General features: G+C 72.7%; 52 protein-coding genes, 1 other RNA gene and 2 pseudogenes (2 of these 55 only partly in view). 27 read left to right on the top strand and 28 right to left on the bottom strand.

The window, feature by feature from the left end; genetic code table 11:
* The 7 genes from ACWC97_RS28025 to ACWC97_RS27995 form a co-directional block, all read right to left on the bottom strand.
* Positions 1-555 carry the 5' portion of an alpha-ketoglutarate-dependent dioxygenase AlkB gene (locus ACWC97_RS28025; protein WP_450652259.1) on the bottom strand. The gene continues 222 nt to the left of window position 1, outside the view, so 555 of the gene's 777 nt are visible here — the first part of the coding sequence; it begins with the start codon at positions 553-555; the stop codon falls past the left edge of the window.
* Entirely contained in the window at positions 539-1,774 is a 1,236-nt protein-coding gene (locus ACWC97_RS28020) for a hypothetical protein (protein ID WP_450652257.1), read from the bottom strand. Before ACWC97_RS28020 ends, ACWC97_RS28025 begins: the two co-directional genes overlap by 17 nt.
* Before the next feature lie 99 nt (positions 1,775-1,873).
* Positions 1,874-2,176 (bottom strand): hypothetical protein, encoded by a 303-nt coding sequence (locus ACWC97_RS28015; protein ID WP_450652255.1) that lies wholly within the window; start codon positions 2,174-2,176, stop codon positions 1,874-1,876.
* Positions 2,177-2,527: 351 nt separating this feature from the next.
* Entirely contained in the window at positions 2,528-3,286 is a 759-nt protein-coding gene (locus ACWC97_RS28010) for a MerR family transcriptional regulator (protein ID WP_385204770.1), read from the bottom strand.
* Between the two features lie 196 nt (positions 3,287-3,482).
* Positions 3,483-4,823 carry a M20/M25/M40 family metallo-hydrolase gene (locus tag ACWC97_RS28005; protein ID WP_352277793.1) on the bottom strand — a complete coding sequence of 447 codons (1,341 nt, stop codon included), beginning with the start codon at positions 4,821-4,823 and terminating at the stop codon, positions 3,483-3,485.
* Positions 4,820-6,208: a cytosine permease gene (locus tag ACWC97_RS28000; protein WP_352277791.1), complete on the bottom strand. Its 1,389-nt coding sequence runs from the start codon at positions 6,206-6,208 to the stop codon at positions 4,820-4,822. The genes ACWC97_RS28005 and ACWC97_RS28000 overlap by 4 nt, the downstream gene beginning before the upstream one ends.
* A complete protein-coding gene (locus ACWC97_RS27995; RefSeq protein WP_352277790.1) occupies positions 6,208-7,164 on the bottom strand; it encodes a DUF1177 domain-containing protein in 957 nt (318 codons plus the stop codon). Before ACWC97_RS27995 ends, ACWC97_RS28000 begins: the two co-directional genes overlap by 1 nt.
* 165 nt (positions 7,165-7,329) lie before the next feature.
* Here ACWC97_RS27995 and ACWC97_RS27990 point away from each other — a divergent pair, with 165 nt between their 5' ends.
* Both ACWC97_RS27990 and pepE read left to right on the top strand, forming a co-directional pair.
* Complete coding sequence (locus tag ACWC97_RS27990; RefSeq protein ID WP_385204778.1) at positions 7,330-8,157, top strand: IclR family transcriptional regulator; 828 nt, start codon at positions 7,330-7,332, stop codon at positions 8,155-8,157.
* A gap of 56 nt (positions 8,158-8,213) precedes the next feature.
* Positions 8,214-8,942: a dipeptidase PepE gene (pepE, locus tag ACWC97_RS27985; RefSeq protein ID WP_352277786.1), complete on the top strand. Its 729-nt coding sequence runs from the start codon at positions 8,214-8,216 to the stop codon at positions 8,940-8,942.
* Here pepE and ACWC97_RS27980 read toward each other — a convergent pair.
* Positions 8,905-10,713 carry an MFS transporter gene (locus ACWC97_RS27980; RefSeq protein WP_450652251.1) on the bottom strand — a complete coding sequence of 603 codons (1,809 nt, stop codon included), beginning with the start codon at positions 10,711-10,713 and terminating at the stop codon, positions 8,905-8,907. The two genes, pepE and ACWC97_RS27980, sit on opposite strands and share 38 nt — an antisense overlap.
* A gap of 271 nt (positions 10,714-10,984) precedes the next feature.
* Between ACWC97_RS27980 and ACWC97_RS27975 the strand changes: the two genes are divergently transcribed.
* Positions 10,985-13,168 carry an acyl-CoA dehydrogenase gene (locus ACWC97_RS27975; RefSeq protein WP_450652249.1) on the top strand — a complete coding sequence of 728 codons (2,184 nt, stop codon included), beginning with the start codon at positions 10,985-10,987 and terminating at the stop codon, positions 13,166-13,168.
* Positions 13,169-13,215: 47 nt separating this feature from the next.
* Positions 13,216-14,412, top strand: a complete 1,197-nt coding sequence (locus ACWC97_RS27970; protein WP_352277821.1) for a lipid-transfer protein — start codon at positions 13,216-13,218, stop codon at positions 14,410-14,412.
* 11 nt (positions 14,413-14,423) lie between these two features.
* On the opposite strand, the gene ACWC97_RS27965 is transcribed toward ACWC97_RS27970, so the two are convergent.
* The 8 genes from ACWC97_RS27965 to ACWC97_RS27930 all read right to left on the bottom strand — a co-directional run bounded on the left by ACWC97_RS27965 (position 14,424) and on the right by ACWC97_RS27930 (position 26,475).
* The gene (locus ACWC97_RS27965) at positions 14,424-17,786 is read right to left on the bottom strand and encodes an SAV_2336 N-terminal domain-related protein (protein WP_450652247.1); all 3,363 of its coding nucleotides are present in this window, start codon (positions 17,784-17,786) and stop codon (positions 14,424-14,426) included.
* Entirely contained in the window at positions 17,783-18,769 is a 987-nt protein-coding gene (locus ACWC97_RS27960) for an AAA family ATPase (RefSeq protein ID WP_385204790.1), read from the bottom strand. Before ACWC97_RS27960 ends, ACWC97_RS27965 begins: the two co-directional genes overlap by 4 nt.
* Positions 18,766-20,949: a VMAP-C domain-containing protein gene (locus ACWC97_RS27955; RefSeq protein ID WP_450652244.1), complete on the bottom strand. Its 2,184-nt coding sequence runs from the start codon at positions 20,947-20,949 to the stop codon at positions 18,766-18,768. The genes ACWC97_RS27960 and ACWC97_RS27955 overlap by 4 nt, the downstream gene beginning before the upstream one ends.
* Positions 20,950-20,952: 3 nt before the next feature.
* Positions 20,953-21,372, bottom strand: a complete 420-nt coding sequence (locus tag ACWC97_RS27950) for a CU044_2847 family protein (RefSeq protein WP_385204796.1) — start codon at positions 21,370-21,372, stop codon at positions 20,953-20,955.
* 104 nt (positions 21,373-21,476) lie between these two features.
* Entirely contained in the window at positions 21,477-22,109 is a 633-nt protein-coding gene (locus ACWC97_RS27945) for a response regulator (protein WP_385205204.1), read from the bottom strand.
* A gap of 1,419 nt (positions 22,110-23,528) precedes the next feature.
* The gene (locus ACWC97_RS27940; RefSeq protein WP_450652242.1) at positions 23,529-24,767 is read right to left on the bottom strand and encodes a sensor histidine kinase; all 1,239 of its coding nucleotides are present in this window, start codon (positions 24,765-24,767) and stop codon (positions 23,529-23,531) included.
* Positions 24,768-24,787: 20 nt separating this feature from the next.
* Positions 24,788-25,504, bottom strand: a complete 717-nt coding sequence (locus tag ACWC97_RS27935) for an ABC transporter permease (RefSeq protein ID WP_352277776.1) — start codon at positions 25,502-25,504, stop codon at positions 24,788-24,790.
* Positions 25,504-26,475: an ABC transporter ATP-binding protein gene (locus tag ACWC97_RS27930; protein WP_450652240.1), complete on the bottom strand. Its 972-nt coding sequence runs from the start codon at positions 26,473-26,475 to the stop codon at positions 25,504-25,506. Before ACWC97_RS27930 ends, ACWC97_RS27935 begins: the two co-directional genes overlap by 1 nt.
* Before the next feature lie 344 nt (positions 26,476-26,819).
* Between ACWC97_RS27930 and ACWC97_RS27925 the strand changes: the two genes are divergently transcribed.
* From ACWC97_RS27925 to ACWC97_RS27915, 3 genes are all read left to right on the top strand, one after another.
* On the top strand, positions 26,820-27,692 hold the full coding sequence (locus tag ACWC97_RS27925; RefSeq protein WP_352277775.1) for a MaoC/PaaZ C-terminal domain-containing protein: 873 nt from the start codon (positions 26,820-26,822) through the stop codon (positions 27,690-27,692).
* A 102-nt stretch (positions 27,693-27,794) separates the two neighbouring features.
* The gene (locus ACWC97_RS27920) at positions 27,795-28,871 is read left to right on the top strand and encodes a Zn-dependent alcohol dehydrogenase (protein ID WP_352277774.1); all 1,077 of its coding nucleotides are present in this window, start codon (positions 27,795-27,797) and stop codon (positions 28,869-28,871) included.
* Positions 28,872-28,904: 33 nt separating this feature from the next.
* On the top strand, positions 28,905-29,846 hold the full coding sequence (locus ACWC97_RS27915) for a 3-oxoacyl-ACP reductase (protein WP_352277772.1): 942 nt from the start codon (positions 28,905-28,907) through the stop codon (positions 29,844-29,846).
* Between the two features lie 471 nt (positions 29,847-30,317).
* Here the strand turns inward: ACWC97_RS27915 and ACWC97_RS27910 are convergent, their stop codons facing one another.
* Positions 30,318-31,535: a hypothetical protein gene (locus ACWC97_RS27910; RefSeq protein ID WP_352277769.1), complete on the bottom strand. Its 1,218-nt coding sequence runs from the start codon at positions 31,533-31,535 to the stop codon at positions 30,318-30,320.
* A gap of 197 nt (positions 31,536-31,732) precedes the next feature.
* On the opposite strand from ACWC97_RS27910, the gene ACWC97_RS27905 reads away from it, so the two are divergent.
* From ACWC97_RS27905 to ACWC97_RS27890, 4 genes are all read left to right on the top strand, one after another.
* Complete coding sequence (locus tag ACWC97_RS27905; RefSeq protein WP_352277767.1) at positions 31,733-32,776, top strand: ABC transporter substrate-binding protein; 1,044 nt, start codon at positions 31,733-31,735, stop codon at positions 32,774-32,776.
* Positions 32,777-32,894: 118 nt separating this feature from the next.
* Positions 32,895-33,734, top strand: a complete 840-nt coding sequence (locus ACWC97_RS27900; RefSeq protein ID WP_450652237.1) for a Nif3-like dinuclear metal center hexameric protein — start codon at positions 32,895-32,897, stop codon at positions 33,732-33,734.
* The gene (locus ACWC97_RS27895; RefSeq protein WP_352277816.1) at positions 33,731-34,474 is read left to right on the top strand and encodes a zinc ribbon domain-containing protein; all 744 of its coding nucleotides are present in this window, start codon (positions 33,731-33,733) and stop codon (positions 34,472-34,474) included. The genes ACWC97_RS27900 and ACWC97_RS27895 overlap by 4 nt, the downstream gene beginning before the upstream one ends.
* The gene (locus ACWC97_RS27890) at positions 34,474-35,751 is read left to right on the top strand and encodes a bifunctional RNase H/acid phosphatase (RefSeq protein ID WP_450652235.1); all 1,278 of its coding nucleotides are present in this window, start codon (positions 34,474-34,476) and stop codon (positions 35,749-35,751) included. Before ACWC97_RS27895 ends, ACWC97_RS27890 begins: the two co-directional genes overlap by 1 nt.
* 216 nt (positions 35,752-35,967) lie before the next feature.
* On the opposite strand, the gene eda is transcribed toward ACWC97_RS27890, so the two are convergent.
* From eda to ACWC97_RS27875, 3 genes are all read right to left on the bottom strand, one after another.
* Positions 35,968-36,591, bottom strand: a complete 624-nt coding sequence (eda, locus tag ACWC97_RS27885; RefSeq protein ID WP_352277763.1) for a bifunctional 4-hydroxy-2-oxoglutarate aldolase/2-dehydro-3-deoxy-phosphogluconate aldolase — start codon at positions 36,589-36,591, stop codon at positions 35,968-35,970.
* An 86-nt stretch (positions 36,592-36,677) separates the two neighbouring features.
* The gene (gene yaaA / locus ACWC97_RS27880; RefSeq protein WP_450652233.1) at positions 36,678-37,478 is read right to left on the bottom strand and encodes a peroxide stress protein YaaA; all 801 of its coding nucleotides are present in this window, start codon (positions 37,476-37,478) and stop codon (positions 36,678-36,680) included.
* A gap of 108 nt (positions 37,479-37,586) precedes the next feature.
* Positions 37,587-38,330: a MerR family transcriptional regulator gene (locus ACWC97_RS27875; protein ID WP_352277761.1), complete on the bottom strand. Its 744-nt coding sequence runs from the start codon at positions 38,328-38,330 to the stop codon at positions 37,587-37,589.
* 77 nt (positions 38,331-38,407) lie between these two features.
* Between ACWC97_RS27875 and rnpB the strand changes: the two genes are divergently transcribed.
* From rnpB to ACWC97_RS27845, 6 genes are all read left to right on the top strand, one after another.
* Positions 38,408-38,808: RNase P RNA component class A (rnpB, locus tag ACWC97_RS27870), an RNA gene on the top strand.
* A 149-nt stretch (positions 38,809-38,957) separates the two neighbouring features.
* Positions 38,958-40,199, top strand: coding sequence for a DUF262 domain-containing protein (locus tag ACWC97_RS27865; protein WP_450652231.1), 1,242 nt, complete (start codon positions 38,958-38,960; stop codon positions 40,197-40,199).
* Positions 40,196-41,311 (top strand): AAA family ATPase, encoded by a 1,116-nt coding sequence (locus ACWC97_RS27860; protein ID WP_450652229.1) that lies wholly within the window; start codon positions 40,196-40,198, stop codon positions 41,309-41,311. The genes ACWC97_RS27865 and ACWC97_RS27860 overlap by 4 nt, the downstream gene beginning before the upstream one ends.
* 16 nt (positions 41,312-41,327) lie before the next feature.
* The gene (locus ACWC97_RS27855; protein ID WP_450652227.1) at positions 41,328-42,269 is read left to right on the top strand and encodes a hypothetical protein; all 942 of its coding nucleotides are present in this window, start codon (positions 41,328-41,330) and stop codon (positions 42,267-42,269) included.
* Positions 42,270-42,451: 182 nt separating this feature from the next.
* Positions 42,452-43,105, top strand: coding sequence for a class I SAM-dependent methyltransferase (locus tag ACWC97_RS27850; protein ID WP_450652225.1), 654 nt, complete (start codon positions 42,452-42,454; stop codon positions 43,103-43,105).
* Positions 43,102-44,121, top strand: a complete 1,020-nt coding sequence (locus ACWC97_RS27845) for an HNH endonuclease (protein WP_450652224.1) — start codon at positions 43,102-43,104, stop codon at positions 44,119-44,121. The genes ACWC97_RS27850 and ACWC97_RS27845 overlap by 4 nt, the downstream gene beginning before the upstream one ends.
* Before the next feature lie 166 nt (positions 44,122-44,287).
* Here ACWC97_RS27845 and tgmC read toward each other — a convergent pair whose 3' ends face one another.
* From tgmC to ACWC97_RS27820, 5 genes and pseudogenes are all read right to left on the bottom strand, one after another.
* On the bottom strand, positions 44,288-45,451 hold the full coding sequence (gene tgmC / locus ACWC97_RS27840) for an ATP-grasp peptide maturase system methyltransferase (protein WP_450652223.1): 1,164 nt from the start codon (positions 45,449-45,451) through the stop codon (positions 44,288-44,290).
* Positions 45,448-46,412, bottom strand: a pseudogene (gene tgmB / locus ACWC97_RS27835) (ATP-grasp ribosomal peptide maturase). Before tgmB ends, tgmC begins: the two are co-directional and overlap by 4 nt.
* Positions 46,412-46,672: a putative ATP-grasp-modified RiPP gene (gene tgmA, locus ACWC97_RS27830; protein ID WP_450652221.1), complete on the bottom strand. Its 261-nt coding sequence runs from the start codon at positions 46,670-46,672 to the stop codon at positions 46,412-46,414. The pseudogene tgmB and the gene tgmA overlap by 1 nt, the downstream one beginning before the upstream one ends.
* A 31-nt stretch (positions 46,673-46,703) precedes the next feature.
* Entirely contained in the window at positions 46,704-46,910 is a 207-nt protein-coding gene (locus ACWC97_RS27825; RefSeq protein ID WP_450652219.1) for a hypothetical protein, read from the bottom strand.
* Positions 46,907-47,074 carry a hypothetical protein gene (locus ACWC97_RS27820; RefSeq protein ID WP_450652218.1) on the bottom strand — a complete coding sequence of 56 codons (168 nt, stop codon included), beginning with the start codon at positions 47,072-47,074 and terminating at the stop codon, positions 46,907-46,909. The genes ACWC97_RS27825 and ACWC97_RS27820 overlap by 4 nt, the downstream gene beginning before the upstream one ends.
* 224 nt (positions 47,075-47,298) lie before the next feature.
* Here ACWC97_RS27820 and ACWC97_RS27815 point away from each other — a divergent pair.
* Positions 47,299-47,427: pseudogene (locus ACWC97_RS27815) on the top strand (helix-turn-helix domain-containing protein); the annotation flags it as partial.
* Between the two features lie 33 nt (positions 47,428-47,460).
* Here the strand turns inward: ACWC97_RS27815 and ACWC97_RS27810 are convergent.
* A complete protein-coding gene (locus ACWC97_RS27810; protein ID WP_450652273.1) occupies positions 47,461-47,655 on the bottom strand; it encodes a hypothetical protein in 195 nt (64 codons plus the stop codon).
* Between the two features lie 174 nt (positions 47,656-47,829).
* Between ACWC97_RS27810 and ACWC97_RS27805 the strand changes: the two genes are divergently transcribed.
* From ACWC97_RS27805 to ACWC97_RS27785, 5 genes are all read left to right on the top strand, one after another.
* Complete coding sequence (locus ACWC97_RS27805) at positions 47,830-48,552, top strand: transcriptional regulator (RefSeq protein ID WP_450652271.1); 723 nt, start codon at positions 47,830-47,832, stop codon at positions 48,550-48,552.
* A gap of 16 nt (positions 48,553-48,568) precedes the next feature.
* Positions 48,569-48,928, top strand: coding sequence for a hypothetical protein (locus tag ACWC97_RS27800; RefSeq protein WP_450652216.1), 360 nt, complete (start codon positions 48,569-48,571; stop codon positions 48,926-48,928).
* Between the two features lie 72 nt (positions 48,929-49,000).
* The gene (locus ACWC97_RS27795) at positions 49,001-49,513 is read left to right on the top strand and encodes an N-acetyltransferase family protein (RefSeq protein WP_450652214.1); all 513 of its coding nucleotides are present in this window, start codon (positions 49,001-49,003) and stop codon (positions 49,511-49,513) included.
* A 67-nt stretch (positions 49,514-49,580) separates the two neighbouring features.
* Positions 49,581-50,825 (top strand): serine hydrolase domain-containing protein, encoded by a 1,245-nt coding sequence (locus ACWC97_RS27790; protein ID WP_450652212.1) that lies wholly within the window; start codon positions 49,581-49,583, stop codon positions 50,823-50,825.
* 58 nt (positions 50,826-50,883) lie between these two features.
* Positions 50,884-51,402 (top strand): GNAT family N-acetyltransferase, encoded by a 519-nt coding sequence (locus ACWC97_RS27785; RefSeq protein WP_450652210.1) that lies wholly within the window; start codon positions 50,884-50,886, stop codon positions 51,400-51,402.
* A 27-nt stretch (positions 51,403-51,429) separates the two neighbouring features.
* Here the strand turns inward: ACWC97_RS27785 and ACWC97_RS27780 are convergent, their stop codons facing one another.
* Positions 51,430-51,894: a MarR family winged helix-turn-helix transcriptional regulator gene (locus tag ACWC97_RS27780; RefSeq protein WP_352277749.1), complete on the bottom strand. Its 465-nt coding sequence runs from the start codon at positions 51,892-51,894 to the stop codon at positions 51,430-51,432.
* Between the two features lie 83 nt (positions 51,895-51,977).
* Here ACWC97_RS27780 and ACWC97_RS27775 point away from each other — a divergent pair, with 83 nt between their 5' ends.
* From ACWC97_RS27775 to ACWC97_RS27765, 3 genes are all read left to right on the top strand, one after another.
* Complete coding sequence (locus tag ACWC97_RS27775) at positions 51,978-52,310, top strand: hypothetical protein (RefSeq protein WP_450652208.1); 333 nt, start codon at positions 51,978-51,980, stop codon at positions 52,308-52,310.
* 156 nt (positions 52,311-52,466) lie between these two features.
* Positions 52,467-53,222 (top strand): SDR family NAD(P)-dependent oxidoreductase, encoded by a 756-nt coding sequence (locus ACWC97_RS27770; RefSeq protein WP_450652206.1) that lies wholly within the window; start codon positions 52,467-52,469, stop codon positions 53,220-53,222.
* Positions 53,223-53,248: 26 nt separating this feature from the next.
* Positions 53,249-53,785, top strand: a complete 537-nt coding sequence (locus ACWC97_RS27765; RefSeq protein WP_450652204.1) for a hypothetical protein — start codon at positions 53,249-53,251, stop codon at positions 53,783-53,785.
* Between the two features lie 73 nt (positions 53,786-53,858).
* Here ACWC97_RS27765 and ACWC97_RS27760 read toward each other — a convergent pair whose 3' ends face one another.
* The gene (locus tag ACWC97_RS27760; RefSeq protein ID WP_385204873.1) at positions 53,859-54,722 is read right to left on the bottom strand and encodes an RNA methyltransferase; all 864 of its coding nucleotides are present in this window, start codon (positions 54,720-54,722) and stop codon (positions 53,859-53,861) included.
* A gap of 259 nt (positions 54,723-54,981) precedes the next feature.
* Between ACWC97_RS27760 and ACWC97_RS27755 the strand changes: the two genes are divergently transcribed.
* Positions 54,982-55,343: the start of an MFS transporter gene (locus tag ACWC97_RS27755; RefSeq protein ID WP_450652202.1), read on the top strand. Its footprint extends 1,081 nt past the window's final position; 362 of the gene's 1,443 nt are visible here — the first part of the coding sequence; the start codon lies at positions 54,982-54,984; its stop codon lies off the right edge, out of view.

Here is a 55,343-nt window from a genome sequence, read left to right as displayed (position 1 = left end):
GTTGTCCGGCGCCCGGCCGGGCGACTCCAGGACGATGCGGTGCTTGAGGCGCCGGTTCGCCTCCACGGAGAACGTGACGACGCCGTTGTGGGCGAGGGGGAGTTCGAACCTCTCGTCCCCGGGCCCCTTCGCTTCGACGAGCAGCTTCCTCGGCGGGCCCGCTTCGGGGTACCGGTAGCAGGAGAACACGGCGATGAACGAGTCGTCGGCCAGATCGAGGGCCTGGTCGGAATGGGCGCCCATGGTGGCGTAGGCGTTGGTGTAGGTCTCGATCAGGGCGTTGTTGAAGCCGACCGGGATTGCCGCACGGTCCTGGATCCGCCGCGCCAGCCGCTCGTGCACCGCCCGGAAACGCTGCGCCGGGCCGGCGTACCGGGTGGTGGTGCGGACGAGGGGTACGCCGCCCGTCTCGTCGACCCGGGTGAGCGTGGCGCCCCTCCGGCCCTTCCCCACGTCTTCGAGGAGGGCGGACGCGGCCAGCTCCGCGAAGGGGTTCTCCTCGGTCGGCAGGGCGTACGCGCGGACCTCGTCCGGGATCCTAGGGCCGGGGCGCAAGGTAATCTCCCGTGTTCATGCTGAAGCGGAACCTGTCGCCGTAGTCGATGAAGGACGACGTGCTGTTCTCCTCGGCGTACAGCCTGCGCAGCTCGTCCGTTCCGGAGGGTGTGGGCGGCCCCAACTCCACCGATTCTCCGGCCACTTGGATGAACGTACGGCCGCTCCGGTGGACGGCCTCGGTGTCCGAGCAGCGCACCACGTATCCCAGGCGGGTCGGGAGCAGCTCGGCGGCCAGCCCCGAGGGGCGGATCTCGTGCGTGTACAGGCGGTTGGTGGACAACGGCATGAAGAAGACGGAGCCGGGGTGGAGGGTCAGGGTGAACCGCGCGGGGAGCGCGGCCCCGGCAGGCTGCCCGGTCGGGTCCTTGAGGCGGAAGCGGAGCCTGGTCAGCCCGCTGGTGCCCCGTACGCCGTGGTCGAAGGGGTCCCCGGGCAGGGAATCCAGCCCGTCGAGCCGGTCGTAGAAGGTGCAGAAGGCCATGATGCCGTTGGCGGGCATGTCCTTGGTCTTGTCGGCGTGGGCGGAGATCCTGGCCTTGGACTGCTTGCGTGCCGCCGTGGCGGGGGTGTTGTGGTAGATCTGCGCGAGCACGTGGTTCAGTGGCGCCTGGCCCCGGAACACGGTGGCGGCCTCGCGGTTCAGGGCCTCGACGATGTGCGTGTCGGTGGGGCGGAAGTTCTCGGTCGGCCCCGAGAGGTTGGTGGAGCACCGCAGCAGGTGGAAGCGGAGATCGTCGCCGTCGCGGGTGACGGGGGTCAGATAGATTCCGCTGCGGTGCGCCGCACCGGGCTTGGTGGACTCCGTCAGGGACTGGAACGCGTGCTCCGCGGCGATCCGCCCGAAGTGGTCGTCGCCGGGTTCGAAGAACCGGGGGTAGTACACTCCGGCGCCGTGCACGCGGACCGGGACCCGGCCGATCCCGACGACGTCCCACGGCGCCGCCGCGTCGTCCTCGTCGTCTCCGTGCGACAGCTCGCGGACGGCGAACACCCGCTCGGCCGCACGCAGTTGGTGTCGGTCGATTCCGGACAGGTCGCCGCACAGGTAGACGGTCCTGCCCGTGAGGGCGTCCGGGGCGGAGGTGAGGTCGTCCGGGGCGATCACCGTGCCGAAGAAGTTCCCGAGCCGGTCGTCGTCCCGCAACGCCGAAGGCGCGACCAGGACGTTGCCCGTATCGTCGATGCGGGCTTCCGCCGGTTCTGCCGTGCTGTCCATCGAGTGGTACCCGTCCTTTCGTGGCGTGGGAACGGACCGCGCTCCGCCGCCTCGGCCGTGACGCGCGGACGAGGAGGACGGGGCGGGCCCTGGCCGGGGTCAGCCGTACACGTAGGCCAGGACCAGCACCACGAAGAGCACGGCGGATCCGCCGAGCAGGGTCAGTGCCGCCGGGACCGCCGCCGTCAGTCGCCGCTTGCCCTTGCGGAGGCCGGAGCGGAACACCTTGAAGGTGAGAACGAGCGGCGCCACCAGCAGGACGAGGGCGACCAGTGGCACCAGGATCCGGGCGGCCGTGGGGGCGCCGGAGTCGTTGATCAGACTCCAGGAGGCGTTGCAGAAGAGCACGGCCGGACCGGCCGACAGATAGAACGAGAGGCCCAGCCCCACGGCAACGGTCACTCCCTCCGTCAGCCGTTCGGTCCACGTGACCTCCGGACGCGCTTCCGCCATCTCCCCGCCCCCCACGCCGGTGACCTCGGACACCGAACCCCGGTGTCGGCACCCCGGCCGAATCGTTCAGTCCGTGACCAGGGGAACGATAGCGCCAGGGCTCGGGGCGGCCGGCACTGCGGATCCCGATGAGGTTCAGGGGTCGACGGCGTGCGGGCGAACGGCCGGTCGCCCCGCCGAGCACGCTCGGCGCCGCGTCACCCGGCCCCTTCGACGTGCCGGAGGTGGCGCATCGCCGGGCTCCAGAGCGGTGGGACCCCTCCGTCCGGTGGCAGGTCGGCCGGCGGCGCGGCCGGTCGGTCAGTTCAGCCGGGTGTCCGCGTAGACGACCATCGCGTCGCGCTGGTACTCGGCCAGCCCGTCGGCGATCCGGTCGAAGTTCGCCCGGAACCGGGGGTCGTCGACGTATGTCTGGGCGAGCCCCTTGTACGCCTCCGCGCACGGGGTCCAGAACCGGCACACGCCCTGGTAGAGGGTGTCCACCTCGGCCTGCACCGCCGGGTCGGTGACGGGTGTGCCGGCCGTCATGAACTCCGCCATGCGGATCATCTGCGCCGTCACGTCACGCTGCCACTGCTCCATGCCTTCGGGGGTCATCCCCGCGATGGCCTGCTGGGACTGCTCCCACTGCTCCGGCCACCGCTCGCGTGCCTCCGCGTCGTGCTGTCCGGCCTCGAACCCCTCGAACAGGTTCTCCGGCCTGTTGATCTCTGCCATGCCGTCCTCCTTGCCTCTCTCCAGTTCGGCGATGGTCCGGCTCACGGTGCGGGCGAGCGTCTCCAGCCGGTCGCGTTCCGTGAGCAGCCGATGGTGGTGCTCGCGGAGCGCGGCCAACTGATCCACCTGGCTGTCCAGGACCGCCTGGATCTCGCGCAGCCCCAGGCCCAGCTCCCGCATCAGCAGGATCTGCTGCAACCGCAGCAGTCCGGGCTCGTCGTACTGGCGGTGCCCGTTGCTCCCGATCCGTGCCGGTGGCAGCAGGCCGATCTCGTCGTAGTGCCGCAGCGTCCGGGAGGTCACGCCGGACATCCGGGCCACATCCGCGATCGACCAGGTCATCGCCCCGCCTCACCTCGCCGGGCCGGTCTTTCCGGCCACACCCAGGACGGTAGGAGTTGACGCAGCGGAAACCGCAAGCCGGAACCGGGAATCCGCGCCGTCGCATACGTACGCCCCCGCCGGAGGCATGGTTCCGGAGGGGGCGTACGTGGGGTGGGCCCGGGTCGGGGCCCCTGGCAGGGTGCCGAGTGGGGAATCAGCAGCTCTGCCAGAGCCGGGTCATGACGCGGACGCCGAAGCGCAGTCCCTCCAGCGGGACGCGCTCGTCCACGCCGTGGAAGAGACGGCCGTAGTCCAGGTCGTGCGGGAGCTTCAGCCCCTTGAAGCCGAAGCAGCGGATGCCGAGGTGGGTGAACGCCTTGGCGTCGGTGCCGCCCGGGTTGCAGTACGGGACGGGGTGGCCGTCCGGGTCCTCGGCGCGGACGGCGGCACACATGGCGTCGACCAGCGGGCCGTCGAACGTGGTCTCCATCGCGATGTCGTGGTTGACCCACTCCCGGCGGACCGAGGGGAGCAGCAGGCGGTCGATCGTGTCGATCAGCTCCTGCTCGTGGCCGGGCAGGAAGCGGCCGTCCACCCGGGCGGTCGCCTTCCCCGGGATCACGTTGGTCTGGTAGCCCGCGGTGAACATGGTGGGGTTGGCCGAGTTGCGGAGCACCACCTGCATGAAGTCGGAGACCGGGCCCAGCTTCGCGAGGCTGCCCTCGATGTCGTCCTCGTCGAACTCGACGCCGTAGAGCCGGGCGGCCTCCTCCAGGAGGGCGCGGACCGGTTCGATCAGCCGGATCGGGAAGGTCTCGCGGCCGATGCGGGCCAGCGACTCGGCGAGGTCGGTGACGGCGTTCTCGTCGTTGGGGGACGAGCCGTGGCCGGCCCGGCCGGTGGCGGTCAGCTCCATCCAGGCCATGCCGCGCTGGGCGTTCTCGATCGGGTACAGGCGGCGGGTGTCGTCGATCGCGAAGGAGAAGCCGCCGCCCTCGCCGATCGCCTCGGTGACCCCGGCGAACAGCTCCGGGCGGTGCTCGACCAGCCAGTGCGCGCCGAACTTGCCGCCCGCCTCCTCGTCGGCGAGGAAGGCCAGGACCAGGTCGCGGGAGGGACGGGTGCCGGTGCGGGCGAAGTGCCGGGCGGTGGCCAGCATCACGGCCACCGTGTCCTTCATGTCGATCGCGCCGCGCCCCCACAGGTAGCCGTCGCGGATCTCGCCGGAGAACGGCGGCACCCGCCACTCGGCGGCGTCGGCCGGTACGACGTCCAGGTGGCCGTGGACCAGCAGCGCGCCGCGCCCGGGGTCGGCGCCCGCGATCCGGGCGATCACACTGGCCCGGCCCGGGGCCGACTCGACCAGCTCGGAGGCGATGCCCACCTCCGCGAGGCGGGCCACCACCCAGTCCGCGCAGGCCCGCTCGTCGCTGGTGGGGTTGGAGGTGTCGAAGCGGATCAGCTCGGCGCAGAGCCCGATCACCTCGTCCTGGGCCTCGGCGGACGCCGGGACGAGCGGGGTGGAGCCGGTGGTGGTGGGGTCGGGGGTGGTCATGCTGCTCCCACAGGGGTCGTCGCGGGGGTGGCGGGGGCGGTGTCGTCCTCGTCGTCCAGGGCGGAGGTGCCGTACGGCTTCACCCAGCCCAGCAGGCCGAGGACGCTGTACAGGACGAAGGCGGTGGCCAGCGAGTTCAGGGCCGGTATGCCGCCGTCGTAGAACTTGCCGACGCAGAACGCGGCGATCCAGATGGCGAGGGACATCGGCACCCAGGTCGGCGAGGAGGCCGGAAGGGTCTCCGAGGCGCGCGTCTCGTCCAGCGGCTTGCGCATCCGCTTCACGATCCAGTACTCGGCCACGATGATGCCGCCGATCGGCGGGATGGCGACGCCGAGGACGGAGAGGAACTCGGTGAAGTGGGTCATGATCCCGACGGCGGACAGGACCGTGCCGGCGACACCGAGGACGATCGTGACCACACCGCGGTGCAGTCGCTTGCCGAAGACGACCTGGAAGAAGTTGACGACGCCGAGCGAGGAGCCGTACAGGTTCCAGTCGTTGATCTTCGCGGTGGACATCAGGACCACCAGCACACCGAAGACGCCCGAGGTGGAGAGCACGATGTGCGACACCTCGCTGCTCTTCACCAGGTGGCCCAGGAGCACACCGGTCATGCCGACGATGTACTCGGAGAGGATCATCGACGAGGCGCTCTGGACGAAGACGTGCGAGCCCTTCCGGTTGTACCGGGTCATCTCCGGGGCCACGATCGCGCCGGTCATGAAGCCGCCCGCGATGGCGGTGGCGGCGACGGCCAGCGGGATGGTCTGGCCGGGCGGCGGGGAGCTGATCAGGTCGCTCAGGGAGTGGTCCTTCAGCGTGGAGATCACCGACCAGGCGACCATCGCGAAGAACAGCGGCGTGACGATCTTGGCGAAGACGGCCATGTACTTGAAGCCGAAGATCACCAGGGCGGTGATGCCCACTCCGGCCAGCACGCACCACATCCAGGACGGGCCGCCGACCAGCGCCGATACGCTGTTGCCGAAGATCGTGTTCTGGACGCCGAACCAGCCGACCAGGCTGACCGCGATCACGAAGCTGACCAGTGCAGAACCGTTTCTGCCGAAGCCGACCCAGCGGGTCAGCATCGGGGTCGCCAGCCCCTCGCGCATCCCGGCCAGACCGATCGCGAAGATCACGATCTCCAGGATCACCGCGCCGAGCGTGAAGGCGAGGAAGGCGTCGCCGAAGGTCATCCCGACGCCGATGGTGGCGCCGAGGGTGAACTGCGAGATCGAACCGGACTGGGCCAGCCACTGGAGCAGCATGGACCAGAAGCCGAAGCGCTTGTCGCGCGGGACGCGGGAGAGCGCGTAGTCGTCGCTGCCGATGGCCTTGGTCTCGTGGACCCCGGCCTCGGCCTGCGGGGTGGCTGCCATCAGGACTCCTGCTGGGGGGTACGGCCGAGGGTCTGGAGGTGTGCCAGGGACCCGTAGCGGTTGACGAGGTTGTCGAACTCCACCGCGTCGTGGAAGTCCAGGTGGCCGCCGCCGAAGGACTTGGCGACCTCGACGGCGTAGCGGGCGGCGGACGCGATGTCCGTCTCGTGGCTCGCGCCCGTACCGCAGCCGGGCACCGCGGCGGCCGAGGTGATGGCCAGACCGACGACCGGGGCAGCCGTCGCGGTGGCGGGCTGGAGGATCGAATTGATGTGGTGTGCACCATTACCGTACGGGGTGATGTCCTGTGTGGTCACGGGGTACGTGACCAACGGCTCACCGGTCACCACGGCCAGGAGCTCGCCGAGGCGCTCGCTGACCCGGAGCACCCAGCCCTCCTTGACGGTGGGCGAGAGGGCGAGGCCCTTGTGGTTGATGATGCGGTTGCCCTTGGTGGTGTCGATGGAGAGCACGGCCTCCATCTCGTCGGTCACCTCGTGGCGGTTCATCGTCGCGATGTCCACCGGCGAGCCCATGAACGGCACCGGGTCGTGCGGCTCGGTCGGCGCGTTCGGGCAGATGTGGGTGGCGACGATCACATCACCGGGCAGCACGTCGCCGCGGCGGCGCATGTCGAGCAGCTTGGCGGCGGTGGCGACGGCGGCGACCGCGCCGTCGGCGTCGGAGACCAGGCCGGTCACCTCGGGCCGGGCGCCGATGCCGCCGAGCCGGCCGACCACGCCGAGCGTGCGGGCGTCGCCGCCGGACGAACGTCCTCGGGAGCCGGGGACGCGCACCATCACGAAGTCCGTCGAGCCCCGCTCGCCGATGACCGTGGTGACCTGCGCGGACGAGCCCTCGGCGCCGCTCACGGAGTCGAGGTACTCGACGACCGCCTTGCCGTTGGCCTGGGGATCGTCCAGAAGATCGACGATGTCCAGCACGTACTTCAACATGGGGGGCCTTTCTCGCTCGTCCGGTCCCGCTGACCGGGGCCCCCGGCCGGCGCTCGACGGGGGAGAGGCGCGGGGCGGGGTGCTGAGGCCACATTCGGGATCGGATAGCGTTGAGCGCAACAGTTTCCCTTTATTTGCAATTCAGGTCTGAATGGTGAGATGACGATGGCGGAGTTCGATCTGGACCGGCGCACCCCCGCCGGAGCCCTGCAAACCGTCGACCGGGCGCTCCTCGTGCTGCTCGCCTTCGAGCGGACCCGGCCCGACTGGGGCGTCACCGAGGTCGCCGAGGAGTTCGGCTGGGACACCTCGGTGGCCCAGCGGCTGCTCGCCACCCTCGCCGGACGCGGCTTCCTCGTCTCCGACCCGGCCACCCGCCGCTACCGCATCGGCCCCGCCGTGCTCCGCCTGGGCAGGCTCTGGGAGCGCTCCGGCTCGCTGGAGCTGCTGGCCGGGCCGGTCCTGGAGGAGTTGTGCCGGGTCACCGGCGACACCGTGCTGTTCTGCCTGCCGGACAGCTTCCACATGCGGTGCGTCGCCGCCGAGGAGGGCGAGGCCGGGCCGCTGCGCTACTACCCGCTGGTCGGCGAGCTGTATCCGGCGCACGCCGGGGCGACCAGCAAGTCGTACTACGCCTACCTGCCCGACGAGCAGCGCCACCGGCTCTTCCGGGGCCGTCCGATGGCCCGCTTCACCGAGCGGACGGTCACCGACCCGGACCGGCTGGAGGAGGAGTTCCTCCGGATCCGCGCCCAGGGGTACGCCTGGACGGTCGGCGAGTACGACACCGGCATCGCCACCGTCGCCGTCCCCGTCTTCCTGGGGCGCGAGCCCTACGGCAGCCTCAGCCTCGGCGGCGCCGAGCAGCTCTTCGCGGGGGCGCCGGACGACCGGCTCGACGCGCTGCGCCACGCGGCCGGGCTGCTGGAGCAGCGGCTCACCCGCCCGCCGCAGCGCCCCAGGCCCCGCGCCCGCCGCCCCCGTACGGCCTGACGCCCGTCACCGCACCGCAAGAGACCGGAAGACCGGAAGAGAACCGAGAGGTACCGATGAATCTGCTGCTGCTCTCCAACTCCACCCAGTACGGCCGGGGTTACCTGGAACACGCCCTCGACACCGTCACCGCGTTCCTGCCCGAAGGCGCCCGGCTGGCCTTCGTCCCGTACGCGCTCGCCGACCACGACACGTACACCGCCCGGGTCCGCACCGCCCTCGAACCGGCCGGGATCACCGTGCGCGGGGTGCACGAGAACACCGACCCGGTCGCCGAACTCGCCGCGTCCGACGCCGTGTTCATCGGCGGCGGCAACTCCTTCCGGCTGCTGAGCGCGCTGTACCGGACCGGTCTGCGCGAGGCCGTGACCGAGGCGGTACGGGAGGGGCTGCCGTACATGGGCGCCAGCGCGGGAACGAACATGGCGGCGCCGACCCTGCGGACCACCAACGACATGCCGATCGTGCAGCCGCCGTCCTTCGAGACGCTCGGGCTCGTCCCGTTCCAGATCAACCCGCACTACCAGGACCCGGACCCGGCCAGCACCCACAAGGGCGAGACCCGCGAGGAGCGGCTGACGGAGTTCCTGGAGGAGAACGACGTGCCGGTGCTCGGCCTGCGCGAGGGCTCCTGGCTGCGCGTGGAGGGCGACCGGGCTGCCGTCGACGGCGCCCACCCGGCCCGGCTGTTCACCCGCGACACCCCGCCGCGGGAGCTGGCGGCGGGGTCGGACGTCTCGTGGCTCCTTACGACGGCACCGCGGTTCGACGCTCCGGCGCGCTGAGCTCCAGCACCAGATCGGCCTCGACCGGCAGGCCGTCGCCCGGGTGGGCCGCCGGGCGGGCGCACGGGGCGAAACCGGCCGCCGAGCCGGCCAGTACGTAGCTGCCGCCGTGCGGGGCGGTCAGGGCGTAGTGGCCGTCCTCGCCCGCCACGGCCAGGCCGGCCTGGCGCCCCCGGTGGTCGATCAGCGTCACATTGGCGCGGGCCACCGGGGCGCCGTCCGCGTCCAGCACCCGCCCCCGGAAGCCGCCCGAACCGGCCACCGGGCGGGAGGCCGCGGGGGGAACGGGGGCCGTGGGCGCCGGGGCCCCGTCCTCGCTGCTCGCCAGCAGGACCGGGCGCGCCGGCGCGCGGCGGGACGGCAGGAACGAGGCCAGCACCAGCCCCGCCACCACCGCGCCCGTGGCGATCAGGAACGAGATGCGGAACCCCTCCATCGAGGGCAGCGCGGTCCCGCCCGTACGGATCGAGGTGTTGGCCAGCACCATGCCGATGACGGCGCTCGACACCGATGTGCCGATCGACCGCATCAGAGTGTTCAGCCCGTTGGCCGCACCGGTCTCGGACGGGTCGACCGCCCCGATGATCAGCGCGGGCAGCGAGGAATACGCCAGTCCGATGCCCGCACCGAGCACCACCGCGATCACCACGGTCTGCCAGGCGGCGCTCATCAGCCCGAGCCCCGCCCCGTAGCCGACGGCCATCACCAGCATGCCGAGCATCAGGGAGACCTTGGGGCCCCGGCGGGCGGAGAGCCGGGCGTACAGCGGGGCGACGAGCATCATCGTGATGCCGAGCGGCGCCACGCACAGCCCCGCGACCACCATCGACCGCCCGAGCCCGTACCCCGTGGACTCCGGGAGCTGGAGCAGTTGTGGCAGGACCAGCGAGACCGCGTAGAACGCCACCCCGACCATGATCGAGGCGAGGTTGGTCAGCAGCACCTCGCGCCGGGCGCTGGTGCGCAGATCGACCAGCGGGGTCGGGCTGCGCAGCTCGAACAGGCCCCACAGGACCAGGACCAGCAGTGCGGTGGCGATCAGGCCGAGCGTGGCGGGCGAGGTCCAGCCCCAGTCGGCGCCCTTGGTGATCGGCAGCAGCAGGCAGACCAGCCCGAGCGAGAGCCCCAGCGCCCCGGGCAGGTCGAAACGGCCGGGGGCGCGCAGCGAGGTCTCCGGCACGGCGAGGACGGTGAGCGCCATCGACAGCACCCCGAGACCGGCCGAGCCGAGGAACAGGGCGTGCCAGTCGGCGTGCTGGGCGACCAGCGCGGCGGCGGGCAGCGCCAGCCCGCCGCCCACCCCGATCGAGGAACTCATCAGCGCCATCGCCGAACCGAGCCGCTCCCGGGGCAGTTCGTCGCGCATGATGCCGATGCCCAGCGGAATGGCGCCCATCGCGAAGCCCTGGAGGGCGCGCCCCACGATCATGACCACGAGTTCGTCGGTGAAGGCGCATATCAGGGAGCCGGCCACCATCACGGCGAGACTGGCGAGCAGCATCTTCCGCTTGCCGCGGAGATCACCGAGCCGGCCCATGATCGGGGTGGCGACGGCCCCCGCGAGCAGCGTCGCCGTCATCACCCAGGTGGCGTTCGACGGGGCGGTGTGCAGCAGGGCGGGCAGGTCCTTGATGACGGGGACGAGCAGGGTCTGCATCACCGCGACGGTGATGCCCGCGAAGGCGAGCACGGGGACGATCCCGCGACCGGCCTTGCGCGGACGGGGATCGGGGAGCTCCCCGGGGTGCTGTTCGTTCGTCGTCTGTGGCATGCGTGCGGCCTCCGGGCGGCGTGGTCGAGGTTGGGAGGAGAGGTACGGGCGGTGCGGGCGGGCAGCTCCGACCGCCGACTGTGTGCACTGTGAAACCTTTCAGACGTCCGGTGTATTCCGGTGAACGTGGCGCGAACGGGGCGCGGTGGCGCACGTGTTGGGCGCACGGGGGCGGACCGCTCCCGATCCACCCGTCATCTGACCTTCCGTCAGAATGGAACGTGTTCTACTCTTGCGGCCGTTCCAGTGGCTGCGACCGGCGAGGATCCGCATGGGCATCGGAATCACCGAAGAACACAGGGAACTGGCACGGGCCGTACGGGGCCGCCTGGCGCGCGCCGTACCACCGGAGGAGATCCGCGCCCTGCTCGACGCGGACACCCCGGGCACCCCCGGCGCGCGCCCCAAGTACTGGGACGGGCTCGCCGAACAGGGCCTGCTCTCCCTCCACCTCCCCGAGGAGCACGGCGGCGACGGCGGCCGCCTCCTCGACCTGGCCGTGGTCCTCGAAGAGGCCGGACGCGCCGCCCTCCCCGGCCCCTACCAGGCCACCTCCCTCGCCTCCACCGTGCTCGCCGAGTCCGGACCGCCCGGCCTGGCGCGGGCCCTCGCGGCGGGGGAGCGCATCGGCGCCGTCGCACTCGGACCCGGCACCCTCACCGCCGTCGAGCACGGCGACGGCCACCTCCTCGACGGCACCGCACCCCCCGTCCTCTCCGCCGCCGACGCCGACCTGCTGCTTCTGCCCGCCGCGTCGGCCGCCGGGACCCTCTGGTTCGCCGTCGACACCGCCACCGAGGGGCTGACCGTCCGGGCGCACCACGGCGCCGACCCGACCCGGCCCACCGCCGAGGTCCGCGCCGCCGGAGTGCTCGTCCCCGCCGCCCGGATCGTCGCGACCGACTCCGTGCGCGTCCGCGACCTCGCCGCCGTCCTGTTCGCCGCCGAAGCCTGCGGAACCGCCGCCCAGGCACTGCACCTGGCGTCCGAACACGCCAAGGTGCGTGAGCAGTTCGGCCGCCCCATCGGACAGTTCCAGGGCATCAAGCACCTCTGTGCCGACATGCTCGTACGGGTCGAACGGGCCCGCGCGCTCGTCTGGGACGCCGCCCGCGCCGCCGACGAGGAGGGGACCGGCCCCGACGTGCGGTCCCTGACCGCCGCCCTCGCCGCGTCCGAAGCCCTCGAAGCCGCGTTCGGCTGCGCCAAGGACTGCATCCAGATCCTCGGCGGCATCGGCTTCACCTGGGAGCACGACGCCCATCTGTATCTGCGCCGCGCCCTCGTCGCCCGCCAGCTGCTCGGCTCCGGCGACACCCACCGGCTGCGCGCCGCCCGGCTCGCCGAGGCCGGGGCCCGGCGCGGGCTCGCCCTCGAACTGCCCGCCGAGGCCGGCCCGTACCGGGAGGCCGCCCGGGAGGCCGTGGCCGGGGCCCGGGGGCTCGACCCGAAGGCCGCCCGCCGCGCCCTCGCCCCGACCGGCTACGCCGCCCCGCACCTCCCGGCCCCCCACGGGCTGGACGCGGGCCCCGTCCAACAGCTCGCCATTCAAAGGGAGTTGGCGGAACAGGGCATCCGGCTGAGCGACCTCGGGATCGCCACCTGGGTGGTGCCCTCGCTCATCGCCCACGGAACGCCCGAGCAGCGGGAGCGCTACCTGCTGCCCACCCTGCGCGGCGAACTCCTGTGGTGCCAGCTCTTCTCCGAGCCCGGCGCCGGCTCCGACCTCGCCTCCCTCCGCACGAAGGCGGAACGGACCGAGGAGGGCTGGCGGATCAACGGCCAGAAGGTGTGGACCAGCGCCGCCCAGGGGGCCGACCACGGCATCCTCCTCGCCCGCACCGACCCCGACGCCCCCAAGCACCGGGGCATCGGCTACTTCCTCGTCGACATGAAGAACACCCCGGGCATCGACATCCGGCCACTGCGGGAGATCACCGGCGACCGGCTCTTCAACGAGGTGTACTTCGACGACGTCCTGCTGCCCGCGGACGCCGTCGTCGGCGCGCCCCAGGACGGCTGGAAGGTCGCCCGCCACACCCTGGGCAACGAACGCGTCCACATGGCCGACCAGATGACCTTCGACACCGGCCTCGAAGCGCTGATCGCCCGCTCCGGCGAGCTCGACGGCGCCTGCCGCGCCCGGATCGGGGCGCTCGCCGCCGAGGCCCACGCGCTCGGCTGCATCGGACTGCGCACCACGCTGCGGCAGGTCTCCGGACTCGAACCCGGCGCCGGGGCCTCGGTACGCAAACTCGTCCAGACCACCCACCAGCAGAAGGTCGCCGAGTTCGTCCTCGAACTGCTCGGCCCGGCGGGCGCCACCGGCGAAGGACCCCGGGAACGGGCCCTGCACGGCTTCCTGATGTCCCGCTGCCTGACCATCGCGGGCGGCACCACCCAGGTCCAGCTCAACGTCGTCGCCGAGCGCATCCTCGGCCTCCCGCGCGACTGAACACGAACGAAACCGAAGGGACCGCCCCCGTGAAACCCATGAAGCTCATGAAGGCGTACGTCGTCGGCGTCGGCATGACGAAGTTCGAGAAGCCCGAGACCCGCGACTGGCAGTACTGGGACATGGTGAAGGAGGCCGGAACGGCGGCGCTCGCCGACGCCTCGCTCGACTACGAGCGGATCCAGCAGGCCGTCGTCGGCTACTGCTTCCAGCCCTCCACCGCCGGCCAGCGCGCCGTCTACGGACTCGGCCTGACCGGCATCCCCGTCTACAACGTCAACAACAACTGCGCCACCGGCTCCACCGCCCTGATGACGGCCCGCCAGTTCGTCGAGGGCGGCGGCAGCGACTGCGTCCTCGCGCTCGGCTTCGAGAAGATGACGCGCGGCCCGCTCGGCGGCGGGGGCGCGGGCGGCGCGGCCGCCGACTTCGCGACCTCGCCGGTCGCCCGCCACTACGGGATCATGGCCGCCGCCCACGGCTTCGAGGCGGGCCCGCCCACCGCCCAGATCTTCGGCAACGCGGCCCGCGAGCACATGGAGCGGTACGGGACAACCGAGGCGCAGCTCGCCGCCGTCGGCGCCAAGAACCACCGGCACTCGGTGAACAACCCGTACGCCCAGTTCCAGGACCCGTACACGGTCGAGGAGGTCCTGGCCGCGAAACCCGTCCACCGCCCGCTCACCAAGCTCCAGTGCTCACCCACCTCGGACGGCGCGGCCGCCGCCGTCGTCGTCTCGGAACGCTTCGTCGAACGCCACGGCCTCGGCGACCGGGCGGTGGAGATCGCCGCCCAGGCCATGACCACCGACACCGGCGACTCCTTCGCCTCGGGCACCTGCATCGACGTGGTGGGCCCGGCGATGTCGCGGGCCGCCGCCCGCCAGGTGTACGAGACCGCCGGGGTCTCGGCCGCCGACCTGGACGTCATCGAGCTCCACGACTGCTTCTCCATCAACGAACTCCTCACCTACGAGGCGCTCGGCCTCTGCGGCGAGGGGGAGTCCGGGAAGCTCGTCGAGTCGGGCGCCACCACCTACGGCGGCAGCTGGGTGGTCAACCCGTCCGGCGGGCTGATCTCCAAGGGCCACCCGCTCGGCGCCACCGGCATCGCCCAGGTCGCGGAGGTCACCTGGCAGCTGCGCGGCGAGGCGGGCGACCGCCAGGTGCACGGCGCCCGCACCGGACTGACCCACAACATCGGCCTCGGCGGCGCCGCCGTGGTGACCCTGCTGCGCCGCTGAACCCCGCCCCGTCACGCGGGCGGCAGCACCAGCTCCGCGAGGTCCAGGAACGCCTCCGTGGTGGCGGTCCGCAGCCGGCCGAGGTCACAGTCCGGGGAGCGGAGCACCGGGTCGTAGGGGATGCGGACCAGCCGGTCCGGGGCCACCCCCAGCCGTTCGGCCGTCCCGTGGGGAAGCTGCCCCCGGTGGCCGTCGACATCGGTGACCACCACGAGCGCCCGGTCCGCCAGGTGCGCGTGCCTCGTCCCCCGCAGCCGCGCGAGCAGCCGCACCGTCTCCCCGACGGATGCCTCGGCGGTGCTGCCGCAGACGAGCAACTCGTCGGTGTGGTCCAGGAGAACGTCCGCCGATCCGCTCAGCCCCAGCGGAGCCCAGTCGCTCAGCACGAAGGAGTAGTACGGGGCGAGCAGCCCCAGGACGGCGACGTAGTCGTGGTCGTGCGTGGGGCTCGGGCTGAAGTGGCCCGGCGGATGCGCGACCACCTCCAGCCCCGGGTCCAGCCGGGCCGTCCGGGCGCTGATCTCCTCGTACGGGGACGACGGCGCCAGCGCGGCGAGCCCGCGCGGGACGGGCCGCGCCCCGGGCGGGAGGAAGGCGGCCAGCGCCCCGGAGTCCCCGGCGGCGTCCATGGCCAGGACCGGTTCGCTCCGCACCGCCGCCAGCAACCGTCCGAGCACCATCGTGGTCGTGGCCCGCCCGCTGTAGCGGTGCGCGCCGATCAGCGCCAGCCGCCTGCCGTACGTCATCGGCGCCCGCAACCGGGCCAGTCGCTCCAGCGCCCTGCGCCGGGCCGCCCCGAACCGGGCGACGCGCAGCCCGGCCGCCTCGTCCCCCGGGGTGTCGGGCAGCGGCGGCGGGGTCAGCGGAACGGGTGCCTCCCGCCGCGCCGGGACCGCCCGCCGGGCGGGGGCCGGAAGTCCCGTCCCCGAGGCCGGATCCCGGTACTGGGCGCGGGCCCGGGCGACGTACTTGCCGAGCACCTCCCCGACCTCGCCCGCCGTGGGCCGCCTCGCCGGGTCCGGGTCGAGACAGCGCAGCACCAGCAGCCGCAGCTCCGTCCAGGTGTCGCCCTGCCACAGGTGCATCCCCTCCGGCATGCCCGGCAGGCGCGCACCGGGCTTGCTGCTGATGAGCTGGAGCAGCTCCCCGAGCGCGTACATGTTGTCCTCGCGGGTCGGCACCGGCCCCGGACCCGCGTACTCCCCGTCCACCGCGCAGTCCGACAGATCGGCCAGCACCACCGAACGGCGCAGCACGAAGACGCTGTCGGCGCCCAGGGATGCCGGGACCAGCCCGTTGACATGGCAGAGCGCCACCGCGTTCGCGAGGTAGAACGCCACGATGAGCCCGCGCAGCGTGTCGAAGGGCGCGACCCCGTCGGTGAGCGCCCGGTTGAGGACGTCCTCCAGCCGCAGCGGCTCCGTCCCCGGGGCGTCCGCGTCCGCGACCGTGGTCATCGCCAGCCAGGGCGCGGAGTCCTGCTCACCGGTGGCGAGCAGGGCGGGCGCGTACTGCCCTCGGAGCCGGGACAGGGCCTCCGCCTCCACCTCGACCAGCCACCGGTGGACCGGAGGCACCCCCGGATGCGTCATGCGCAGCGCCGCCTCGCCGCCCCGGGCGTCGAACCCCCGGTAGACCACGGTGCGATGGCCCCGGCGCCGCCCGCGCAGGGTGTACGCGCCGAGCCGGCGCGGGTCCTCCGGCCGCAGCGGCCGCCAGCCGTCCGCCTCCTCCGGCTCCGCGTCCGGACCGGGCCCCGGACCGGACGGGCCGCCACCCGACGACACCCCGAACCGGGACAGCAGCCGCCGCTCCACACTGGTGAACGGCAGCTGCGCGTCCAGGAGTTCGGCCGGACCCTCCGGGTGCGACAGCCAGGCCGGGAAGTCCGGCGAACGCCCCGCCAGCTCGTCGAGCCGGAGCCCGATCCGCCGGCTCGTCCGCAACAGCTCCGCCGGCGGTACCGCGTCCAGCAGGACGGTCCTGGTCTCGTCGGAGAAGTCGAAGATCCGGTGCTTCGCGGGCACCGGACCCGGCACCGGCGCCCGACGCGGCTGCATCAGCCCGCCCAGGAACACCTCCGCCAGATGCGCGGTACTGGCCCGCCACGGCACCGCGCCCCGCACCAGCCGCATCACCGGCACCGACAGCGGCGCCACCGCCGCCAGATGCGCCGCCAGCCGGTACGCCTCCGGGGTCGCCGCGTCCCGGAAGTGCTGGGCGCCGCCCGAACCCCGGGGCGGCACGTCCGGCGCCGCGTACGCGTCCGGCCGGACCAGCAACGGCAGCTCCACCGTCGCCCCCGGCGAGGCCAGCAGCCGCGCCCAGTCGTGCAACGCGGCCGGCTCCGGCGCCAGCACCGGCACCGGGACCCCCTCGAAGGCGGCGATCTCCGGCGGCAGCACCGGGTCGACGATCCGCCAGGACGCGTTGGCCCCGCCGATCCGCCGGGTGGTCGCCCGCCAGCGCTCGGCGGAGATCCCCGACGCCTCCCACATCTCCGGCGGCAGCGTGTGCACCACCGCGACCGGGCCCCGCGCCGCCCGCCGGGCGAGCAGACCGTGCATCGCACCGGACCGCCAGGCCGCCCCCATCCCGTCGCTCACCACCAGCAGCAGCGTCCGGCCCGAGGCGTCGTTCACCGCGCTCGGCGCCAGCTCCGGGCCGTCGGCACGGAACGGCCGGGCATGCAGCCGGGGCCGCACGCCCCCCGCGTCCAGCCCCAGCACCCGGATGGTCCGGAACGCGCCCAGCCGCTCCAGCAGGGCCCGCAGCTCCGCCCCGAGCCGGTGCCACAACAGCATGGACAGCCCGTCGTCGACGAGCAGCACCAGATCCAGCCAGCGCTCCCGCACCGGCCGCTGCACCACATCGGCCAGCCCCGTCCGGGCGAACTCGGTGGCCGTCAGCTCCTCGTCGACCTCCAGCCGGTGCAGGCTCTCCCGGCGGCGGCGCAGCGGCCGCAGCGCCCGGCCGAGCGCCAACTCGTCGGCGAGCGCCTTCTCCTCGGGAACCCGGACCGGCATGGCGCGGCGTCCGTCCCCGGCGGGGCGGTGACGGACGGGCTCCGGCGCCGGGGACCGCCGCGCCGCCGCGTACAGCGACGGGGCGGTCAGATCGGGCAGGTCGTCGTCGGGCCCCGGCTTCGGCGAGGGCCCCGGTGCCTCCCGTACCCCCTCCGCCCCGGCGTCCGGCCCGGCGGCGGGCGGGGCCGGCTCGGGCCGCTCCCGGCGCAGCGGGGCACCGGGCCCCGCGGGCAGGCTCCGCGCCAGCCACAGCACGTCCAGCAACTGGTCCGCGTCCAGCTCGTGCCCGCAGGCCGACAGCACCCGCAACGCCTCGGCCAGCCGCGCCCCGTCGCCGGACACGGTCACATCGCCCCGGTGAGCTGGTGGAGCACGGCGTCCAGCAGCCCCTCCGCGTCCAGGTCGACGCCGCCGGTCCGCAGGAACACCGCGTTGAGCAACTGGTCGGTGGCCAGCTCCCCGGGGGCGCGGCGGCGCAGGAACGCCTCGACGAGGTCGTCGGCCGCCCGCAGCGCCTCCTCCCCGAGATGGGCCGCCACGATGGACCGCAGCCGCTCCTCGTCGGGCACCGGCAGGTCCAGCCGGACACAGCGGCGCAGGAACGCGGGCGGGAAGTCGCGCTCACCGTTGCTGGTGATGACGACGACCGGGAACTCGGAGCACCGCACGACACCCTGGTGCACCACGACGGTCCCCCGGTGGTCCAGGGTCCGCACCTCCACGTCGGCCATGTCCTCCGGGAGCCGGGTCAGCTCCGGGATGTCGAAGACCCCGTCCTCGAAGACCGTCAGCAGGTCGTTGGGGAGATCGACGTCGCCCTTGTCCATCTCGTCGACGAGCAGCGCCCTCGGGGTCGCCGACGGCACCAGGGCGGTCCCGAGCGGGCCGAGCCGCACGAACGTGCCGATCGACGGCTCCGTCTCGCCCCGATCCCGGCTGAGCGTCGTCTCGCGCAGCCGCCCGATCGCGTCGTACTGGTAGAGCGCGTCCTTCACCGTGGAGCGGCTGTTGACCGGCCAGCGCAGCAGCTCGCCCAGGCGCAGCTCCCGGGCGACGGCGTGGGCGAGCGACGACTTCCCGGTCCCCGCCGGGCCGGTGACCAGCAGCGGACGGCGCAGCAGCAGCGCCGCGTTCACGATGTCCGCGTGGCCCGGCTCGATCACGTACGGCATGCCGGGGCGGTCCGGCCGCTCCGGGGTGAAGCGGCGCCACGGCGGGGCCGGGGGCAGGGCCACGTCCCGGGGCTCGCCGTCACCGTGGAAGAGGCGCCAGTCGGTCGCGGGAGCGGCAGGGGTACCGGGGGCTCCGGACGCTCCGGCAGCGGAAGTCATGCGCTCTCCTGTGGTTCGGTCAGATGGAGCCGGGGGACGGTGCGGTCGGCGTCGGCCCAGGCGAGGACCGGGCGGCCGGGGAAGTCGGGCGGCCGGGCGTGGGCGTTCGCCCGGTAGTCGCGTACCCCGTCGGGCAGTTCGGGGGTGGCGACGTCCGCCATGTGCCGGACGAGGTGGGACGCGCCGTCCTGGCCCCGGTCCCACACCACCACGGGGACCCCCAGCACGAGACAGGTCTGCACGATGCCGTCCCGGGGGCCGGGCGGCACGTCCACACAGACGCGCACCGTGTCCAGTTGGTTGACCAGCATCGGGTACAGGGACCCCGGGGCCACGGCGTCGGAGACGACCAGCGTCTTCCCCGAGTCGAGCCGACGCCACCGGCCGCGCCAGTGCGAGTCGAACCGCCGGTGCTTGCGCACGAGTTCGGGACAGTGCACGACCAGGGGGAACTCCACCCCGAGGACCCCGGGAACGATCTCGTCGGCGTCGTACGCCGTCCACTCGTCGACCGGCAGGTTCAGGCTCGCCCGGTCGACGAGCACCTCCACCAGCGGCGCCCGCTCGTCGTCGGCCGCCGGGGTCAGCGAGTCCAGGACCCGCAGCACCTCCCGCGCCCCGTCCGAGGCCGAGTACGCCGTCAGACTGTCCGTGGAGACCTGCCGCAGGCCCGCACCCTCGTCGCACCAGATCCGCAGCCGGTGCAGCCCCCGCTCGGCCCGCGTCACCTGGACCAGCACCCGGGTCCGCGCGGTCCGGCCGCGCACCGAACGCCCCCACGCCTGGGAGTCCGTCCGGCGCTCGCCCAGCGCCGCCCGCGAGATGCCCAGCCGCTGGGCGACCCCGTCGGCCCACAGCCGCTGCTCGGCCCGTTTCCCCGACGAGGACAGCGCGCCGACGTACTCCATGACCCGCAGCAGGGCCGGGACGCGGCGCTCCCCGCCCGCCGCCTGGCCGTCCCCCGGCAGCGCCTCCAGCCGGTCCAGGAGCAGGTCGAGGGGTTCCTCGCCGGGGGCGGCCGGTACGTGGGGCAGCGCGGCGCGCACGGCCTCCGGGATCCGGGCCAGCACCGCCCGGTCGAGGTCCCGCAGCAGCCGGCGCAGGGCCGCGTACTCCGCCGGGGACAGCAGCCGGGGCGTGCCGCTGAGCGAACCGGCGGCCAGCACCCGGTCGGCCCAGGCCGGGCTGTCACGCCGCAGCATGCCCGAGAAGGCGGCCAGGGCCCGCGGGTGGGTGAGCAGGAACCGGGCGAACTCCGCGTGCGTCGGCGGGGTGACGGAGCTGCCCTCCCCGACCCCGCACTGCCGGGCCAGCCGGGCGGCGGCCGTCGAGCGCTCGGTCGACGAGTACAGGATCTCCTCGACGGCCTCCTCCAGGAGGATCAGCGCCGGGTCCCCGGGATCGAGCCCGCCGTCCTCGTCCCGCTCCAGCTCCTGCGGGAGGCCGCCCACCGCGGCCAGCTCGTCCCTGACCCGCTGCCAGGGGACCGCCCAGCTACGCCGGACGAGCTGCTGCGGGCTGTACGCGAGGGGCTCCCCGGTGGCGGCGGACCGGGGCGGCAGGAAGTGCGCCACGACCAGGCCGACGACCGCCCCTTCCCCGGGGCACCAGACGGGGCCGCCGCTGTACCCGGGGCCGACCGCCATGCCGGTGGCCTCGCCGTCGAGATAGCCGAGCGCGGGGTCGAGGTGGCCGAGCGGGGCGTGGAGCGCGGCGACGGTGAGCCGGGCCAGGGTGGACGGGTGCCCGCCGCCGTGCCAGGCGTGCACCGGCTGACCGGCCGCCATGTCGGCCCGCCCGGGGACGGCGGGCAGCACCTCCCGCCCGGCCGGCTCGTCGATCCGCAGCACGGCCAGGTCGCCCAGCCACTCCTGGTCGGTCTCCCGGACCGGGCCGCCGCCGGGGGAACGCGGGGCGACCCAGTGGAGCAGCCGCGCCGAGCAGGACGTGACGGCGGCGCCCCGCACCTCGACCCGGATCGCCTCCCGCCGAGGCGTCCGGGGATCGAGCAGGGGCCGTCCCAACGCCTCGTTCACGACATGGGCGCAGGTCAGGACCGTATCGGGGCCGAGCGCGAATCCCGCGCCCGCGACCCGGCCGTCCCCACCCCGGCGCACCGTGACGACGAGCCGGGACGGCTCCTCGACCGGGGCGGCGCCGCTGAGCCCGAACCACCCCATGCGCTACTCGGCGGCCGGTCCGGCGTCGGCACCCCGGGCCGGGACCGGGTTCCAGCCGGCGGTGACCGTGAGATGGGCCTGCCCGCTGCCACCGACGATCCCCAGCTTGAGGTCCTGCCCGATCTGGACGCCGAACGTGACGCTCAGCTCGGTGGGCGGGTTCGGCGAGGCCACCGCGGCGTCGTGCACCTCCTGGAGCAGCGGGCCGACCGGCTTGAGCGCGCCGCGCAGGGCCCCGATCGCCAGGCTGGCCACGGCCCGGCCGCCCCCGGAGGCCACCGGTACCGCCCGCCCCATCCCTTCCGGCAGGTCCCCCTCGTCGTACGCGGGGGAGGGCGCGGACTCCGACGTTCCGGCGGCCGGCGCGAGCAGGAAGCGGACGGGCGTGCCGTCGTCGAGTGCGAAGTCAGGTGTTGTGGACACGACCGCATTCTCACCGCGCGGGCGCCCGCCGCACGGACCGATGGCCAACTCGGTTACGTCATCGATACATTGACGCCGCCCGGCCGTTTCTCCCGGTCACCCACTCAGAGCCAGCCCTGCTGCCGCGCCGCCCGCACCGCCTCCATCCGGTTGCGGGTGCCGGTCTTGCCGATCGCCGCGGACAGGTAGTTGCGCACGGTGGACTCCGACAGATGCAGTTTCGCCGCGATGTCGGCGACCGTGGCACCGTCCACCGAGGCGTTCAGGGCGTCCCGCTCGCGGGCGGTGAGCGGGCTGGGCCCGGCACTGAGCGCGGCGGCCGCCAGCGCCGGATCGATCACCGTCTCCCCGGCCAGCACCCGCCGCACCGCCACCGCGAGCTCCTCGACCGGACCGTCCTTGACCAGGAAACCGGCCGCCCCGGCCTCCATCGCCCGGCGCAGATAGCCGGGGCGGCCGAAGGTGGTGAGGATCAGCACCCGGCAGTCCGGCACCTCCGCGCGCAACCGCGCGGCAGCGTCCAGCCCGCTGCACCCCGGCAGTTCGATGTCGAGCAGCGCCACGTCCGGCCGGACCCGCACCGCGGTCGGCACGATCTCGTCCCCGGACCCCACCTGCGCCACCACCTCGATGTCCGGCTCCAGCCCCAGCAGCAACGCGAGCGCGCCGCGCATCATCCCCTGGTCCTCGGCGAGGAGCACCCGGGTGAGCCGTGCCGGGCGGTGGTCCTGCGGCATCTCGTTCACGCGGGACAGATTAAGCGCTGCCCCGCCGTTCGGGGCCGTGTACGGCGCGGGCATCGCCGCCCGGCTCGTGGCCGGCGGGAGCGCCGTGGCCGAGCACATCGACAGCATCCTCGCCAAGCCCGGCCTCCCCGGGGCCGCCGCCGACCACCGCCGGGTGCCGGCCGGTCACCGACTCCGGCCCGGTGCTCGTTCTCAAGCTCTGCCTGTTCCAGAAGTGTGGGGAATTGATCGACATCCCTGCAGTAGTCGTGCATTCGTATCCAGTTCAACGACCCGGGCATTAAAGCGCCTCATGACGGCCTGAATGGGCGCCTCTGTTGCTGACCCATGGGAAATCCGCCCGCGGCCTGAGTCCGTGCCGGTCTTCATGCCGGAATGACGGTCAAAAACCCCTGGCGGCAGCTCTGGAGGCGGAGTGGGGAACATCGTTGGCTGCGGAAACGACCCTGCAAGATCCGGCTCCCACCGGCTTCCATCGGCCCTCTCGCCCCACCGCCGAACAGGAACGTGTCATGAGCCCTAAATATCACTTTTTTATCACTCTCTGGTGCGGTTACCTCATTGAGTAACGAGGAAATATTCACCATAAGCAGGGAAAGCGAAAAGCCACTTCATGGTTGGCTCTTTGACCATCTGTCCAAAGAGTGAACAGACCCGCTTTCCGTTCCCGTCAGCCGTCCTGCCTCTCGCGGGCGGGACGGCGCCCACCGGACGCATTCCGCAGGCGCGTAGAGCATCAGGAGGCGGCATGGCCGCGACGCCCACGTCCACCCCCACATCCCCAGACCGACCGATCCCCGCGCAGAGCGCCGGGGACGACCCACAACCGACCACCACGGAGGACCTCGACCCGATGTGCGATCCGCTTCCGCCCGAAGGGGAACCGGGGCCGCCCGGGCCGCAGGGACCGCCCGGACCGCAGGGGCCGGGCGGACGTCCGGGTTGCACCGGACCCGCGGGTCCCGCCGGGCCCGCGGGTCCGATGGGGCCCGCCGGGCCTATGGGCGCGACCGGGCCGAGGGGCCTGGTCGGCGAGCAGGGGCCCCGCGGTATCGAGGGCCCCGCGGGCCCCGAGGGCCCGAGCGGCCCGGCCGGTCCCGAAGGCGCCGTCGGGGCGAAGGGGGCCGAGGGGCAGCCCGGCGCGGACGGCAGGGACGGAAAGCCGGGGGTGAACGGCCTCCCGGGCGCCGATGGCCGCGAGGGCCCGGCCGGACCCCGAGGGCCGCAAGGGCTCCGGGGGGACCCCGGCCCCGAGGGGCAGGTGGGCCCACGGGGGCCCCGCGGGCCCAAGGGCGACCCCGGCGACCTGCCCAACCCCGAATACCTGCGCCAACTCGTCAGGGAGGCGCTCGCGGAAGCCGGGTTCTGCGGCCCGCCCTGAGAAGTCGTCTCTCCTTGTCCGTTCGTGACTCACTGGGTCCGGTCCGGCTCCGCCCAGCTCCCGCTCCGCTCCTCCCCGTCCGGCTCGGACCCGTCCGCGTCCGGCCCGTCCGCCGGGAGCTCCGCCGTCACCACGAAGCCGCGGCCCGGACGGGGGCCCGCGCGGAGGCTGCCGCCCGCCGCGGCCAGGCGTTCGGTGAGGCCGGTCAGGCCGGTGCCGCCGACGCCGGGGTCCGGTGGAACGTCCAGGCCGGGGCCGTCGTCCGTCACCGTCAGCCGGACCCGGCCGGCCGCGCCCTCCAGGACGAACGAGCAGCTCGTGGCGCGGGAGTGGCGTACGACGTTGGTGACGGCCTCCCGAACCACCCAGCCCAGCAGCGCCTCCGTCTGCGGGGCGAGCGGCGGCCCCGAGCGGCGGAGCACCGGCTCGATCCCGGCGGCGGTCAGTGCCGAGCGCGCCCGGTCCAGCTCGGTGGCGAGGCTGCCCTCCCGGTAGCCGGTGACCGCCTCCCGGATCTCGGTGAGCGCCTGACGGCCGACCGCCTCGATGTCGGACACCTGGGAGAGAGCCGCGTCCAGATCGCGCGGGGCGAGCCGGCGCGCGGCCTCCGACTTGACCACGATCACCGAGAGCGTGTGGCCCAGCAGATCGTGCAGGTCCCGGGAGAACCGCAGCCGCTCCTTCTCCACGGCCGTACGGGCCAGCTCCTGCCGGGTGGCGCGCAGTTCCATCACGGTCTCCGAGAGGGCCAGGATCGCGGAGGTCACCGCCCCGGAGATGAACGTGCCGTAGCCGATCGTCCACGGCTCCGAGACGCCGCGCCACACCGCCACCGCCGTGGCGACCAGGGCCAGCAGCAACAGCCCCGCCCCCAGTCGCCGGCCGCGCAGAACGGTCCCGCAGGCCAGCGAGAGCAGTGGGAAGAACAGCAGCCAGCTCCCGCCGTACCCGCCGGCCAGTGCCAGCGTGACGAGGCCCAGCGCGCCGAGCAGTGCGTACGACACCGGGCTCTCGCGCCGTCTCCGGTCGAAGCCCCGGAACACCACGGAGACGTAGAGGGAGTTGAAGGCGAGCAGCCCGAGGCCGCCGAGCCAGGGGTTGGGCGCTTCGCCCTGGAAGAGGTTGGAGAAGGCGCCGAGACCCAGCAGCAGCCAGGGCAGCAGCGTGAACGGACCGGGCGGACCGGGCCGCCGCCCCGCCTTCCCGCCCCGCCGCCACAGGCGCGGCCGCCGGTCCTCGCACGCCTCGTCCGTCCGGTTCCCGGTCATGACCGTCTCCCCCGATCCCGTCACACGGTCCTGGTCGACCGACGGTAGGAGACCACGGCGTACGCCCCGAAGCACAGCAGCCACCCGCAGAGCACCGCGACGGTTCCCACGCCGGGCGCATGGCCCTGGGTGGTCGCCCACCCCAGTTCGGCGAAACGGTTGGCGGGGGTGAAGCCGCCGATGGTGCCGAGCCACCCGGGCAGCGCCTCCCGCGGGAACCACAGCCCGCCGACGACCGCGAAGCCCATCAGGCAGGTCATGTTGACCACGCCGGTGCCCTGCGGGGTGAGCCGGTATCCGTTGCCGAGGCCGAGCATGGTGAAGGGCAGCGCCCCGACCCACAACAGCACCACCAGCGCACCCCACTGCCAGGCCGCCAGCCGCACCCCGTTGACCAGCGCGCCGGCCAGCAGCACCGCCAGGATCGTCGGCAGGACCGTCACCGAACCGCTGATCGCCCGGCCCACGACCGCCCGGCCGGGGGAGAGCGGGGTGACCCGCAACTGGTCCAGCCAGCCGAGCTGCCGGTCGGACGCCACCCCCGTACCGATCGACATCGCGGAGCCCAGCGCCCCGTACGCGGCCATGCCGACCATCGAAGAGACGCTCCAACTGCCGTTGTTGTCACCGATGTTGGTGAAGAGCAAGTACATCATCACCGGCATGCCGGTGCCGAAGACCAGGAAGAAGGAGTCGCGCAGGGTGCGGCGGACTTCGAGCACGGTGTAGCGGAACATCACACGGCCTCCCTCTCGGAGTCGGAGTCGGAATCGGTGGCGGTGGCCTCGCCCGCGGGCGAGGTGAGGGCGAGGAAGGCGTCCTCCAGAGTGGCCCGGGAGACCTGGAGGCCGCGGATCGCGTCCCGCCGGGCCAGCTCGCGGACCGTGGCGTCGGAGTCGTCGGTGCGCAGCAGCGCCCGGTCCCCGGACACCTCGACCGAGACCACGCCGGGCAGCCGCTCCAGCCCCGCCGTGCCTCCGCCCGCCAGGTCGAAGGAGACGAGGCTCGCGCCCGCCGAGCCCCGGAGCGCGTCGGCGGTGCCGTCCGCGACGATCCGGCCCCGGTCGATGACGACGATCCGGTCCGCGTGCCGGTCGGCCTCCTCCAGGTAGTGCGTGGAGAAGAGGACGGTGTTGCCGCGCCGGGCGTACGTCCGTATCGACTCCCACAGGACGCGGCGCGCCTCCACGTCCAGCGCGGCGGTCGGCTCGTCCAGCACGAGCAGCTCCGGGTTGCCCGCCAGCGCGACGGCGAAGCGGACGCGCTGGGTCTGGCCGCCGGAGAGCTTGTCGACCCGCCGGCCCGCGTACGCGGTCAGCCCGGCCAGTTCGAGCGCCTCGGCCACCGGCATCGGTGCCGGATACGTCGAGGCGACGAAGGCGACCAGCTCGCGGACGGTGACCTTCTGGATCGGCCGCCCGTCCTGGAGCATCGCGCCGATCAGCCCGTCGCGCACCGCCTGCTCGGCGCTGCGCCCCAGCACCCGCACCGTGCCGGAGTCCGGCCGGTCGAGGCCGAGCAACAGCCTGATGGTGGTGGACTTGCCCGCGCCGTTGCGCCCGAGCAGCGCCACCGTCTCGCCCCGGTCGACGGCGAGGGCGATCCCGTCCACCGCCCGCACCTCGGCCCCCGCGCGGCCGAACGTCCGCACCGCACCCGTGACGGCCAGTGCCGTCCCGTCCTCCGACTTCCCCGTTGTCCGTGTCATGGGGACGACGCTACGGAGTACGGGGGGCGGCCGGGCAGGGGCGTGCGTACGGAACCGGCGATGACAAATGTCATGGGCGGGGCCGCCAGCCTTGCCCGGCAAGTGACCTGACGTTCCGTCAGCAACGGTCTTCCCAACGACCGGGGGCTGCGTTATACATGGGTCCATCGGCTAGAACGCGTTCTAGGTCGTGTCCTGGAAGGGCGTCACGGCCGGTCCCGCGCGACCTCGGTGCGGCCGACGGTGCGGACGGCCGTGCCGAGGTCTTTCCGTCCGGGGCGCGCGCCCGGCACGACCCGGACGAAAGGCCCCCGGTCCTCCCACCGCCAAGGAGCAGCCCCGCCATGCCCATCGATGCCGAAAAGGCCCTCGCCGCCGAACCCCGTACCAGCCGGATCGGCTGGGACCACAAGGACGTCCAGCTCTACCACCTCGGGATCGGCGCCGGCTCCGACCCGGACCGGACCGACCCCGCCGTCGACCCCCGGGAGCTGCGCTACACCCTGGAGTCCCGGCTCCAGGTGCTGCCCTCCTTCGCCACCGTCGCGGGCGCCGGGATGGGCGGCTTCGGCGGCCTCGCCGCACCCGGTATCGACATCGACCTCGCCGCCGTCCTGCACGGCGGGCAGACCGTCCAGGTGCACCGGCCGATCCCGGTGCGCGGCAGCGCCGTACAGACCTCGAAGATCGCCGCGGTGTACGACAAGGGCAAGGCGGCCGTGATCGTGCTGCGCAGCGAGGCGGCCGACGACGAGGGCCCGCTGTGGACCAACGACTCCCAGATCTTCGTCCGGGGCGAGGGCGGCTTCGGCGGCGAGCGCGGCCCCTCCGAGCGCAGCCCCCGCCCCGCGACCGCCCCGGACCACGTCGTGGAGCGGCCCGTCCGCCCCGACCAGGCGCTGCTCTACCGGCTGTCGGGGGACTGGAACCCGCTCCACGCCGACCCCGAGTTCGCCGCGCTGGCCGGATTCGACCGGCCGATCCTGCACGGGCTCTGCACCTACGGGATCACACTCAAGGCCGTCACCGACACGCTCCTCGACGGCGACGCGTCCCGCGTCCGCTCCTACCGGACCCGGTTCGCCGGGATCTTCTTCCCGGGCGAGACCCTCCGCATCGAGATGTGGGACGCCGGGAACGAGGTGCGCGTGGAGGTGAGCGCCGTCGAGCGGGAGAACGCGCCGGTCCTCGCCGACACCTTCGTCGCGTACGCCTGACCCGGGCACGCCGAGCCCGGGCACGCCGAGCCCGGTGCCCGCGAGCCGGACCCCGAACCCGAACCCGAAGCCGAAGCCGCCCGAACCAGAGGGAGCCGCACCATGCGCGCAGCCGTACTGCACGAGATAGGCCAGGAGAAGCTGGAGGTCCTCGACGACGTCGAGGCGGTGGGTTTCGGCCCCGGCAAGGTCAGGCTCCGCATCAGGGCCACCGGACTCTGCCACTCCGACGTCTCCGCGATGAGCGGGGTGCTGCCGCAGCCCGCCCCGTTCATCCCCGGCCACGAGGGCGCCGGCGAGGTCCTGGACGTCGGCGACGGCGTCACCGGGCTGAGCGCCGGGGACCGGGTCCTGGTCTGCTGGCTGCCCGCCTGCGGGGCGTGCCCGTCCTGCAAGCGCGGCCAGACCCACCTCTGCCTGGCCGGCTTCATGAACGCGGGCACCCCCAACTTCAAGCGCTCGGGCGGTGACGTCTTCGGCTTCGCGGGCACCGGCACCTTCACCGAGGAGGTCGTCGTCGGCGCGGGCTGCGCGGTGCCGATCCCCGACGACGTACCGTTCGAGATCGCCGCGCTGATCGGCTGCGGGGTGACCACCGGGCTCGGCGCGGCGATCAACACCGCGCGGGTGGAGGCCGGTTCGTCGGTGGCCGTGATCGGCTGCGGCGGCGTCGGCATCTCCACGATCCAGGGGGCCCGGGTGCAGGGCGCCGCCCAGATCGTGGCCGTGGACCCGGTCGCCTCCCGGCGCGAGGCGGCGCTGCGGTTCGGCGCTACCGAGGCGGTCTCGCCCGAGGAGTTCACCGACGCCAAGCAGCGGATCACCGCGAACGAGGGCTTCGATTACGTCTTCGAGGTCGTCGGCAAGTCGGCCACCGCGCGCACCGCGTACGAGCACACCCGGCGCGGCGGCACCCTGTGCATCGTCGGCGCGGGGGCGCTGGACGACAACTTCCAGGTCAACATGTTCGAGCTGTTCTTCGACGAGAAGCGGATCCTGCCCTCCATGTACGGCGGCGGCGACGTGCTCCGCTCCTACGAACGGGCCATCGCGCTCTGGCGGTCCGGCCGGATCGACCTCGAATCGATGATCACCCACCGGGTCCGGCTGGACGGCGTCAACGACGCGCTCGACCAGATGCGGACCGGCGAGTCGCTGCGCACCTGCATCGAACTCTGACCCCCGTCCCCTTCCGAGAGGAACCCGGATCCGATGTCACTTCCCCTGGACGGACTGTCCGCGATCGTCACCGGCGCGGGCCGCGGCCTCGGCCGCGCCGAGGCGCTCGAACTGGCCCGGCTGGGCGCCGCCGTGGTCGTCAACGACTACGGGCAGCCGGGCCGCGACGGCTCCGGCGCGGCGTCCGCCACCCCCGCCGAGGAGGTCGCCGAGGAGATCCGGGCCGCGGGCGGCCGGGCGGTCGCGCACCTCGGCGACGTCGCCGACCACGAACAGGCCCGCGCCCTGGTCGACCTGGCCGTGGACACCTACGGAAAGCTCGACGTCCTGGTCAACAACGCGGGCATCCTGCGCGACCGGATGATCTTCTCGATGACCGAGGACGAGTGGGACTCCGTCATCCGGGTCCACCTCAAGGGCCACTTCAACACCACCCACTTCGCCGCCGCGCACTGGCGGGCCCGTTCGAAGGAGTCCGGCGGCCCGGTCCACGGCCGGATCGTCAACACCTCGTCGGAGGCGTTCCTGGCCGGTTCGGCGGGCCAGCCGAACTACGCGGCGGCCAAGGGCGGCATCGTCGGCCTCACCACCTCCACGGCCCTCGCCCTGGCCCGCTACGGGGTCACCGCCAACGTCATCTGCCCGCGCGCCCGCACCAGGATGACCGAGGACGTCTTCGCCGGCTTCCAGGAGCCGGAGGAGGGGCGGCTCGACGCGCTCGCCCCCGAGCACGTGGCCCCGCTCGTCGGCTACCTGGCCTCCCCGGCCGCGGCCAAGGTCAACGGGCAGCTGCTCGTGGTCCACGGAGGCATGGTCGCGATCGTCGAACGTCCCAGGGTCGCGGCGAAGTTCGACGCCGCGAAGGAGACCTTCAGCTACGACGAGCTGGACGAGCTGATCTCCCCGTACTACGCGGACCGCCCCCCGAACGAGACCTTCGCCGCGGCGGAGGTCCTCGGTCTCAAGCGGGGCTGAGCATCCCCGGGCGCCTTCGGAGCCGGCCGGTTCCGAAGGCACCCGGGGGCCGACCCGCCCGGGGCGGTCACGGGACCGGCCGCCCACGGGAACGGGGATGGGCCCCGGCGGCCAGACGGCTGCCGGGGCCCACCCGTTCCTTCCTGCTGCTGTCACCGCGCGGTCAGGCCGCGCGGTTGTCCCCCTCGGAGGGGCGGCGGTGGCGGCCGTGCGGCTGTGCCGACGCGTCGTCCCTCGACTCACCCCCTCGGTGCTTTCCGGAGCCGCCGGCTTCGGCCCGCTCCGCGTCCGCGAGACGCGGCTGGGTCGTGTCGGTTCGGGCTTCAGACATGTGGGAAGTTCACCCCGTTGCGATCGCTTGCGTGTGGTCACCTGGGCCGATCACGCCACACCGCGGCCCGGTGCGGTCGCCTGGACGACCGCGCGGGCACGGCTGCGCAGGGCCTCGTGCTGATCGGCCCGGCCCAGATTTTAACCGGGTAACACCCGCCCCGTGAGCGGCGCCTGGCCCAACGGCACCGGCCTGCACACGGGCAGCGGGACGGCCGCGGGCAGGGCCCCCGCACCGACCGCAGCGCCCCCGCCGCACGCCCCAGGACCCGGCGGGGCGTCGGGCCCGTCGTCCTCCGGGGCCCGGAGCAGCGCCACCCCGCAGGACGTGTCCCCGTCGGCGTACGGCAGTCTCAGCAGGCCGTCCCGGGTCCACACCCCGCGGCCGGACTGCCAGCCCCCGGGGGCCGCGAACGGGTGCAGCCGGCGCCCGGCCGGACGCCATACGCCGATCCAGCTCCCCGACGCCCCCTCGACCCGCAGCGCCACCGCGCAGCTCTCCGGCGTGAGCATCTGGCCCGGCTGCACGGCGAACGGGGTCACCGCCGCGTCGGGCAGGCGCAGGCACTCCGGGAAGCGCACCGGCAGACAACTGCCGAGCACCCCCCAGCCGAGCCGTTCGTGGCCCGGCGCGTCCGAGCGGATCAGCAGCAGCCCGCTGCCCGGATCGGCCAGCAGCAGCCGGTCGTTGCTCTCCGGCGCGATCTGGAGCAGCGGCGACACCTCGCCGCCCCGCTCCAGGTCCACCGCGACCGCCTTGACCGGGCCGCCGCCCGGCATCGCGCGGTCCAGGGCCAGCATCCGGCCCGCCCGGTCCAGCCAGACCCCGCCCGAGCACCGCCCCGGCACCCGCGCGACCTGCTCGGGTCCGGGGGTGCCGCCCGCCACCCGCCAGACGGACGTGCTGTGCGCGTCGGCCGAGAGGGCGTACGCGCACGTCCCGTCCGGCACCGGCGGCAGCAGGCGCAGCTCGGCGCGGGCGACGGTGCCCAGCAGCAGCTCGCCCGTCCCCGGGCCGGTCGGGTAGAGCAGCGACACCGTGTGCCGGTCCGCGACCCGGCGCCGGACCAGCACCCGGCCGTCGGCCAGCGGCAGCACCTCGGAGTCGGGCTCCTCCGGCTGGTCGAGGGGGAGCGGCACGGCGTAGGGCTCGGGCCCGTCGAGCGTCCACCGCTCCACGAACCAGGCCCCCTCCCCCGTACCGTCCGCCCCGTCGCCGCCGGACCCGCCCGCCGCGTCCGCGAGCGCCAGCCGGGCCGCGTACGAGCCGTCCGCGGCGATCGTGAACGCGGGTGCGGACGGCCGCCCCGCCGCTTCCGGGCCCGCCGAGGTCTCGTTCTCGGCGGCACAGAGAGTCATCGAATGCTCACCTCCGGCGACCGAAGGTAGTTATCGCACTTCCAGCCGAACAACGCGTGACTCGCCACTTCACCCATAAGGGTGGTGATGTCGGGATTTTCTTGAGGGGGAGGGGGTGGCTGTGCTGCACCCTGAGCGGGTCAGTAAGGTTAGGCACTCCTAAGCGTTATCTGTGTGATCTTCGACTGGAGCACGTGATGTCCCTTCGTCGCCGCGGCACCGCCGCAGTCGGCCTGGCGGTGGCCGCCGCCCTCACCCTTTCGTCCTGCGGCAGCGACGACGGTGGCTCGGGCGGCTCGGCCAAGTCCGACGGCGGCGACAAGAAGGCGGCCGTCGCCACCGGCGGCAAGGACTTCGGCGACGCCGCGAAGAAGACGGCGGAGTACGGCACGGACGCCAAGACCGGCGAGTTCCCCCGCACCCTCACCCACGCCATGGGCAAGACGGAGATCAAGGCCGCCCCCAAGCGCGTCGTCGTGCTGGACGTCGGCGAGTTCGACAACGTGGTCTCGCTGGGTGTGAAGCCGGTCGGCTACGCCCCCTCCGAGGGCGACGCGGCGATCCCCTCGTACCTGAAGAAGGAAGCGGGCGACCCGAAGAACGTCGGCACGATCAACAACCTCAACCTCGAGGCGATCGCCAACCTGAAGCCCGACCTGATCCTCGGCAGCCAGCTGCGCGCCGCCGACAAGTACGACGCCCTCTCCAAGATCGCGCCGACCGTGTTCTCCATCCGTCCGGGCTTCACCTGGAAGGAGAACTACCTCCTCAACGCCGCCGCGCTCGACAGGACCGACAAGGCCGAGAGCGAGCTCGCGGAGTACCGGACCAGGGCGGAGAAGCTCGGCGAGGACATCGGCGCGGACAAGCCGACCATCTCCATGGTCCGCTACATGCCCGACCGGATCCGCCTCTACGCCAAGGCGTCCTTCATCGGCACCATCCTGGAGGACGTCGGCCTGCCCCGGCCGAAGAACCAGCAGATCGACGACCTCGCCGCGGAGATCAGCCCGGAGAAGATCGACGAGGCCGACGCCGACTGGATCTTCACCGGCGTCTACGGCGACGTGAAGGCCACCAAGCGCGACACCACGCAGGCCAACCCGCTGTGGAAGAACCTCGAGGCCGTCAAGGAGGGTCGGGCCAAGGACGTCCCCGACGAGACCTGGTACCTCGGCCTCGGCGTCACGGCCGCGAACCTGGTCCTCGACGACCTCCGCGCCGACCTGGTGAAGAAGTAGCCCGCCCCTCGGCGCCCGATGGCGTGACGTGACGGAGGCGGAACAGCCCGTGGCCGGCCCGTACGGACCGGCCACAGCCATGGGCGGCCGGGCACGGCGGGCAGGTAGCCTTCTGCCTGTGCCCCGTCTGTCTGAAGTCCTCGCCGAGCTCGACGCCCTCTGGCCGCCCGAGCGGGCCGAGAGCTGGGACGCGGTCGGCACCGTCTGCGGCGACCCGGACGCCGCCGTGGACCGCGTGCTCTTCGCCGTCGACCCCCTCCACACGATCGCCGAGGAGGCGATCAGGCTCGGCGCCCAGCTGATCGTCACCCACCACCCGCTCTACCTGCGGGGGACGACGACGGTCGCCGCCGACACCTTCAAGGGCCGGGTCGTGCACACCCTCATCAAGCACGACATCGCGCTGCACGTGGCCCACACCAACGCCGACACCGCCGACCCCGGCGTCTCCGACGCCCTGGCCGGCGCGCTCGACCTGCGCGTCGAGGGCCCGCTCGTCCCGGACCCCACCGACCCGAAGGGCCACCGCGGCCTCGGCCGGATCTGCGTGCTCGACCACCCCGAGACGCTGGCCGCGTTCGCCGCCCGCGCCGCCGCCCGGCTGCCCGCCACCGCGCAGGGCGTCCGGCTGGCCGGGGACCCCTCGTCGACGGTGCGCCGGGTCGCCGTCAGCGGCGGCTCCGGCGACAGCCTCTTCGACGCGGTCCGCGCCGCGGGGGTCGACGTCTTCCTCACCGCCGACCTGCGCCACCACCCGGCCTCCGAGGCCGTCCAGCACTCCCCGCTCGGCCTGGTCGACGCCGCCCACTGGGCCACCGAATGGCCCTGGTGCGAGCAGGCCGCGGCACAGCTCGACGCGATCTCCGACCGCCACGGATGGGACCTGAGGGTCCATGTCTCGAAGCAGGTCACCGACCCCTGGACCACCACCCACCACTCTTCTGGAGCCCCCAACTGAACGCCGCGCCCGCCGACCAGATCCGACTCCTCGACGTCCAGGCCCTCGACGTCCGCCTGTCGCAGCTCGCCCACCGCCGCACGTCGCTCCCCGAGCACGCCGAGATCGACGCGCTCACCAGCGACCTCGCGCAACTGCGCGACCTGCTGGTCGCCTCGCAGACCGAGGAGAGCGACACCGCCCGCGAGCAGGCCAAGGCCGAGCAGGACGTCGACCAGGTGCGCCAGCGCGCCGCCCGCGACCAGCAGCGCCTGGACTCCGGCGCGGTCACCTCGCCCAAGGACCTGGAGAACCTCCAGCGCGAGATCACCTCGCTGGCCAAGCGCCAGGGCGACCTGGAGGACGTCGTCCTTGAGGTGATGGAGCGCCGAGAGTCCGCCCAGGAGCGCGTCACCGAGCTCTCCGACCGGGTCTCCGCCGTCCAGGCCAAGTTCGACGCGGCCTCCGCCCGCCGCGACGCCGCGACCAAGGAGCTCGACGACGAGGCCGCCTCCGTCACCAAGGAGCGCGAGGTCGTCGCCGCCTCCGTCCCCGCCGACCTGCTGAAGCTGTACGACAAGCTCCGCGGCCAGCAGGGCGGGGTGGGCGCCGCCCGCCTCTACCAGCGCCGCTGCGAGGGCTGCCGCCTGGAGCTGAACATCACCGAGATCAACGAGGTGAAGGCGGCCTCCCCGGACACCGTGCTGCGCTGCGAGAACTGCCGCCGCATCCTGGTCCGTACGGCGGAGTCGGGCCTGTAATGGACCGGCCGCGCCAGTTCGTCGTCGAGGCCGACGGCGGTTCCCGGGGCAACCCGGGCCCCGCCGGCTACGGGGCCGTCGTCATCGACCCGGTGACGGGGGAGACCCTGGCCGAGGCCGCCGAGTACATCGGCGTCGCGACGAACAACGTCGCCGAGTACCGGGGCCTGGTCGCGGGCCTGGAGGCGGTGAAGGCGCTGGTGCCGGACGCCTCGGCGGACGGCGCGGTCCAGGTGCGGGTCCGGATGGACTCCAAGCTGGTAGTCGAGCAGATGTCGGGCCGCTGGAAGATCAAGCATCCCGACATGAAGCCGCTCGCCGCCCGGGCCGCCGCGGTCCTGCCGCGCTCCGCCGTCACGTACGAGTGGATCCCGCGCGAGCGGAACAAGCACGCCGACCGGCTCGCCAACGAGGCGATGGACGCGGGCAGGCGCGGTGAGCAGTGGCAGCCGTCCGCCTCGACCGCCGACCTCGGCACCGCGCGCGCCGGCGGCCCGCCGCCCCCGTCCGGTCCGCCCGGTGACGCGGCGGCGGGCGCGGCGAAGGCCCGCGCGGCACTGGCCGCCCACAAGCAGGCCCCCGCCACCCCGGCGGTCCCGGCCGCCCAGGCTTCCGCCACCCCGCAGGTCGGCTGGGGCGCGGCGCCCGACCTCGGCGCCCCCGCCACCTTCGTCCTGCTCCGGCACGGCGAGACGGCCCTCACCCCCGAGAAACGCTTCTCCGGCAGCGGCGGCGGCGACCCCGAACTCTCCGCGACCGGCCGCGAGCAGGCCGAGCGGATCGCCGCTGCGCTGGCCGCCCGGGGCACCGTCGAGGCGATCGTCACCTCCCCGCTGCGCCGCTGCCGCGAGACGGCGGCGGCGGTCGCGGCCCGGCTCGGCCTGGAGGTCCTCGTCGAGGACGGGCTGCGGGAGACGGACTTCGGTGCCTGGGAGGGGCTGACCTTCGCCGAGGTCCGCGAGCGTCACGGCCCCGACCTGGACGCCTGGCTGGCCTCCGCGAAGGCCGCCCCGACCGGCGGCGGCGAGAGCTTCGCCGAGGTCGCCCGCCGGGTGGCCGCCGCCCGCGACCGCCTCACCGCCCGCTACGCCGGCCGTACGGTCCTCCTGGTCACCCATGTCACGCCGATCAAGACCCTGATCCGGCTGGCGCTCGGCGCCCCGCCCGAGGCCATGTTCCGGATGGAGCTCTCGGCGGCCTCGGTCTCGGCGGTGGCGTACTACGCGGACGGCAACGCGTCGGTCCGGCTGGTCAACGACACCTCGCACCTCAGATAGCGGGCACCTCGCCCCCCGGGGGGGGCGGGACGGGCGGGGCCCGGGGCGGCTCGGAGCCTGCCGGGTGGCCTCTGGCCGGGCTGCCCCGTCCTGGCACGCGCGCTTCCGGCGCTGCCGGGATGCCAGAGCAGCTCTGCCGCAAGGGCGTCCCGGCGCCTTGGAACCACACGCACCGGACCGCGTCCGCCCATCGCTCGAAGGCCACCCGGCAGGCTCTCAGCCGCGCAGGGCCGCCGCCTCGCCCGCCAGCCGCTCCACCCGCGCCCAGTCCTTCGCGGCGACCGCGTCCGCCGGGACCATCCAACTGCCGCCCACGCAGCCGACGTTGGGCAGCGCCAGATAGGACGGCGCGGAGGCGGCCGAGATTCCGCCGGTCGGGCAGAACCGGGCCTGCGGCAGCGGCGCGGCGAGCGACTTCAAATACGGCGTGCCGCCCGCCGCCCCGGCCGGGAAGAACTTCATGTCCGTGACCCCGTGCTCCAGCAGCGCGACCACCTCGGACGTCGTCGAGACACCGGGCAGGAACGGCAGCCCCGACTCCCGCATCGCGCCCAGCAGCCGCTCCGTCCAGCCCGGACTGACCAGGAACCGCGCCCCCGCCGCCAGGGTGTCGGCGACCTGGCCCCCGGAGATCACCGTGCCCGCCCCGACCACCGCGTCCGGCACCTCCGCCGCGATCGCCCCGATCGCGTCCAGGGCGGCGGGGGTCCGCAGCGTCACCTCGATGGCCGGCAGCCCGCCCGCGACCAGGGCACGGGCGAGCGGCACCGCGTCGGCGGCGTCCTCCAGCACGACGACGGGCACGACGGGGGCGAGGTCCAGCACGGAGAAGGAGGTCATGGCCTCATCCTGCCGCGCGGACAGCGCCGTACGCAACGAGCGTTGCGCAGGGCGCAACAGGCGCCCTCCCTCTCGCCGTCCCCGGCTCAGTGGATCTCCGTCACCACGACATCGAGCGACCACGCCCGCCCGGCCCGCGCCGGAGCCTCGGCCTCCACCACGTACCCCAGCTCCCGCAGGATCTCCACCAGCTCGGCGGGCCGTTTCGGCCGGGCGCCGGAGACCAGCAGGTCGCGGACGAGCCGGCCCTTCGTCGCCTTGTTGAAGTGGCTGACCACCGACCGCTTCTCCACCCCGTCCATCCACTGGGAGTGCAGCACCCGCACGCTCGCCGTGCGCTCCGCCACCTCCCCCTTCGGCTTCCAGGCCGAGGTGTACGCGGAGGACCGCAGGTCCAGGACGAGCCCGTCCCCGGCCGCCTCCGGCATCACCCGAGCCATCGGCGCCCGCCAGTACGCCCCCAGCGCGCCCAGCCCCGGCAGCTTCACCCCCATCGAGCAGCGGTACGAGGGGATCCGGTCGCCGACCCGCACCGCGCCCCACAGCCCGGAGAAGACCAGCAGCGACGCCCCGGCCCGCCGCTTGGCCGCCGTGTCCAGGGAGGCCAGGTCCAGCGCGTCGTACAGCACCCCCGTGTAGACCTCCCCGGCCGGACGCGTCCCGGCGGTGCGCAGCTCCGCGTTCTTCGCGACCTCGCCGCGCAGCCCCTCGCTCAGCCCGAGCACCTCGCGGGCCTTCTCCGTGTCCGCCGAGCACAGCTCGACCAGCTCGTCCAGGACCGCCGCCCGCGCCTCGGCCAGGCCGGGCAGCGACAGCGACTCCGGCTTCAGGGGCGCCCCCCGCCCGGAGGCGGCCTTGCCCTCGGAGGGCGGCAACAGGACGAGCACGGTGGTTCTCCTTCGTACGCACGGGACGGGGGCGCGGCCGGGCCCCCGCGCCAGCGTACGGGCACGCGCCGGCCGGCCCGTCCCCGCCGGGTGGACGCGGCCGAGCCCCTACGGTCCCCGCCGCTCCGCCACCCGCGCGGCGAGCGCCTCCATCACCCGGCGCACCGTCTCGGCCTGGGCGGGCGCGTAGTCGTCGAGCAACGCCTCGCCCAGCCCCGTCAGCACCGGCCCGTCCGAGGGGATCGCCGCCAGCGCCGCCTCCGGCACGACGGCCGCCAGCTCGGCGGCGAGCGGCGCGATCCGGGGATCGTCCACGGCGGCCCCCTCCAGTGCGTCCAGCCGCTCGTACAGCGCGTGCACGGCCGGGTCGCCGGCCAGCGGCGCCAACGCGGCGTGCAGCTCCCCGCCGACCCCCGAGGTGTCCAGCAGCACCAGGTGCTCGCGGTCCCTGGCCGCCATGGGCGAACCGGTCACCGGCCCCGTCCCCAGCAGCTCGGCGAGGGCCGGGGAGACCGGTTCGTCGGCGGAGACCGGCCCCTCCAGCAACCGCGCCAGCCGGTGCCGCCGCTCCCGGATCGCGTCCTCCTGCCGGGCCAGGTCCGCGTCCAGCTCGGCCAGCACCTCCATCAGCTCGTGCCCCGCCGAGTCGGCGAGCGCGTCCCGTACCTCGTCCAGCCCGAGCCCCAGCTCCGTGAGTCGCCGCACCCGGGCCAGCACCACGGCGTCCCGCACGCTGTAGACGCGGTACCCGTTGGCCCGGCGCTCGGGCTCGGGCAGCAGCCCGATGTGGTGGTAGTGCCGGATCGTCCGGGTCGTGACCCCGACGAGCGCCGCCATCTCTCCGATACGCATACGGCCAGTAGAAACCTTGACGCCACGGCAAGGTCAAGCGCGCCGGGACCGGGAGGTACGATGACCGATACGGCAGACGAGCCGGGCGGACGGCCGCGTGGGGATCCTGGATCCCCCCGAGGAACGTCCGGGCTCCACAGGGCAGGGTGATGGCTAACGGCCACCCGGGGTGACCCGCGGGACAGTGCCACAGAAAACAGACCGCCGGGGACTTCGGTCCCCGGTAAGGGTGAAACGGTGGTGTAAGAGACCACCAGCGCCTGAGGTGACTCAGGCGGCTAGGTAAACCCCACCCGGAGCAAGGTCAAGAGGGGCCGTCGCGAGACGGCCCTGCGCGGATGATCGAGGGCGGCCCGCCCGAGTCCGCGGGTAGACCGCACGAGACCGGCAGCAATGCCGGTCCTAGATGGATGGCCGTCTCCCCGGCCGCCGCGAGGCGACCGGGTGACAGAACCCGGCGTACAGCCCGACTCGTCTGCCGCTCTCAGGTGCTTCGACTCGGAAAGGGCCTCCGACCTGAGTCGGAGGCCCTTTCCGGTCTTTCGGTGACTCGCCGCGTCATGCGGGGGCGAAGTCCCTTGGAAGTCCCTCGGTCCCTGTGTGCGTGGTGGACCGACGCATTTGAAGGTGGAGGACTTCTCCACTTCCGCTTCTGAAGCGGGTGCTCCGGGCGGAAAGCCGCCCCGCTACGATCACCACATGACGACCTCGGACATCCAAGAGCCGCCGAAGATCACGGAGGAGCACTTCCTCGACACGGGTACCGGTGTCGAGGTGGAGACCGAGGTCGACGAAGCGCTTCCGGAGATTGACCGGCCGTGGAATCCGGAACAGATCCGCGTCAACACCAAGCAGTTCTCGCTGCGCAATGCCCTGGACATGATCGAGGACGAGTCGCTGGAACTGGCCCCTGACTTCCAACGGGGCCGTGTCTGGAAGCCGGTGCAGAAGTCCCGGCTCATCGAGTCCGTGCTCCTGCAGATCCCGCTTCCCGCGTTCTACTTCGCCGAGGACACCGACGGGTTGATGCGCGTCGTCGACGGGCTGCAGCGTCTGTCGACCATTCAGGACTTCGTGCGCGGCGGCGAGGAACGGGGATTTCCGCTCAAGGGCGTCGAATACCTTCAGAACGCCGTCGAGGGCAAGCGCTTCGAGGATCTGCCCGCTCCGTGGAAGCGGCGGATCTACAACACGCAGATCGTCACTCACGTCATCGACCCCACGACTCCGCCGGATGTCATGTACGACATCTTCAAGCGCATCAACACGGGCGGTACGCCCCTGAACGCGCAAGAGATCCGGCACTGCATGAGCAAGGACCGCAGCCGGACGATCCTGAAGGACATGACGTCCACGCCCGAGTTCAACGCGGCCACCAACGGTATGGGCGGTCACATCCGGATGAACGACCGGGAAATGGCCCTGCGCTTCGCCGCCTTCTGGCTCCTTGGTACGGAGGGGTACGCGAAGCACGCCGCGATGGACGCGTTCCTTCAGCGCACCACGAGCATGCTGGACAGCGACAACGAGGTCGACGACATCCGCAAAGAGGCCCTCATGGCCGACTTCCGCAAGGCCATGGTGAACGCCTGCCTGGTCTTCGAGGACCAGGCGTTCCGGAAGTGGCCGTGGGACTCCGCGGGCCGTAATCCGATCAACCGGGCGCTCTTCGAGACCTGGTCGATGACTCTCACCCAATACGAGACCGGTGATCTGGAACGCCGCCGCGAGGCGATCATCGATGCGGCCCGTGACCTGATGACGCACGACTACCGCTACCTCGAGGCCATCACTTCCTCCACGGGCGATGTGCGCCGGGTGACCTACCGGTTCGAAGCCACGGCGGAGGCTGCGGAGGCCGGTAAGTGATCACCTCTCTGGGCATCCGCTACTTCAAGCGCTTCGCCGACGCCTCCTTCGCCCTGCGCCCGCTCACCGTGCTCACCGGTCTCAATGGCACGGGCAAGAGCACCACCATCCAGACGCTGCTGCTCGCCCGCCAGCTGGCCGACGCGCCGGCCAGTCGGGTGGTCCAGCTCAATGGCCCGTACGGACTGGCTCTCGGCGAAGCTCACGAGGTGCTGCACCCCGACTCTCCCGACTCGACCATCGAGATCGAGATCGACTCGTCCCGTGCCGCTGCCCCGACCTTGCAGCGGCTCGTGGTTCCCGACCAGCAGGCCCTCTATCTGGAGGTGGCGGGAGACGAAGGACCGCCGCTTCCCGAACTGGGCCGTTCGGGAGGAAGCGCCTTCACCTACCTGTGCGCCGAGCGTCTGGGGCCGCGCGACCAACTGGGTGTGTCCGCCGAACATCCCGATCTGATCGGGGTCGGTGTCCAGGGCGAGTACACCGCTCAGATCCTCGCGCTCCACGAGACGAAGGCGGTACGCGAGGAGCTGCTGCACCCGCGGACGCGCACGACGCACAACGTCACCACGCTCCGTACGCAGGTGGAGATGTGGGCCTCCGAGATCATCCGGCCGATAAAGATCACAGCCCAATGGCCCCCGGGGATCACGGCGAGCACGATCCGGTTCCAGGAACCTGGCCTGCTGAGCGAGCCGATCCGGCCCACCAACATGGGATTCGGCTTCTCCTACGCCCTGCCGGTGATCGTCGCAGGCCTGCTCGCGGGACCGGAAGACCTCCTGATCGTCGAGAATCCGGAGGCCCACCTCCACCCGGGCGGACAGTCCAAACTCGGACGCTTCCTGGCCCGCGTTGCCGGCGCCGGAGCCCAGGTGATCGTGGAGACGCACAGCGACCATGTCCTCAACGGCGCCCGGCTGGCCGTGGCGGAGGAGCGGGTTCTGGCGCCGCAGGACGCGATCGTGCACTACTTCGGTGACGAAGAGGTCGGGGCCGTCCCCATCGAGTTCACCGAGAAGGGCGAGCTCACCGAGTGGCCGCAGGGCTTCTTCGACCAGATCGAGCGGGACTTGGGGAGGCTGGCACGTGCCAGGCGCAGGGGGCGGTGAGCCGTACCGGTTCGTCGTGGACGAGTCGTCCTTCGACTTCCGGGGGCTCACGGAGGAGCGGCTGACGGATCTGCTGAACGACTTCAGTGACGCGCTCGAAACCTTGGGCGAGCAGCACGCGGTCGCCGTTTCGCCGTACTGGATCGAGATGGAGTGTGTGGACGGACGGGAGCTGTACGACGTCCTCTACGAGGGTGAGGCGCCGAAGGTCGGGCGTGACGCGCGGCTGAGGATGGTCCGTCTCATGGACCGTTGCCCGGCCTGGGACACGGACCTTCCCGGTCTGCCCGACCGGGTCGAGTTGGGCGGAGCGGTTCAGGAGCTCGCCTGGTCCATCGGCTATGCCTGGCGGCGCACCCGCCAGAGACACCACGTCGGATGCCTGGTCTTCGCATCCCGCGACCATCGCGGCTGGCAGCGGGTCACCGCGACCGATGAGGCGGCGGACGGGCGGCTTGGGACCGCAGAGGTCTTCTTCCTCGGCGAGGCCTCCAGTATCCCGGAGTTCTGGCGCCCCCTCTTCACGCGCGAGGACGTCTCGGAGCCGGAGTTCTTCGACCGGGCACGTGAGGCCTTCCCGGAGCTGGTCTTTGCGGACTCGCTCTCCTTCCGCAAGTTCGACGGCACCTACTCCGAGATGCGCGACTGGGTCGTACGGGTCCTGAGCGTGGTGAACGACCACTTCGTCGATGCGCTGACGGCGCGCGCGGGGCAACCCCACGCGGTCCAGGCCGAGTTGGGTCGCTTCGGGTTGGACCTGTCTCCCGAGAGCCCCAATACCCGCTCCAAGCCCGGCATCATGAAGCAGAGGGAGATCGAGCACGACGGAGAGACCTACCGCTGCGAGTGGCACGGGAAGAAGGAAAGGCATCGCAACCGCGTGCACTTCAGCCTGCCGGATCAGCGTCTCGAAGGCCGCGTACTCATCGGGATCTTCGTCGATCACCTGGACACCTAGCCTCGTGCTTCGCAAGTCACCAATGGTGCGGATCAACCGGTGGCGATCGGTCTCCCTTGGGCGGTTGACACCGAGCGATCCGGCACGGCCGAGCCGAAGCGGTCCAGGCCGGCCGACGCCCTTGAGGGAGACGGTTGGCTCGGCTGTACCGGGATGTCGGAGCCGCGTCGTACCGTTTCGGCATGATGCGGATTTCTGAAGTGGCCGAGGACGACGGATCCGGGTCCGGCCCGGGGGTTCAGGCGTATTACGCGCAGTTCGCGGAGACCCTGGCGGAACGGTACGAGAGCGTCTCGTTCGAGCATGTGCATGCCGCGCTGCTCGATCTGCTTCCCGAGGCCCCGGCGCGGGTACTGGACGTCGGCGCCGGAACGGGCCGTGACGCCGCCGCGCTGGCCCGGCTGGGTCACCGGGTCGTGGCGGTGGAACCGGTGGCGGAGCTCCGGCGGGTCGCGGAGCGGCTGCACGGGAAGGAGGGGATCAGCTGGCGCCGTGGCGCGCTTCCCGAACTCGCTGAGCTCGGTGACGAGTTCAACGGCGGATTCGACGCGATCCTGCTCTCGGCGGTCTGGATGCATCTGCTCCCCGAGGAACGGCCGGTGGCCCTGCGCCGCCTCGCCGAACTCCTCGCGCCCGGAGGTGTTCTGCTGTTCTCGCTGAGGCGGGGCGAACCTCCGCGGGAACGCCGCATGTTCGACGTACCGGCCAGCGAGGTGGCGGAGCAGGGCCGGGCCGCCGGGTTCGAGATCGTGCGACAGGCCGGCGGCGAGCGCGACCACCTCGGCCGCGACGACGTCTCCTGGGAGGCCCTCGCACTGCGCGGGGCGGGCCGGTGACGGACGGCGCCGAAAGCTTCTACGCACAGGATTCCTCCGCGCGGGCGTCGTGGCGGCTCGCGATCCTGATGGGGGCGAACTCCAGGACGTACAAGTTCGCATTGGGGGAGGCGTTGCTCGAACTCGCCGCGAGCGGCCGACGCGATGCGCCACTCGCCGAACTCGCGGCCCCGTACGCGCTGAGTCTGGTACGCCACCTCGCCGATGCGCCCCAGGTGTCCGAGCGAACGACGCGGGGCGAGAGCGACTTTCTGTCGGTGGCCGGGCAGGAGAGCGAGGAGAGTCTGGCCGCCGGTCGGCCGACGGAGCGGCTCTTGTCGGCCGCGACTCGGTCCATGCCTGGCATGGTGATGCAGAAGTTCCACAACCTCCGGGGCGGAACCGAAGTCGGCCACACGTTCTACGAGGTGGACGGATCGGCGCGGGAAAGGACCGTGCGGCTGACCCCCGAACTGCTGCGGGTGGCGCGGTCGGAGCAGGCCGACGGTCTGCGCGCCGAACTCGGCGCGCGGTGGAGCATCGTCGAGCGTTCCTTCGAGACGGGGATCGGGCGCAGCCTCATGGCGGAGGGTGTGGTTGTCGACTGGCAGTCGAACACGCTCATGGACACCGGGCGTCGCCGCTCCGTCGCGGGTGTGACCGAAGCCGTGATCGGGTTCCAGCACGGGCGATGCCTGATCTGTGACCAGGTGATCTCACCGACCGACCCCGTCGCTGTCGACCATGTCTTCCCGTTCTCGCTGATGAAACGCATGCGGAGCGTCGGGGCCTGGAACGGTCCGGACCTCGATGCGCTGTGGAATCTCGCCCCTGCCCATACGGCCTGCAATGGTGGCAAGAGCGATCGACTGCCCAGCCAGGCCGAACTGCGCCGGCTGGCCCTGCGGAACGAGGCGATCACGGACTCGCCGCACCCGCTGAGGAAGACGCTCGAACTGAGCCTGCGCGCGGCCTTCCCCACCCGCCGCGCCGGCGGCTGGCCGGAGTTCCTGCGGGCGGTGGAAGGCATCGTCTGATTCCAGGTGCTCGTCTCGTACGAGTGATGCCCCGACGGCGCACACCGACGCCCTGCCTGCCGACCGCCGGCGACGCCGCCCGGCCACGTCTCGTGAGACGTGGCCGGGCCCGGGGAGCGACGTCGCCCGCTTTCCCGCCGGGTGGCGGTCCCCTCTCGGCGGCGGATCAGTCGAGCCGGTGTTCCCAGCGCAGCGACGGGCAGCGGTCGATCCAGTACAGATGGGAGGCGGCCGTCACGCGGAGCCGGACGGTTTCGATGGGCGGGGAGCCGATGTCCTGCCAGGCGGTGAGGGTGTGCTCGACCCGGTCCCAGAGTGCCACCGGGCCGCCCTGGCGCACGGTCCATCCCCGGCTGTCGGCGATGAATTCGGCGAACGACTCCCGTTCCGGATCGAACAGGTACCGCAAGGGCGATCCGTCGCTGCGCCGGGCACGGACGAACTGTGCGCCTGGCGCGGTGAGTTGTGCCAGAAACGCAGGCATCCACTCTTCCAGGACGAGCGGGGGGACCTGTACGGCCCGCTCGCTGTCGGGGTGGGCCGCCCGGGCGGAGAGGTCGCCCGCCACGGGTGTCACCGCCTGGGCCCGTGCCTGCATGAACGAGGAAGGCCCGACGACGGCGCCCTCGGCGGTGCCGTCGTCGCCGACGGCGACTTTCGCGAGGCCGGTTCCCCAGGGCCAGGAGCCGACCGTGGCGAGGACGGTGCCCCCGGGTCTCGTCTGCCGGATCCACGCGTACGGGATGCGACGGACCGCACACGTGGCGACGACCCGGTCGTACGGGGCCCGGTACGGATGGCCGAGGAGGCCGTCCCCCGAGACCGTCCACGTGGAGAAGCCGACGGATTCGAGGGCGGCGTCGGCCCGCGCCGCCACCTGCGGGTCCACCTCGACCGTGGTGACGTTGTCCTCGCCGAGGTAGTGGCACATCAGGGCGGTGGAGTACCCGGTGCCCGTCCCGATCTCCAGGACGCGGTGATCCGGATCGAGGTCCAGGGATTCGATCATGCCGACTACGGTGGCCGGATCGGTGGAGGACGATGTGGGAACGCCTTCGACGGAACCACATGCCTGGTCGGCGGTGAGGTGGCCGTCGAGCTGGGTGGTGAGGGTGTCGAGGCGGTACGCGATCCCCCGCCACTCCTCCGGACCGGTGCCGAGCGCGGTGACGGGCCGCCAGGACCGTCCTTCGTCGAGGAAGACACCGGGGTGGAGGAAGCGTTCGCGGGGAATGGCCTCCACGGCTCCGCGCAGCCAGGGCGACCGCAAGGTTCCGCCGTCCGCGAGCCGGGCGGCCATCTGGTGCCGTTCGGATGCCGTGTCGTTCATCGGCGGTCTCCCTCCATGAGCAGGTCGGCGAAGGCGGCGGCCATCGGAAGACCGGTCTCCGCCTCCAGCCCCCCCACTGCCCGTTGGGGTTCAGCTCCAGCCACCAGTGGTTCCCCGCCCGGTCCACCGCGAGATCGAAGCTCCCGGACACCAGACCCATGCGGCCCAGATAGGCGTGCAGCGCCTTGGTCAGGTGAGGAGGGAGACGCTCGACGGTATAGGTCAGGGCACTGTAGTCCTGGCGCCAGTCCAGTAGTTCGGACTCGATGCGCACGGCGAACGTGCGCCGGTCCACGACCAGCACGCGAAGGTCGGCGGCCTTGTCCACGCGGGCCTGGAACAGGTGCGGCGCGACACGGACACTGTCGTCGATCTCGTCGGCGGCGGCGGGAGCGGCCCATCCGGTCACCGGAACGCCGTCACGCTCGTACGGGGTCCACCGCAGCGTCTTGAAGATCGTCTCTCCCTGGGCGCGGATGAACGCGCGGGCCTCGGCCGGATCGTTGGTGACGAGTGTGGGCGGGATGCTGAAGCCGAGCCGCTGGGCCAGGGCGAGCTGGGCGGGCTTGTAGTCGGCCGCGGCGATGCGCAGCGGGTGGTTGACCCAGAGCGTGCCGCTCAGGGCATGGAGCGTTCCTCCGAGCCCGTGGCGGACCTGCGCGGCGGCGAACCGCGAGTCGTCCGGCGCCAGGTGGGGGAAGGTGGGCCACTCGGGGCGGCGCCAGTACACCGAGCGGACGCGTGCCAGATCGGCGGTTCTCGACGGGGTGCGCACCTGCCCGGTCACGGGGTCCGGGCAGGTGCCGAACCGGGCCGTGACCGTGAGGGCCGCGCCGATGTCGGCGGGGTTGAACCGGACCACCGGCACATCGCGCCGGTTGAGTTCGGTGATCACCATGTCGGCGGTGATGTCGTCCGTCTCGGTGACCACGAGAACCGGTTTCTCCTCGGTGGTGGTCATCAGTCCTGGTTGCTGTCCTGGTCGTGTCCCTGGTCGTTCCGGGAGTCCGAGTTCGTCGTCGTGGAGGTCTCGGTGCCGGAGCTGGTGCCGTGCTTGCCCATCTCGACGAGGAGGCCGTCGTGGTCGCGGAACACCCCGAGTTGCGTCGTGGGATCGATGGTGACGGTGGAGTGGGGGCGGCGCAGGACGGTCGGATAGGGCGCGAGCCGGCCCGCTCCCCACGGGCGGGTGGTTCCGGGAAGGGCAGGGGACGTGGTCATGGTTCTCCTTCGGTGTCCGGAGGCGCCTGCCTCAGGAAAGGGCGGGCTGGAGGTTGTCGGCCGAGGTCGTCCACTCGATTCCGGAGGGAGGACGGATGTGCGCGAGCCGCACCGTGCCGTGGTTGTGTAGTTCGTGCGTGACGGCGACGAGCACGCCCTGACGCCGCGAGGCGATGTCGCGGACGTTCATGCCCAGGAGAGGGTGCTGCTCGTAGCCGTCCGGACCGACCGGATTCACTCCTCCGGCTCCTCTTGGGCCTCGACGCGGCGCATGAACCTCTCCCAGCCACCGGCCGCCCGAATCCGCAGGACCCGGCTCGGTGCGCCCGGCGGGCTCTCCGGAGGCGTGTGGGCATGGGCGGTGGTGCCGGGGACGCCTCGGGGCGGTTCGGATCTGCTCATGCGGTGGCGCCTCTCGGGTGGGGTGGCAGACGGTCCACACCCGGACGGGGCGCGGCGTCGGCCCCTCCTCCGGGAGCCGCCCGAAGGTCTCCGACCTTCGAACGGGGTGTGACCAGTGAACAACGATCCGTTACCGTCTCCCAGAGCGGACCTCGGGCGTCCCCCGGGCGTTTTCCGGGCATCGGGTGAGCGCATGGAGAAGGTGCACTTCGCGAGGGGGAGCAATGGCATCGAGACGAAGGCGTTTCGCCGACCGGCGGACGTCGCAGGGTTACTCTCAGGAGGAGTTCGCCGAAGCGCTCGCAGTGGCTGTGTCCACGGTGATTCGCTGGGAAGGTGGTCGTGCTACGCCGCAGCCGCACCAACGGCCCAGGATCGCCAAGCTGTTAGGTGTCACCCTCGCGGATCTGGAAGGACTTCTTGTCGAAGAACAGCCGGTCGAAGCGGCCGCGCCCCCCGGTGCCCCGCCCCTCCTCCGCGGTGAGGACGACGACATGAAGCGCCGTGACGTTCTTGGCCTGCTCACCGTCACAGGCGCGCTGGTGGCCGTTCCCGGTGGGGACGAGGTTCCTCGCGGGCATACGACGGCGGCACTCCTGGAGACGGGGGAAGGGACGCACCGCGGCCTGTGGCAGGTTTTTGTCCTCTCGGACGACAAACAGGCCGTCTTCCCGGCGGTTCGGCGGCAGCTCGGCATCCTGACGAAGGGGCTGGCCGAGGCACGCTCCTCGGCGGACAGGAGTCGGCTGTGCATCATGACGGCCGACCTCTACCAGCTGGCCGGTGAACTTTTCTTCGACGCCGACCGGTACACCGACGCTGCCCAGTGCTACACACTGGCGGCCCATGCGGCCCATGCCGGTGGCGACCACGACCTCTGGGCCTGTGCCATGACCCGCCATGCCTATGTGGAGTTGTACGCCTACCGCGCACCCGCGGCTCGACCCCTGCTGGCCGCCGCCGCCCGGATCGCCCGGCGGGGCAACGGCGGCTTGTCCACCCGCTACTGGGTCGCAGCCGTGGAGGCCGAGGCCCACGCGGCCCTGGGGGACGCCGATGCCTGCGCCCGCTCCCTCGACGAAGCCGAGAAGGTGCACTCCCTCGGCGACCACTCCGACAACGGTGGCTGGCTCCGCTTCGACGGCTCCCGCCTCGCCGAGGAGCGAGGGGCCTGCTACCTCCAGCTCGGTCTCCCCGACCGTGCGGCGGACGCCCTCACCGTGGCCCTCGCCCAGCCCCTGCCGCTGCGCCGCCGCGCGGCCGTACTGAGCGACCTCGCCGTTCTCGGAGTCCATCGGCGCGACATCGACCAGGTCGTGCACTACACGGAGGCTGCCATCGGCCTGGCCGCCCGGTCGAACTCGGGGTTCGTCGGGAAGAAGCTGGCCGGAATCCGAGGGCGTCTTGCCCCGTTCCTGTCCGATGGCCGAGTCTCAAGTCTTGATCACCGAATCGCGGCGCTTTCCCGCGCCGCATGACGAAAGGGACACGTTCATGAGCGACGGCCGGATCTTCCGCGAGGCGTGGATCGACGGGGTGAACAAGCACTATCCCGGCGAGCCGAAGCCGGGCTACGTCACGCCGTGGGAGGGAACGCCGGAGTGGGAGCGTGCGGCGGCTGCGGCGGTGTGCGGGCAGGTGCGTGACTTCATCGAGGTCAGCGGTGGGCACGCGGCACGGCTCACTCGCGAGCAGAAGGGCCGTTTCGTGGCGATCTGCTGGACCGCCCAGATGTTCCAGCACTTCGAGGACCCGAAGCCCGGTTACGTTGCCGACTGGGCCGACCTGCCGGCCTGGCAGCGGGAGACGGACGCGGACATCTTCGAGCACATCGAGCGGACCGCCCGGCCCTGAACGCGGAGTCCCGGCCGGGCCGTTCGGTGCGGAAGCGCCCGAGGTCGTGAGCTGGATCGAGGAGTCACGCCGATGGATCTGAAGTGGTACACGCACGCCGACGCGCAAGATGTCCGCACGCTGCTCCTGGATGTGCACGACGAGGTGTACGCGGACGACCCCGACCCGTTCCACTCGCGCGAGAGGTTCTCGTACTTCGTCGACCTGTGGTCGGGGCGTGCGGACTGGCGATGTGTCTTGGGGTGGGAAGGCGGCGGTCCGGTCGGGTACGCCTACGGGTCGGAGTTCAGGCCGGGCGGCTGGTGGAAGGGGGCGGACCGGCCAAGGGGCGTGCGCGGTCGGATCTTCGCCCTGTCCGAGCTGATGGTGGTGGCCCAGTGGCGGGGTACGGGCCGGGCGCGGCGGATCCATGACGCGCTGATCCGGTCGGCCGACGCCGCATTCGTGACGCTCCTCGTCGACTCCGCCCACCCCAAGGTGCAGGCCCTGTACGAGAAATGGGGCTACGAGAAGCGGGGCGAGGTCGAGCCCTCCGGGGGTGCCCCGCTGTACGCGGTGATGGTGCGCGGGGTGGAGGGCGGCTGACGGGTGGAATTCCCTGCGGGGGTGGTCCCCGATGTCGGGGGTGTCGTGTGTCGCGAGGACCGGTCGCATGACTTCACGTACAGATCGTGCAGATCGTGTGGCGCGGGCCCGGTCCGGGCGGATGCGCCGGTTCATGGCGGTGCCGGTGCTCACCGCCGTCGTCGCGGCCGTCGTGGGGGCGGCGCCCGCCGTGTCGGCCGCTCCCGTGGTGCGGCCGCCCGTGGCGGCGGAGCCCCGTCCCGGGCTGCCTCCGCTTGACCCGGCGGCGCTCCAGCGGGCCGTCTCCAGCGCGCCGGACCGGACCACGGCGGTGCTGGCCCGGGTGGCGGGCCGGGAGGGGAGCTGGACGGGGGTGTCGGGGGTGGCCGACACGGCGACCGGCGAACCGGTGCCGGCCGGCGGGCGGTTCCGGCTGGGCAGCGTGACGAAGACGTTCATCGCGACCGTGGTGCTCCAGCTCGCCGCCGAGCACCGCCTCGACCTGGACCGCCCGGTGCAGGGCTACCTCCCGGGCGTCCTGCCCGACGACTACCCGCCCATGTCGGCCCGTCAGCTCCTGGACTTCACCGCCGGTCTGCCCGAGCTGACCGGCGACGACCTCCCCATGGACCCGCAGGGGATCGTGGACCACCGGTTCGACGACCACTCGCAGGCCGAGCTGGTCGCCATGGCGGTCCGGCACCCGAGGCCGTTCGACCGGCCCGGCAGCGCGCAGGTGTACGGCGCCACCGGGTACTACGTCGCCGGGATGCTCGTCGAGAAGCTGACCGGGCACAGCTACCAGCGTGCGATCACCGAGCGCATCCTCCTGCCGCTGGGTCTGAAGGACACCACGGCGCCGGAGACGGACACGACGATCCCCGGACCGCACGCACACGGCTACATCGCCGTCCCGCAGCCCGACGGGAGCCACCGCCTGGTGGACATCACGGAGCAGAACCCGGGCGCCGGGGGCATGATCTCCACCACGGCCGACCTCGACCGTTTCATGGCGGCGCTGTTCCGCGGCCGGCTCCTCCCGCCCGAGCAGCTCGCCGCACTGTTCGCCGTCCCCGACGTCCCGTACCTGGGAGGCGGCGCGGAGGACCCGGGGAAGGGGCGGGCCTACTACGGTGCGAGCCTGATGCGCGTCGCCCTCCCCGGCGGCGTCACCGTCTGGGGCAGGACCGGGAGCACCTTCGGCTACACCAGCGGGATGTTCACCACCCGCGACCTCCGCCGCCGGCTCGTGTACACCTTCAATCCCGTCACCGGCGGCGGCAACGACCTCGCCCTCGTCAACCGGATGGTCTCGGCCGCGTTCGGCCCGTGACGTGTACGGTCCCGGGGGAGCGGGCGATCGGTCGGCGGATCGGGAAGGTGGTCGCGGCGTGGGTGCTCTCGGAGCCCAGGTCATCGGTACGGAGCGGCTGGAGCTGGTGCCGTTGCGCGTCGGGGATGCCGAGGAGATGGCGTCGGTGCTGTCCGATCCGGACCTGCACACGTTCATCGGCGGTGCTCCGGACACCCCGGAGGCCCTGCGCGCACGCTACCGGCGGCTGACCGCGGGCTCGCCCGATCCGGCCGTGTCCTGGCTGAACTGGGTGATCCGGCTCCGGGAGGATTCCCGCGCGACGGGCACGGTCCAGGCGACGGTCTCCCCCTCCGGCCACGGGCCCGTCGCCGAGATCGCCTGGGTGGTGGGGACCCCGTGGCAGGGGCGGGGCATCGCGGGCGAGGCGGCCCGGGGGCTCGTCGACTGGCTCGGCGGGCAGCGGGTGGACACGGTCGTCGCCCACATCCATCCGGAGCACCGGGCGTCCGCCGGTGTCGCCGCTGCCGCCGGGCTCGTACGCACCGGCGAACAGCACGACGGCGAGATCCGGTGGCGGCGGCACATCGGAGGCTGACCGCGAGGACCGGCCGGGGCACCCGGCTCAGCAGGACCCTTCCAGGTACGCGCGGGACAGCGCGGCGGCGCGGGTGAGCCAGTCGGCGATCACCGCGGTCTCCTCCGGCGAGTACCGCGTGAACAGCTCCGTGAGGAGCGCGTCGTACGGCCCGTAGACGGCCCGTACGCGCTCGGCGGCGGCGGGCACCGCCGTGACGAGGACCCGGCGGCGGTCGGCCGGGTCCGGTCGGCGTTCCACGAATCCGCCGCGCTCCAGCCGGTTGAGGACGCCGGTCACCGCCCCCGTCGTGACGTGGGCGCGTACGGCCAGGTCCCCGGCGGTGACCGGGCCCTCGGCCTCCAGGACGTGCGCGAAGCAGACGAGGTCCGTGACGCTCAGCCCGAGGTTCCGGGCGAACTCCTGCTTGCCGATCATGTTCGTCGCGACGAGGTCGTTCATCGCGCCGATCGCCTCCGTGGCGGAGGCGGCGGGGAGCGGGGTGCTCTCCATTGAATTCCCTTAGTGCGTGAGATAAATTCCTTAGCTGCTAAGTCATCGTAGTTCCTCGATGGGCGAGTGGAGGGGGCAGGTGCATGGGTGGGGCGCATCATGACGAGGGGCACACCGTCGCGGGGTGGGCGGGTTTCGCCGTCGCCGTTCTGGGGTCGCTGGCTGTCGGTCTGGGGGTCGTCGGCTGGTGGCCGGGGGTCTGGATCGGGTCGGCGCTTCTGGTGGTCGCGGTGCTGGTCGCGTGGGGGCTGCATCTCGCGGGTTGGGGGAAGCCGCCGGGGGTGCGGCCGGTCGGCCGGAGGGGGTTCGGGGTGCGGGACCGTTCCGCGCGCGAGGGGCATCCGGACTGCTTCGGCTGCCGGATGGCCGGGCGGCGGGGCGTGGACCGGGGGGAGGTGGTCGACGGGGTGTCCTGACGGGTGGGGTGGCCGCCGCGTGGTGGCAGTTGGTGCACCGTGCACGTCATGTGTATCTTGCATATGAAGTGCATAGTGCACATCTGTCTGGCGCGGGGGCTGTGCCCGCCGGGCGGGACCGCCTGCCGCGCAGGCGCTCAGGAAAGGAACCACCCCATGAACCCACTCGGTCTGCAGGGCAAGGTGGCTGTCGTCACCGGCGGCGCCTCCGGCATCGGCGGGGCCGTCACCAGGCTGTTCGTCGCACGCGGCGCCCGGGTCGTCGTGGTCGACCTCCAGGCGGAGGCGGGGGAGGCGCTGGTCCGTGAGCTGGGGGGCGACGTGGCCTTCCTGCGCGGGGACGTGTCGGACCGGGCCGTCGCCGACCGGGCCGTCGCGACGGCCGTCGAGCGGTTCGGCAAGCTCGACGTCCTGGTGAACAACGCCAGCGTGTCGCGCCAGAAGCCGTTCGAGGAGCAGACGGACGACGACTGGGACCTCGCCATGGACACCGGCCTGTACGCCACCCGCAACTTCATGCTCGCGGCCCTGCCCGAGCTGAAGCGGGCCGGCGGCGCCTCGGTCGTCAACTTCGGCTCGGGCGCCGGGCTCGACGGCCAGCCCAACCAGGCGTCCTACGCGGCGGCGAAGGAGGCGATCCGTGGGCTGAGCCGGGTCGTGGCCAACGAATGGGCCCCGTACGACATCCGCGTCAACGTGGTCTGCCCGATGGCGCTCACGGCGGGCGTGGCCCGGTGGGCCGAGGCGCGCCCCGAGCAGTACGCGCAGTCCGCGGCCAAGGTGCCGCTGGGCCGATTCGGCGACCCGGACCGGGATGTCGCGCCCGTCGTCGCCTTCCTCGCGAGTGACGATGCCCAGTACATGACGGGCCAGACCCTGATGGCCGACGGCGGTGCGATCAAGCTCCGCTGACCGTCGGGCGAGTGGTGGAGGCAGGGGTGTCGGACGAGGAGATGCCGGGCGGGGCGGACCCGGGTGAGCGGGTGAGCCGGCGCGCCGAGGCGGAGGGTGAGCGCCTGAAGGAGCGGATCTACGCCTCGCTCACCCTGCTCGCGGTGCTGGTGGGGCTGGCGCAGGGCGGGCACGCCGGCCCGACGGGGGCGGCGGTGTCGGTCGCGGTGACCGCCCTGGGGCTGTGGCTGGCGACCCTCGTCGCGGACCTCCAGGCCCATCCGGTCGTGTTCGGGCGCCGCCCGCGCGTTCGGGAGATCCGGCACGCGCTGTTCACCAGCAGCCCGCTGCTGAGCAGCGCGGCCGGGCCCCTGCTGCTGATCGGCGCGTCCGGAGCCGGTCTCTTCGGGCTCACCACGGCGCTGTGGATCTCGGTGGGCAGCGAGGTCGCCGCACTGGCCCTGTGGGGGTTCGTCGGCGGCCGACGGGTGGGATCCGGCCGGGCGGGCGCGGCGGTCGCCGCCGTGCTCAACGCGGCGATCGGCGCGGGGGTCGTCTCCGTGAAACTGCTCGCCGGGCACTGATCCCGCGCCCCGGTCCGGCCCTCCCCGCCGGACCGGGGCGGTAGGGCCCCTGTCGGCGCGTGCGGTCCGGCTCCTATCCGCGCGGGGCCGGAACGGACGAGGCGAGCGGGGTGCGGCGGGTGCGTGCCAGGCGCTGGCGGCGGGCTTCGTACAGAACGACGGATGCGGCGTTCGACGCGTTCAGGGAGCTGGCGGAACCGGTCATCGGGATGCTGACCACATGGTCGCAGAGCTCGCGCCAGGCCGCGCTGAGGCCCGCGGTCTCGTTGCCGATCAGCAGCAGGACCGGCCGGGTCAGGTCGAACTCCGCGATGTCCGCCTCCCCGTTCTCGTCCGTGCCGACGACGGCCACCGGCAGGCCCCGGGCGCGCTCCTGGTCCAGCCAGGCCATCACCTCGTGGTGCGAGGGGCTGCGCACGACGGGCACGGAGAAGAGCGAACCCGTCGAGGCCCGGACGGACTTGGGGTCGTACGGGTCCGCCGCGTGCCCCGTGACGATCAGCCCGTCGGCGCCCATCGCGTCGGCCGACCGCGCGATGCTGCCGATGTTGCCGGGCTGGGTCGGCCGGTCGAAGAGCAGGCCGAGGAAGTCCTCGTGGACCCTGATCCGCGACAGGCTGTCCGGCTCCATCGCGACCACCGCAAGCAACTCCGCCGACCCGTCGCCCTTCTCGCTCAGTTCGGCGAGCAACTCCGGCGCCATCACGATGCGTTCGGTGCCGACCCGGCGCAACAGGTCCTCGGCCCAGCGGGAGGGCGGGCGGTCCGCTCCGTGGATCAGGGACCGTACGGTCCAGCCGTGCTCCACCGCCATCGTGATCGGGCGTACGCCCTGGACCAGGAACTCCTTGGCGCGCCCGCGCTTGGTGCGGTTGCCGAGCAGGGTCTGGAGCTGCTGGAAGCGGGCGTTGCGGGTCGAGATCCGCTGAACTGCCACCCGGTGCCTCCGTATTGAAGTCGATCGCCGCGCGGCGCTAGCTCCCGCATCCTCTCCCACTCCTTGCGCGAAAGGCCAGTTGGCGCGATTCGGCCGCCCGGTCGACGGCCCGGCCGCTTGAGCGGTGCTTTCGCTCGAAAGGCGCGTGTGCTCGGGAGGTGTGTCCGTCCCTTCTCGACTCTAGGACTGGAAATAGATACCCCCTAGGGGTATGTTCTCCCGCATGGATACCCCCTCCAGGTAAAGGAGTTGTTCTGTGATGTCCGCTTCATCCGCACGAAGCGCATCGGGCGCGCCGTCCGACGCGCGGAGATGGTCCGCGCTCGCCCTGATCGCCCTGGCCCAGTTCATCGTCATCATGGACACCTCGATCATTGGGGTGGCCCTGCCCCGGATCCAGTCCGACCTGGGCTTCTCCCAGGAGAACCTGTCGTGGGTGTTCAACGCCTACGTCGTCGCCTTCGGCGGGCTGCTGCTGCTCGGCGGCCGGCTCTCGGACCTGCTCGGCGCCCGGCGCCTGTTCAGTGCCGGGTGGGTCGTCCTCGCCGCGGGTTCCCTGGCCGCCGGCCTCGCCGGAGAGGTCTGGGTCGAGCTGACCGGACGGGCCCTCCAGGGTGTGGG

The organism is Streptomyces sp. NPDC001108 (genome assembly GCF_053598535.1).
This window is presented reverse-complemented; position numbering and strand designations above follow the sequence as displayed.

Excerpts from the sequence above, each read along its gene's own strand:
- ACWC97_RS28020 (WP_450652257.1), bottom strand. The coding sequence starts at position 1,774 with ATGGACAGCACGGCAGAACCGGCGGAAGCCCGCATCGACGATACGGGC.
- ACWC97_RS28010 (WP_385204770.1), bottom strand. The coding sequence starts at position 3,286 with ATGACCTGGTCGATCGCGGATGTGGCCCGGATGTCCGGCGTGACCTCC.
- ACWC97_RS28005 (WP_352277793.1), bottom strand. The coding sequence starts at position 4,823 with ATGACCACCCCCGACCCCACCACCACCGGCTCCACCCCGCTCGTCCCG.
- ACWC97_RS28000 (WP_352277791.1), bottom strand. The coding sequence starts at position 6,208 with ATGGCAGCCACCCCGCAGGCCGAGGCCGGGGTCCACGAGACCAAGGCC.
- ACWC97_RS27995 (WP_352277790.1), bottom strand. The coding sequence starts at position 7,164 with ATGTTGAAGTACGTGCTGGACATCGTCGATCTTCTGGACGATCCCCAG.
- ACWC97_RS27990 (WP_385204778.1), top strand. The coding sequence starts at position 7,330 with ATGGCGGAGTTCGATCTGGACCGGCGCACCCCCGCCGGAGCCCTGCAA.
- pepE (WP_352277786.1), top strand. The coding sequence starts at position 8,214 with ATGAATCTGCTGCTGCTCTCCAACTCCACCCAGTACGGCCGGGGTTAC.
- ACWC97_RS27980 (WP_450652251.1), bottom strand. The coding sequence starts at position 10,713 with ATGCCACAGACGACGAACGAACAGCACCCCGGGGAGCTCCCCGATCCC.
- ACWC97_RS27975 (WP_450652249.1), top strand. The coding sequence starts at position 10,985 with ATGGGCATCGGAATCACCGAAGAACACAGGGAACTGGCACGGGCCGTA.
- ACWC97_RS27970 (WP_352277821.1), top strand. The coding sequence starts at position 13,216 with ATGAAGGCGTACGTCGTCGGCGTCGGCATGACGAAGTTCGAGAAGCCC.
- ACWC97_RS27960 (WP_385204790.1), bottom strand. The coding sequence starts at position 18,769 with ATGACTTCCGCTGCCGGAGCGTCCGGAGCCCCCGGTACCCCTGCCGCT.
- ACWC97_RS27955 (WP_450652244.1), bottom strand. The coding sequence starts at position 20,949 with ATGGGGTGGTTCGGGCTCAGCGGCGCCGCCCCGGTCGAGGAGCCGTCC.
- ACWC97_RS27945 (WP_385205204.1), bottom strand. The coding sequence starts at position 22,109 with ATGCCGCAGGACCACCGCCCGGCACGGCTCACCCGGGTGCTCCTCGCC.
- ACWC97_RS27940 (WP_450652242.1), bottom strand. The coding sequence starts at position 24,767 with ATGACCGGGAACCGGACGGACGAGGCGTGCGAGGACCGGCGGCCGCGC.
- ACWC97_RS27935 (WP_352277776.1), bottom strand. The coding sequence starts at position 25,504 with ATGTTCCGCTACACCGTGCTCGAAGTCCGCCGCACCCTGCGCGACTCC.
- ACWC97_RS27930 (WP_450652240.1), bottom strand. The coding sequence starts at position 26,475 with ATGACACGGACAACGGGGAAGTCGGAGGACGGGACGGCACTGGCCGTC.
- ACWC97_RS27925 (WP_352277775.1), top strand. The coding sequence starts at position 26,820 with ATGCCCATCGATGCCGAAAAGGCCCTCGCCGCCGAACCCCGTACCAGC.
- ACWC97_RS27920 (WP_352277774.1), top strand. The coding sequence starts at position 27,795 with ATGCGCGCAGCCGTACTGCACGAGATAGGCCAGGAGAAGCTGGAGGTC.
- ACWC97_RS27915 (WP_352277772.1), top strand. The coding sequence starts at position 28,905 with ATGTCACTTCCCCTGGACGGACTGTCCGCGATCGTCACCGGCGCGGGC.
- ACWC97_RS27910 (WP_352277769.1), bottom strand. The coding sequence starts at position 31,535 with ATGACTCTCTGTGCCGCCGAGAACGAGACCTCGGCGGGCCCGGAAGCG.
- ACWC97_RS27905 (WP_352277767.1), top strand. The coding sequence starts at position 31,733 with ATGTCCCTTCGTCGCCGCGGCACCGCCGCAGTCGGCCTGGCGGTGGCC.
- ACWC97_RS27890 (WP_450652235.1), top strand. The coding sequence starts at position 34,474 with ATGGACCGGCCGCGCCAGTTCGTCGTCGAGGCCGACGGCGGTTCCCGG.
- eda (WP_352277763.1), bottom strand. The coding sequence starts at position 36,591 with ATGACCTCCTTCTCCGTGCTGGACCTCGCCCCCGTCGTGCCCGTCGTC.
- ACWC97_RS27875 (WP_352277761.1), bottom strand. The coding sequence starts at position 38,330 with ATGCGTATCGGAGAGATGGCGGCGCTCGTCGGGGTCACGACCCGGACG.
- ACWC97_RS27850 (WP_450652225.1), top strand. The coding sequence starts at position 42,452 with ATGATGCGGATTTCTGAAGTGGCCGAGGACGACGGATCCGGGTCCGGC.
- tgmC (WP_450652223.1), bottom strand. The coding sequence starts at position 45,451 with ATGAACGACACGGCATCCGAACGGCACCAGATGGCCGCCCGGCTCGCG.
- tgmA (WP_450652221.1), bottom strand. The coding sequence starts at position 46,672 with ATGACCACGTCCCCTGCCCTTCCCGGAACCACCCGCCCGTGGGGAGCG.
- ACWC97_RS27820 (WP_450652218.1), bottom strand. The coding sequence starts at position 47,074 with ATGAGCAGATCCGAACCGCCCCGAGGCGTCCCCGGCACCACCGCCCAT.
- ACWC97_RS27810 (WP_450652273.1), bottom strand. The coding sequence starts at position 47,655 with ATGCCCGCGAGGAACCTCGTCCCCACCGGGAACGGCCACCAGCGCGCC.
- ACWC97_RS27805 (WP_450652271.1), top strand. The coding sequence starts at position 47,830 with ATGACGGCCGACCTCTACCAGCTGGCCGGTGAACTTTTCTTCGACGCC.
- ACWC97_RS27800 (WP_450652216.1), top strand. The coding sequence starts at position 48,569 with ATGAGCGACGGCCGGATCTTCCGCGAGGCGTGGATCGACGGGGTGAAC.
- ACWC97_RS27795 (WP_450652214.1), top strand. The coding sequence starts at position 49,001 with ATGGATCTGAAGTGGTACACGCACGCCGACGCGCAAGATGTCCGCACG.
- ACWC97_RS27790 (WP_450652212.1), top strand. The coding sequence starts at position 49,581 with ATGACTTCACGTACAGATCGTGCAGATCGTGTGGCGCGGGCCCGGTCC.
- ACWC97_RS27780 (WP_352277749.1), bottom strand. The coding sequence starts at position 51,894 with ATGGAGAGCACCCCGCTCCCCGCCGCCTCCGCCACGGAGGCGATCGGC.
- ACWC97_RS27775 (WP_450652208.1), top strand. The coding sequence starts at position 51,978 with ATGGGTGGGGCGCATCATGACGAGGGGCACACCGTCGCGGGGTGGGCG.
- ACWC97_RS27770 (WP_450652206.1), top strand. The coding sequence starts at position 52,467 with ATGAACCCACTCGGTCTGCAGGGCAAGGTGGCTGTCGTCACCGGCGGC.